The organism is Streptomyces sp. NBC_00554 (genome assembly GCF_041431135.1).
Classification (GTDB): domain Bacteria; phylum Actinomycetota; class Actinomycetes; order Streptomycetales; family Streptomycetaceae; genus Streptomyces.
In genome coordinates this window covers 8,803,186-8,857,945 of sequence record NZ_CP107799.1, presented here as the reverse complement: position 1 = coordinate 8,857,945, position 54,760 = coordinate 8,803,186, and the positions used below count along the sequence as shown (strand labels likewise).

Below are 54,760 nucleotides of genomic sequence, written 5' to 3'. Positions count from 1 at the left end.
GAGACGGACACCGAGCAGGCGCCCTGGACCGTGGTGAAGAGCAACGACAAGAAGCGGGCCCGCGTCGAGGCCATGCGCAGCGTCCTCGCCCGCTTCGACTACACCGACAAGGACGAGGAGGTCGTCGGCAGCCCCGACCCGAGCGTCGTGGGCGAGGCGGCGAACCTGCTGGAGGAGGGCGAGGACGACACGGCCCACGTCTTCTGACGCCGACGCCGACCCGGTCGTGGCGCTCAGTCGTGAGCCGGGCGGTCGTTGATGCGGTGGTCGGCGAGGCTCAACGCCTCGTCGACAACCCGGCGCAGATGGCCGTCGCCGAGTGAGTAGATCACTCGGCGGCCTTCTTTGCGGGTGTTCACGAGCCCGGCGAGACGGAGCCGGGCCAGGTGCTGGCTGACCGCGGGCCGAGCGGCTCCACACGCTTCCGTGAGTGTCGTGACGTCCGCTTCTCCGCCGGTCAGGGCATGGAGCAGGGCGAGGCGGGTCCGGTCGCCCAGGAGGGCGAGGAGTTCTGCCGCGAGCGCGAACTGGTCCTCGTCAGGGGTGCGCGGGTGCGCATCATGTGCAGGTGATAGGTGCATGCGTGCGCTCATACGCACATAATGGTCCCGTGGACACCGCCGCGTCCACTCCCGCGCGCCCGAAGGGGACCCACGTGAGCGACGAGCACACCCACGGCCACTCCCACGAACACCATTCGCCGCCCGGCCGCAGTCGCGACCACGACCACAACTCGCCGCAGGGCCACAAGCACGATCACGGCCACCCCCACCGCCACCGCCCCTGGCACCGCCTGCGCCACCTCCTCACCCCCCACTCCCACGAAACCGCCGACAAACTCGACCCCGCCCTGGAGTCGTCGGCCCGAGGCATGCGCGCCCTCTGGGTCTCGCTGATCGTTCTCGGGGCAACTGCCGCCGCGCAGGCGGTCGTTGTCGTACTCTCGGGGTCGGTCGCCCTGCTCGGCGACACGGTGCACAACGCCGCCGACGCCCTCACCGCCGTACCACTCGGGATCGCCTTCGTGCTGGGCCGCCGCGCGGCGACGCGGCGCTTCACTTACGGCTACGGCCGGGCGGAGGACCTCGCGGGGATCGTGATCGTGCTGACGATCGCCGCGTCCGCCGCCTTCGCGGCCTGGACGGCGGTCGACCGGCTGCTGAACCCCCGGCCGCTGCACCACATCCCGGTCGTCGCCGTTGCCGCGGTCATCGGCTTCCTCGGCAACGAGTGGGTCGCCCGCCACCGCATCCGCGTCGGCCGCGAGATCGGCTCCGCCGCGTTGGTGGCGGACGGACTCCACGCCCGTACGGACGGATTCACCTCACTGGCCGTCCTGGTGGGCGCGGGCGGCGCGGCGCTCGGCTGGCAACTCGCCGACCCGCTGGTGGGGTTGGCGATCACGGCCGCGATTCTGCTGGTGCTGCGCGACGCCGCGCGCGAGGTGTTCCGGCGCGTGATGGACGCGGTCGATCCGGCAATGGTCGACCGAGCCGAGGAGGCGCTTCGGGAGGTGCCGGGCGTGCGCGGGGTGGGTGAGCTGCGGCTGCGCTGGATCGGGCACCGGCTGCGCGCCGAGGTCGCGGTCGTGGTCGACGGCGAGGTGAGCGTACGCCGGGCCCACGACATCGCCGTCGAGGCCGAACACGCCCTGCTGCACGCCGTACCCAAGCTCACCGCGGCCCTGGTCCACGCCGATCCGACCCCGGCACCGGGCGAGAGCGACCCTCACCTGACGCTGGCACATCACAGCACCGCCTGACCCGCCACCAAGCCCCTCCAGCAGCACGACAAAGGCCTCGCCCCGCGCCAGGCGATGGCGACCCTCACCTGACGCCGGCACATCACACCACCGCCTGACCCACCGTCAGGCAACACCACGCCCTCCCGCACCACCACATTCGGCAGCACCACAAAGGCGCCCGCCCTGCACCGGACGAGCCCGGCCCCACCTGACACAGGCACATGACACCACCGTCAGGCGACGCCGAGCCCATCCAGCACCACCACATTGGGCAGCTCCGCGAACGCCTTGCCCGGCACCAGGAGTTTCCCGCGTCGCCGTCCGCTTCCGACCAGCACGTACGGCAGGTCGACTACCGCCGAGTCGACCAACACCGGCCAGTCGCCGGGGAGTCCGATGGGTGTGATGCCGCCGTACTCCATGCCGGTCTCCCCGGTCGCGATGTCCATCGGTGCGAACGAGGCTTTGCGGGCGCCGAGTTGGCGGCGGACGACGCCGTTGACGTCGACGCGGGTCGCGGAGAGGACGACACACGCGGCGAGCGTGGTCTCGCCGCCGCGCTTGCCGGCGACGACCACGCAGTTGGCGGACTGGTCGAGCAGTTCCTTGCCGTAGTGCTCGACGAAGGTGGCGGTGTCGGCCCAGTCGGGGTCCGTGTCGACGTAGACGATCCGGTCGGCGGGGATGTCTCCGCGCCAGTCGCGTACGGCGTCGGCGACCGGGCCGATGAGTTCGCCGAGGCAGTCGGGGGCGGGTGTGGCGTGGTCGAAGTCTCCGATGGGTGCGCGCATGACGGCACGCTAACAGCCGTGCCCGAGCGCCCGGTCGGGTGTCTCAGTGCACGCCCGGCACCGACACCGTCATGATCATTTCCATCGGCACATCGCCGTCATTGCCATACGTGTGAGGGGTGTTGGCCTCGAACGAGGCGCTGGCGCCCGCCGGGACGCGGTGTTCGGCGCCGTCGACGGTGAGGGTCAGCTCGCCCTCCGTGACATGGATGAGTTCGACGGTGCCGGTGGGGTGCGGGTCGGAGGGGCTGCCCTCGCCCGGCATCAGCCGCCAGTCCCACATCTCCAGCGGTCCCGGCGCCTCGGTGCCCGCGAGCAGCCGGTTGTAGCTGCCGGCGTCGGTGTGCCACAGCCGTACGGCCTGGTCCGCCGGGACGATCCGGACCTTGGGACCCTGCTCGTAGTCCAGGAGGGTCGTGATGCTGATGCCGAGCGCGTCGCCGATCTTGACGACGGTGCCGAGGCTGGGGTTGGTCCTGGCCTGCTCGATCTGGATCAGCATGCCGCGGCTGACTCCGGCGCGGGCGGCGAGCGTGTCCAGGGTGAAGCCGCGCTCGGTGCGCCAGCGCTTGACGTTGCGCGCCAGGGACTGGGTCAGGAGGTCGAGGTCCGACACATTCCGTCCAATATTTTGAATGACAGAGTTCAATACAGTGAACTATCGTGTAGTGCACCGGATCGTTCACCGAACTGTACTGCGAGGCACCCCGTGACAGCACTCTTCGCCCTGGCCACCAGCCTCCTGTGGGGCATGGCCGACTTCGGCGGAGGGCTGCTGACCCGACGTATGCCCGCCCTCACGGTGGTCGTCGCCTCGCAGACGATCGCGGCCACCGTCCTTGGCACGGTCGTGCTCGCCACCGGCGGCTGGAGCGAGGCCGGCCCGCAACTGTGGTTCGCGGTGGCCGCGGGCCTGGTCGGTCCGGTCGCGATGCTCGCCTTCTACAAAGCGCTGGCCCTCGGCCCGATGGGCGTCGTCTCGCCGCTCGGCTCGCTGGGCGTCGCCGTGCCGGTCGGCGTGGGCCTGGTCCTCGGCGAGCGCCCGGGGCTGCTCCAGTTCGCGGGTATCGCGGTCGCCGTCGTGGGCGTCCTGCTGGCGGGCGGTCCGCAGCTCAGGGGCGCCCCGGTGCAGCGGCAGGCGGTACTGCTCACTCTCCTCGCCGCCTTCGGCTTCGGCGCGGTGATGTCGCTGATCGCGGAGGCCTCGACGAGCCTCACCGGCCTCTTCCTCGCCCTGTTCGTGCAGCGCGTGACCAATGTGGCGGCGGGCGGCACCGCCCTCTTCGTCTCCGTGAAGCGCGGCGCCCGGGCCCTCCCCGAGGGCGGTTTCCCCTGGGCCCTGCTCCCCGCGCTCGCCTTCGTAGGCCTCGCCGATGTCGCGGCCAACGGCACGTACTCCATCGCCGCCCAGCACGGCCCGGTCACCGTCGCCGCCGTCCTCGCCTCGCTGTATCCGGTGGTCACGGCCCTGGCCGCGCGCGGCATCCTCAGCGAACGGCTGCGCGGCGTCCAGGCAGCGGGCGCGGGCCTCGCCCTGGTCGGCACGGTCCTGCTGGCGACGGGCTGAGTCAGGTCTCGGTGCGTACGTCCCCGGGCGCGCCCTGAGACTCCAGGTCCAGCTCCGCCAGACGCGCCGCCGTCTCCTCGTCGAGCCCCGACAGCGCCGACAACTGCTCCGGCGTCACCCCGTCGGGGATCGGCACCGGCGCCGGCGTCCGCAGCGGCGGCTGCCACCCGTTCACCGGGTCCCAGCGCCGTACGACCCGTGCGGGAGCGCCCGCCACGACCGCGTGGTCCGGCACCTCACCTCGTACCACCGCACCGGCCGCCACCACCACGTTCCGCCCGATCCGCGCACCCGGCAGGATCACCGCCCCGGTCCCGATCCAGCAGCCCGGCCCGATCTCCACCGGTTCCATCCGCGGCCACTGCTTCCCGATGGGCACCTGCGGATCGTCGTACGAGTGGTTCGTGGACGTGACGTACACATACGGCCCGAAGTAGCAGTCGCTGCCGATCGTGACCGTCGTGTCGGCGATGACGTGACTGCCGCGGCCCAGCACCACACCGTCGCCGATGCGCAGGATCGGGTCGGGTCCGAGGTCGAGGTCGGGCATCAGACCGGCGGTCAGTGTGACCTGTTCGCCGACGATGCAGTGGGAACCGAGGTGGATCCAGGGTTCGCCGAAGACCGTGCCGAGCGGGAAGGCCAGCCTGGTACTCGTTCCTATCGCGCCGAAGCGGAGCCGTCCCGGGTGTTCGGCCGTCACCGCACCCGTGCGCTGCACCCAGGCCCAGCCCGCGTGGACGGCACGCTGAGCGAGGTGGCGCCGCCATGATGAGAACGTGTTCTTGCTCGTGGGCACCCGCTCACGGTACTCAGCACCTCGTGCGCCGATGAGGTCGTACGGCTGTGATCTTCGCCCCACCCGGCCCGGCACCGATGGCATACGGTGCCGGAGTACCGACGAGGAGGAGACGGTGATGACGCAGCAGGCGCTGATCGCGGGGATCGGCGGCAAGGATCCGAAGGTGGACCAGGATGCCTTCGTGGCCCCGATGTCCGTGGTGATCGGCGAGGTGACCCTGCACGCGGGGTCAAGCGTCTGGTACGGCGCGGTGCTGCGCGCCGACGGTGGTCCGATCGTCGTCGGCGCCGACAGCAACATCCAGGACAACTGCACGCTCCACGTCGACCCGGGCTTCCCCCTCACGGTCGGCGAGCGCGTTTCCGTCGGGCACAACGCCGTGATCCACGGCGCCACCGTCGAGGACGACTGCCTGATCGGGATGGGCGCGACGGTCCTCAACGGCGCGGTGATCGGCGCCGGTTCACTGGTGGCCGCGCAGGCGCTGGTGCCGCAGGGCATGCGGGTGCCCCCTGGCTCGCTGGTCGCGGGTGTACCCGCCAAGGTCAAGCGGGAGCTGACCGACGAGGAGCGCGAGGGCATCTCGCTGAACGGCGCCTGGTACGTGGAGCGGGCGAAGACGCACCGCGCGGTGCACGAGGAGAAGTGACCGGGTCCGGCCCGGCGTGAACCGGGCCGGTCTGCTGGTCTGGTCCGGTTCGAATCAGTCGGCGGCGGGTGCCGGGACGGCGCCCGGCTCGGCCGCCTCGCGTTCGGCCGCCTCGTGCTGGGCCGCCGCCTTCTTCGCCTTGCGGCGCACGACCAGCATCGAGGCGAGCCCGATGAGCACCGCGGCGACCAGACCGAGGTACGAGAAGCGCTTGAGCCAGTCCTCGGCGACCACGCCCACGTAGTAGATGACCGCGGTGGTGCCGCCGGCCCAGATGATCCCGCCGAGGACGTTGGCGATCAGGAACTTCCAGTACGGCATCTTCAGCACGCCCGCGAGCGGGCCCGCGAAGATCCGCAGCAGGGCGACGAAGCGGCCGAAGAAGACGGCCCACATGCCCCACTTCTCGAAGGACCGCTCGGCCGTCGCGATGTGCGCCTCACCGAAATGCTTGGGGAACTTGGCGCCCAGCCAGGCGAGCAGTGGTCGTCCGCCCTTGCGGCCGATGGCGTAGCCGATGGAGTCACCGACGATCGCGCCCACGGTGGCGCACGCACCGAGGATGACCGGGTTGATCCCGCCGTGCTGCGAGGAGAGCAGCGCCGCGGAGACCAGGATGATCTCGCCTGGCAACGGGATGCCCAGGCTCTCCAGGCCGATGACCAGCCCCACCAGTGCGTAGATGGCGACCGCGGGCACCGTCTCGAGCCATTCCTGGACGTGCAACGCCGGATCCTCCCGTTCGCGTACCTGCATTCCCGGCGTGCGCGCGAAGCGAGCCGCGCGCACGCCGGGAAGCCTACCCGTCAGCGGAGTACGGCCGCGTCCCACAGGTCGCACTGGTGTTCCTGATGGACGGTCGCGCTCAGGGAGTTCCCGCCCCCGGACGCGGTCCGCAGCGAGAGCACCAGCTCGGAGCGGTCGGGCATCGCGGGCTGTCCGTCCGCACGCGGCACGCCTCCGCGGATGAAGGACCCCCAGTACTGCACCATCTGCCGCGACAGCACCCGCTGCTCGGCGTTCAGCGGCGTCTCGAGCCCGAAGTGCTTGAAGAGGTACTGCACCTCGTTGACATGCGTCGCCCCGAAGTCGAAGTCCGTGTCCAGCTCGCGCAGGGAGGCGAAGGGCGGGGAGGTGCGGTCGGCGAACTCGTACGAGTAGACCGGGCCGCGGGTCGCGAGGGCGCCGTTCAGCCGGAGCGCAGGGCACGCCATCAGGTAGTCGCCGAAGGCGGTGCCGTAGGCGATGGTCGGAGAGGGGTAGCCGGCGAGCGGGTAGCGCTGGATCACCCGTTCACCCAGGTCAGCGCCCCAGGCGTCCGTCACCACGGCCGGATACCGCTCGGCCGTGAGAGGCGTCCCGCCCGCGTCGAACTGGGCGAAGGCGAACATCCGGCCCTCGTCCTTGTTCGCCCCGTTCAGTACGGGAACCCCGGAGGCCGCGCCTTTCGCGTACGCCTCGAAGGGCTGCACGGGCAGGAAGTCGCCGCCGACCACGGGACCCCAGTCGAAGCCGGCCTGCGCCGCGAGGATCTCGGCGGAGGACTTGCCGCGCAGACACGCGAGCGAGAGATCGGCGCAGCCCACCTTCTTCGCGAAGGCCGCCCCGGATTCGACCGCCGGCCCGTGGGTGCGCGCCGCGCAGTTCGCGTAGGCGCCGCTCTCGACAATTCCCGCGCGGTACAGGTCCTTTGAGGTCGGCGAGGCCATCTGCGTACAGACAGAGCGGCCGCCGGCCGACTCGCCCGCGATGGTGACGCGGCCCGGATCACCCCCGAAGCGGCCGATGTTGGAGCGAACCCAGCGCAGCGCGGCCTGCTGGTCGAGCATGCCGAAGTTGCCGGAGACCCCGTCGCGCGCCTCGCCGTCGAGTCCTGCCGTGGCGAGGAAACCCATCGCGCCGAGGCGGTAGTTGACGGTGACGACGACCGCGCCGGTCTGCCGGGCGAAGGTGTCGGGCACGATGTCCTCACCGGCGCCCGCGGTGAGCCCGCCGCCGTGCAGCCAGACCATCACCGGACGCCGTCCGGCGCCTTCGGGGACGTACACATTGAGGTCGAGGCAGTCCTCGGTGTGGCTGGGCTGTTCGTAGCCGGGGTCCCAACTCGCCGTCTGGACACACCGGTTGCCGAAGTCCCGTGCGGTACGCACACCTTTCCACGGTTCAACGGGCTTCGGGTTCTTCCAGCGGAGGCCCCCGACGGGCGGCTGCGCGTACGGAATTCCGAGGAACTGCCGCCCCTCGGCGGTGGTTTCGCCACGGACCCAGCCCGCGTCCGTTCGCACGAGAGCGTGCGGCCTGCCCCCGGCCTGGGCGGGCGCCGAGACGGCGAGAACGGCCGCGAGGGCGGTGAGCCCGACGAGCAGTCGACGCATCACGCACTCACCTCAGCGGTCGTCCGCAGCCGCAGATCCCGCGACGACGCCCCCACCCACAGGGTGCGGCGCCCGGTGCCGAGCACCCAGTCGTGCCGCTTCGTGTCCCAGGAGGAGAGCGTGCGCCGCTCGACGACCACGGTGACCCGGCGCCGCTCCCCCGCCCGCAGCGTGAGCCGCTGGTATCCGCCCAACACCCGCACCGCCTGGTCGAGTTGCAGATCCGAAGACGGGCCGACGTAGACCTGCGGGACCCCGACGCCCTCGCGCCGCCCGGTGTTGCGCACGGTGAAGCTCGCTTCGAGGCCGCGACGGGACCGGCGTACGCGCAGGTCGTCGTATGCGAAGGAGGTGTACGACAGTCCGTGCCCGAAGGGGAACAGCGGGCGCACACCCTCGGCGTCGTACCAGCGGTAGCCGGCGTGGATGCCCTCCGAGTACTCCTCCGTGCCGTCGACGCCCGGATAGCGGCGCGGGTCGCCGGCGACCGGGTGGTGGTCGTCGTCCACCGCGAAGGACTGGGTGAGGCGTCCGCCGGGATCGCAGTCGCCGAACAGGACGGCGGCGGTGGCGGCCGCGCCCTCCTGGCCCGGGTAGTACATCTGGAGCACGGCGGCCGTACGCCGCAGCCAGGGCATGGAGGTCGAGGAGGAGGTGTTGAGGACGACGGTCGTACGGGGGTTCACCGCCGTCACCGCCTCGATCAGCTCGGACTGGTGGCCCGGGAGCGCGAGGGTCGTACGGTCCTGGCCCTCCGTGGCGTCCTCGTAGGCGAAGAGGACGACGCTGTGCGCGGCGCGCGCGGCTCGGACCGCCTCGGCGACGTCCTGCGCGCGGGTCGCGCCGGTGCTGCGCCGCAGCCGGAAGAGCTGCCCGCCGGTCCCGCCCTTCGCGGTGATCTCGATCTTGTGCGCGCCCTTGGCCAGGTTCAGCGTCTTGCGGCGCACGGACAGGCCGTCGGGGGCGGCGGTGACGAGTCCGCCCTGGAAGAACTCGCCGTACCCGGGCGCGACGGGGAAGAGGTCCTCGCCGTCGACGAACACCTTGGGCCGCTCGCCCGAGTAGTGGATGACGAAGGTCCACTCGTCCGCGTCCGCGACCGTGAGCGTCCCGTCGTACGTCCAGGTCTGCCCGGCGGCGACGCCCTGCGCCTCGGTGTCGACGCCCGCGGTGAGCGCGCCACCGGGAATCGCCTTGCCGAAGAGGTCCTCGCCGAGCGCGTACGACACCTTCGCGCCGCGTCCCGCGCGGGACTTGATGGCGTCGAGGGGACTGTCGGCGCGGTCGGGGACGACATGGGCGCTGCCGCCGCCGCTGACGAACGGGAGGGAGCCGGTGGGGCCGATCACCGCGATGCTGCCGCCGGTCAGCGGGAGGGTCCGGCGCTCGTTGCGCAGGAGTGTCGCTCCCGCCTTGGCGACCTCCAGGGCGACCGCCGCGCCCGCTTCCGGGTCACGGCCGGGGCGGGGCGGGACGCTGCCGTCGAGCAGCCCGAAGCGGTCCATCACCGCGAGGACGCGGCGTACGGCCCGGTCCACGTAGGTCTCGGAGACGCCGCCGTTCTGCACGGCCTTCTTCAACGCGTCCCCGAAGTAGGTGCCGTCCGGCATCTCCATGTCGAGGCCCGCGGTGATCGCTGCCGCGGTGCTGTGGGCGGCGAACCAGTCGGTCATCACCCAGCCCTCGAAGCCCCACCGGTCGCGCAGGACGTCGGTGAGCAGCGCCTTGTTCTCGCAGGCGAAGGTGCCGTTGACCTTGTTGTACGCGCCCATCACCGCGCCCGAGCGGGCCCCGATGGCCGCCTCGAAGCCGCGCAGTTCGACCTCGTGCATGGTCTGCTCGTCGACCCGCACGTCGACGGACATGCGGTCCTTCTCCTGGTTGTTCAGCGCGAAGTGCTTGACGGTGGCGATGAGTCCCTCGCCCTGGATGCCGCGGATCTCGGCCGCGACCAGGTCGCCGGAGAGCAGCGGGTCCTCGCTGAACGTCTCGAAGTTGCGGCCCGCGTACGGGGTGCGGATGAGGTTGACCATCGGGGAGAGCAGCACGTCCTGGCCGAGGGCGCGGCCCTCGCGCCCGATGACCTGGCCGTAGCGGCGGGCGAGCGAGGGATCGAACGCGGAGGCGAGCAGGACGGGGGCGGGCAGGGCTGTCGCGTGCAGGGTGACTCGGACACCGGCAGGGCCGTCGGCGAGGCGGAGCGGGGGGATGCCGAGGCGGGGGACTCCGGGCACGTATCCGGCCTGGCCGAGGGAGGCGGGGTCGGTGGCTCCGTGCAGCAGGGAGATCTTCTCGTCAAGTGTGAGTTTGCTGATCAAACCCTCTACGCGAGGGCCGGCGCCGGATCTGCTCTCCGCATGGGCGAGCGGGGCGGAACCGGTAGTGGCCGCCGCGGCGACCGCGATGGCGCCGCCCAGCAGCCGCAGGGCCGATCGCCGGGAAAAGGTGTGGGACATGAGCCGTCACTCCTTCGGTGCGCGGGCACGTCGTTGTGGACCGCATGTACACGTGCCAACGGCGCTCGCGTTCAGCCCTTGAACGCACTATGCGCCAGAGCCGACTTGACACGCCGTCAGGCACCACGGGTACGGCGCGAAAACTATGACCGGAGGTGACTCGTGTCAATGAAGTGAACAGAAAAGCCGGGCGGCGCGACAAGAAGCGAACGGGACGGGCGGACGGTGGGCCGCCCGTGGCCTCGCGGCGACGCCGGCGGGCTCGTGCGGAGTACGGCTCAGGGGTTGCCCCAGTGGCCTCGGTGACCGGCGCGAACGAAGTGCCGGTGTCCGTCGTACGCGTGTACTCGACGCGGCCCCGTACGACGGCGAGACGCGACCTCAGCCGTCACCACGCTGGTTCGTGCGGCTGTCGAGGGCGTAACCCAACAGGACCCGCGTGCGGGACGGCGAAGTGACCGGTGCAACCCCCGCACTACCGGAGCCCTGGCCAGGCAGTACTGCCGTACTCCCTGGCCAGGGCTCCACGCATGACGCTCGGCTCAGCTGTTCGGGCGCAGCGTCCAGACGACGGTCATCTCGCCGGTCACCGCTCCGTCACCGCGCCGGATGGCGATGGCGACGGGGAACTCGGGACGCTGGCCGGCGTCGAGTTCGGCGATGACGTCGACGGCGGGGCGGCCGAGCGTCGCGGTGGCCGTGACGGGTCCCATCGCGAGCTTCTTGTACGCGATTTCGGCGCTGACGGCGAGCGGCACGGCGCGCGACAGCTGCTCCCCGAACGCGGCGAGGACGATCGCCCCGCTCGCCGACTCCCCCAGCGTGAACATCGCTCCGGCGTGCGGCCCGCCGACATGGTTGTGGTAATCGCCCTGGTCCGGAAGGGCCACCACGGCCTTCTCCGGCGTGGTCTCCACGAACTCGAGGTTCAGCGTCCGGGCCATCGGCACGGTGGCGGCGAGCATCTCGCCGATCGACATCTGGTCTGCGCTCATAACCAGCATGTTACCCACGAGTAGCAATTCTTGACCAGTACCGGTCGATGATCGCCGTATCGTTGCGCCGCATGTGGCCAGAAGAACAGCCGCCAGGGGGCGGGCGGGGTCCGCACAATCAGCGGAGTCCCGAGCACGGCGAGCAGCCGAATCCGTATCAGCAGCCGGGGTATCACCAACCCGGATACGGGCAGCCCAACCCGTACCAACAGCCCCCGGGCCCCTGGAACGCCCCGACGGTCCCCGCGACCGCTCCGGTCCCACCCCCACCGGAGGACAACGGCGGGCGGACGAAGGTCATCGCGATCGTTGCGGCCGCAGCCGTCGTAGTCGCGTCCGGGGTGACCGGATTCGCCGTACTCGGCGGCGGCGGCAAGGACGACGAAGCCGCTCCCCAACTGACCAACTCCCCGTCCCAGCAGTCGAGTCCGGCGAGTGATCCACGCGGCACCGACGACGAGAAGCCGACCGTCGCCGGGTGGAAGACCGTGGTGAACCCCGAGCGCGGCATCGCGTTCGACGTTCCCCCGGAGTGGGCGCTGAAGTCGACCAGTTGGGTCACCTACGTCGCGGAGGACGACGACCCCGAGGAGAAGCCCCTCATCGGTGTCGCGGCCCCCGCCATCCTGAAGGAGCAGTGGTGCGCCTCCGACGAGAACAAGGACGGACACGAGGACTACTCGGCGCTCGCGGCCGTCGGCACCAAGGGCAACAACGGGGCGAAGAGCCCCGCGGAGGCCGCCCGCGACGACGCGGCGACGTGGGTCTACGGCGCCTACACCCAGCCCGACAAGAAGCTGGTCACTGCCGGTGCGGTGGAGTCGTACACGACGAAGTCCGGTATCGCGGGCAGTCTGGCCACCGCCTCGTCGGCGGGTGTGAAGAAATCGAAAAAGTGTGCCACGGACGGGAAGGCCGCCGTGTTCTCCTTCCTGGCCCCCTCCGGCGACATCGTGTCGTGGGAGTTCTTCGGAGCCAAGGGGGTGTCCGCCGAGGTGCCGGACGCGACGGTACGGAGAATTCTCGCCACCGTACGTCTCCATGACGCCCCGTCGGACTCCTGATCCGGTACATGGCTGACGAGACACAGTGACCGAAACGAGTCACAGGCGGCACTAAGGTGAGGGCCCATGTGGCCAGGACAGCAGCCGCCCGGGGGCGAGCAGAACCCGCAGGACCAGAACCCGTACCAGCAGCCGGGGTACCAGCAGCCGAATCCGTACCAACAGCCCGGATACCAGCAGACGGGGTATCCGCAGCCCAACCCGTACGGACAGCAGCCGGGGCAGCCTCAGTGGGGGGTTCCATCGGAGCCTCTCGGGGCGCCGCAAGCGCCCGGCGGTTCGGGTGCCGGGGGCGGTGGAGGGAACAAAACCAAGATCACGGCGATAGTCGCGGCGTCCGCTGTGGTGATCGCCGCAGGTGTCACCGGCTTCCTCGTCCTCGGCGGCGACAAGGAGGACAACGCCGGTGGCGACCCGTCCAAGTCCCCCACCACCACGGCGTCCGCCTCCACGTCGCCGAGCGCGAGCGGCGGTGACGACAACCCGCGCGGCGGCGACGAGGAGAAGGCGACGATCGCGGGCTGGAAGGTCGTGGTCAACCCCAAGTGGGGCACGGCGTTCGACGTTCCGGCCGAGTGGGAGGTCCAGACTCCCGGTACGTTCATCGGCTTCGAGGACGACGCGAAGGGCGACGGTTCCGTACTGATCGGCATGTCCGCTCCCGCCTTCCTCCAGGAGAAGTGGTGCACCTCCGACGCCGACAAGGACGGCTACGAGGAGGACTCGGCGCTGGCAGCCGTGGGCACCAAGGGGCAGAGCGGCGCCAAGAACACCGACGACGTCGCGCGCAACGACTCGGCCTGGTGGGTCTTCGGCGGCTACACGGACCAGAAGGACGCTTCGAAGAAGCTGCTCACGATCGGCGAGCCGAAGGCCTACACGACGGCTTCGGGCATCAAGGGCAGCCTCGTGACGACGTACTCGTCCGGCGTCCCCAAGAAGGACAAGTGCGACTCCGACGGCAAGGCGACCACCTTCGCCTTCAAGAACTCGGCGGACGACTTCGTGTCCTGGACCTTCTACGGAGCCAAGGGCGTGTCCGAGGAGGTCTCCGACGCGACCGTGCAGAAGATCCTCGGCACGGTACGGCTGCACGGTGAACCGACGGGATGAGTCGCGGGCCGCGCGGAGACGTGATCTCAACTGCCGGACGGCAGTAGCGTCCGCTAGTCCTGACAGCCGCAGCCCGAGGCGGCCTTGGCCTGGGCGACTGTGCTGGTGGGATCGACGGAGGACTCGGCAGGGGTGCAGCAGGCGCTGACGCCGCAGCAGCCGTCTGCCGACTTCGCCGCACCGGCGGGGGTTTCGGCCGGCTTGGTGGCGCGGACGATGGCGGAGTGCATACCGTCGGCGACGGAGTGCGTGGGGGCGATCTCGATGTTCGTGAACCCTGCCGCTTCGAGGCCTTCGCGGTACTCGGCGAAGGAGAGGGCGCCCGCGATACAGCCGACGTAGTCGCCGCGTTCCGCACGCTGGGCAGCGGAGAGGGCGTCATCGGCGACGACGTCGGAGACGCCGATCCGACCGCCGGGGGCCAGGACGCGATAGGTCTCGGCGAACACCGAGGCCTTGTCGGTGGACAGGTTGATCACGCAGTTGGAGATCACGACGTCGATGGTGTTCCCGGGGAGCGGGATGGCCTCGATGGTGCCCTTGAGGAACTCGACGTTCGTCGCGCCCGCCTTCTTCGCGTTGGTGAGGGCCAGGGCGAGCATCTCCTCGGTCATGTCGAGGCCGTAGGCCTTGCCCGTGGGGCCGACGCGGCGGGCCGAGAGCAGCACGTCGATGCCGCCGCCCGAGCCGAGGTCGAGGACGCGTTCACCCTCGTGAAGGTCTGCGACGGCCGTGGGGTTGCCACAGCCCAGGGAGGCGGCAACGGCCTCGGCGGGCAGAGCGTCGCGCTCGTCGGCGGCGTAGAGGGTGGAGCCGAGGTTCTCGTCGATCTCGACCGGCTGCGGCCCGCAACAGGCGGTACCGCCCTCGGTGACCTTCACTGCTGCCGCGGCGTACCGCAGACGGACCGTCTCGCGCAGATCGGTGGACTGCTCGCTCATGACTCACTCCTGGATGACGGGCCTGGCGGGGCCCGAACGGCCTGTATTGACGTTCGTCGATGCAACCTTGCGCCTTGAATCGAAAAACGTCAACATAGAGGAATGTCGAAACAAGAACTTGAGGTGCTCGGCCAGGGCACGGACGGCGGCTGCTGCCAGGCGCTGGCCACCGCGCCCCTCGATGAGGGGCAGGCCACCGAGCTGGCGAAGGTGTTCAAGGCCCTGGGCGATCCCGTACGGCTGCGACTGCTGTCGATGATCGCTTCGCGGGAGGGCGGCGAGGTGTGCGTGTGTGAGCTGACGCCTGCGTTCGAGCTGTCTCAGCCGACGATCTCCCATCACCTCAAGCTGCTGCGCCAGGCCGGAATCATCGACTGCGAGCGCCGTGGGACCTGGGTCTACTACTGGGCGCTGCCCGGTGTCCTGGACCGCTTGGGTGCGTTCTTGACAGCCCCTCAGCCCGCCGGGGCGTCCGCGTGAGTGCCTCGCTGGGACGGCGTGCCGCGGCTGAGGCGGTGGGGACGGCCGCGCTGGTCGCGGTGGTGGTCGGCTCCGGCATCCAGGCGACCGAGCTGTCACAGGACGTCGGAGTGCAGCTGCTGGCCAACTCGCTCGCCACCGTCTTCGGTCTGGGCGTGCTGATCACGCTGCTCGGGCCGGTTTCCGGCGCCCATTTCAACCCGGTCGTCACGCTTGCCGCTTGGTTCGTCGGACGCGGAAGTGGCGACGGCCTCACCGCACGGGACGTGGCCGTGTACGTCCCTGCTCAGATCGCGGGGGCGATCAGCGGCGCGGTGCTGGCCAATGCGATGTTCGCCGAACCGTTGGTGAAGTGGTCCGCGCACGACCGCTCCGCCGGCCACCTGTGGCTGGGCGAGATCGTTGCGACCGCTGGGCTGATCCTGCTGATCTTCGGTCTGGCCCGGACCGATCGCGTCACCTTCACGCCGGTCGCGGTGGCCTCCTACATCGGCGCCGCGTATTGGTTCACCTCCTCCACGTCGTTCGCCAACCCGGCGGTGACGATCGGCCGGGCCTTCAGCGACACGTTCGCGGGGATCGCCCCGGCCTCCGTCACCCCGTTCATCGCTGCCCAACTGGTCGGTGCCGCGGTCGGCCTGGGCCTGATGGTGGCGGTGTTCGGCCGACCGGCTCCAGCCGAAACCGCCGTCGTCGTTCCTCACGGTGAGGCCGAACTCGCCGCCCCTTCCGCCCGTTGAGCCCGCTACCCAGAAAGACACCCGCCATGAGCACTCCCGCCCCGCGTCCATCCGTACTGTTCGTCTGCGTTCACAACGCAGGGCGGTCGCAGATGGCCGCCGCATTCCTCACCCATCTCGCCGGAGACAAGGTCGAAGTCCGCTCGGCCGGCTCCGCCCCCGCCGACACAGTCAACCCGGCGGTCGTCGAGGCGATGAAGGAAGTCGGCGTCGACATCTCCGCCGAGACTCCGAAGGTCCTGACCGTCGAGGCCGTGCAGGCGTCCGACGTGGTGATCACCATGGGGTGCGGCGACACCTGCCCGGTCTTTCCCGGTAAGCGCTACCTCGACTGGCAGCTCGACGACCCCGCCGGGCAGGGGGTCGCCTCGGTCCGTCCGATCCGCGACGAGATCGAACGGCGCATTCGTGGCTTGCTGGTTGAGCTGGAGCTTGGGCTGGACCGCTGACTCCGTCGGTGCATCCACTGCGCGTGGCGCCCATGCCGAACCAGGTACCGGGGTCAGCCGATGCTGAAGGCGCCGTCGGGCGGCTCGGGTGAGGGGACCGCGTTCTCGTCCCGTACGGGCTGCGCCTTGCCGATGAACTCCCGCAGTGCGGGGCCGTGTTCGACACGCGCGGGAAAGGCGTCGGAGGCGGTGCGGCGGGCGAGGGTCGCCGTGTCGAGGGGACGGTGGGAGGCCACGAGCACCGCGTTGCCGAAGCGGCGGCCGCGCAGCACGCCCGGTTCGGCGATCAGGGCCAGCTCCTCGAACACCGCGGCGAACGTGGCGAGTTGGGAGCGCAGGAAGGCGAAGGGCGCGGCGTCGGCGAGGTTCGCGAGGTAGACGCCGTCGGCACGAAGGACCCGCTCGGCCGCCCGCGCGTACGCCACGGAGGTCAGATGCGCCGGGACGCGCGAGCCGCCGAAAACGTCCGCGATCACGATGTCGACGGAGTCGGGTACGGCGTCCTCGATCCAGGTGCGGGCGTCCGCACCGTGCAGTGCGATTCCCGCGCCGTCGGGCACGGGCAGATGCTCGGCAACGAGGGTGAGCAGGCCGAGGTCGGCCTCCACCACGTCCTGCCTCGACCCGGGCCGCGTCGCGGTCACATAGCGGGGCAGTGTCAGCGCGCCTCCGCCGAGATGCAGCACGTCCAGCGCCAGCCCCGGTTCCGCGACCGTGTCCACCACATGCCCGAGCCGCCGCGCGTACTCGAACTCCAGATGCGTGGGCGCGTCCAGATCGACGTACGACTGCGGCGCCCCGTCCACCGTCAGCAGCCACGCCCGCTTCCGGTCGACATCCGGCATCAGCTTGGCGGTCCCGTGATCCACGTCCCGCGTCACGGGTATCGGCTCGTCGTCCACGGGTCCATTGTGCCGCCATGCCCCATCAGCTCCGGCCGGGGGAGATCTCTTAGCCCGTCCGGCGTTTGAGGACGAGCCCTTCGGGCGACCGGGGGTCTGGGGGCGGAGCCCCCAGGTACGGGACGGGCAGGGGCGGAGGGGGCGAAAACCCACGACCCCGCCCCGCCCCCCCGGGTACGGGAGAGCGGGTGCCCGCCCTCCCGGGCAGGCACCCGAACCCCGTCAGCCGACCGACGTCACCGTCCCCGCCCCCACAGTCCGACCCCCTTCACGGATCGCGAACCCCAGACCGGGCTCCAGCGGAACATCCCGCCCGAGCTCCACCGCCATCGTGACGGTGTCACCGGGCCGGGCAACGGCGATCTCACCGAGGTCGACGTCGCCGACCACATCCGCGGTACGGATGTAGAACTGCGGCCGGTACCCGGTGGACACAGGCGTCGTACGTCCGCCCTCCCGCGCCGACAGGACGTACACCTGCGCCGAGAACCGGCGGCTGGGTACGACACTGCCGGGCGCGGCGACGATGTGCCCGCGCCGAACCGCGTCGCGGGGCACCCCACGCAGCAGCAGCGCCACGTTGTCCCCGGCCTGCGCCTCCTCCATCGGCTTGCCGAAGGTCTCAAGGCCGGTGACCACCGTGTCGACGGTGGCGCCGAGCACTTCGACACGGTCGCCGACCCGGATCGTGCCTCGCTCGACCGCCCCGGTGACGACCGTCCCGCGCCCGGTGATCGTGAGCACGTTCTCGACCGGCAGCAGGAACGGCGCGTCCAGGTACCGCTCCGGAATGGGCACATACGTGTCCACCGCGTCGAGCAGCGCGTCGATCGCCGCCGCCCAACGGGGGTCCCCCTCAAGGGCCTTGAGACCAGACACCCGTACGACCGGTACGGAGTCGCCCCCGTACCCGTGCGCGGAGAGCAGCTCGCGGACCTCCAGCTCCACGAGGTCGGTGAGCTCCTCGTCGCCCGCGTCGGCCTTGTTGAGGGCAACGACGATGTGGTCGACGCCCACCTGCCGGGCGAGCAGCACGTGCTCGGCAGTCTGCGGCATGATCCCGTCGAGCGCGGAGACGACGAGGATCGCCCCGTCGAGCTGGGCCGCGCCCGTGACCATGTTCTTGATGTAGTCGGCGTGGCCCGGCATGTCGACGTGCGCGTAGTGCCGGGTGTCGGTCTCGTACTCGACGTGCGCGATGTTGATGGTGATGCCGCGCGCGGCCTCCTCCGGCGCCCGGTCGATCCGGTCGAACGGAACGAAGGTGCCGGAGCCGCGCTCGGCGAGAACCTTGGTGATGGCGGCGGTCAGGGTGGTCTTGCCGTGGTCGACGTGACCCATGGTGCCGATGTTCAGGTGCGGCTTGGTGCGCACGTAAGCCGTCTTGGGCATGGCTGTACCTCGAAGCCTCTTCATGTCAGCGGAGCTGAGTGATGGCCCCGGCGCGTATGTACGGGCCGGAACGGGGACCCCCAAGGACTTGCCGACCCTCCCCCTGCGGGGTCCGCCGGACAATCCGGGAAGGGTCAGCTTCGGGCGCCGTCGACGGCGGCCACGAGGATCGGGACGGCAGCCTTCGGCGCATCCGCGACTGCGGATGCTGCGAGGAAGAAGGCGTACCGGGACATGAGGAGATCTTCGCCGACACGTCTGCCCACGTCGAATGGTTTTTCGCGTCCTGGACGCGTCGTGGAGGCGTCCTGGAGTCAGGTGTTTCCGGTGGTGCGTAAGGAGACTTCAGGGGCCGATGTTCTTCAGAGCCTCGCGCACGGACAGCGGCGCGAACCTCCCACGCTCCCTCGCGAGGAAGTCCCGTACCGCCTCGGGGTCCGTCTTGGCGTACTCCCGCAGACACCAGCCGATCGCCTTGCGGATGAAGAAGTCGGGGTGTCCGGACTGGCGGAGGCAGTACCCGAAGAGGCGTTCCGTGTCGGTGGCGTCCTTGTAGCGGAGCTGGTGGAGCAGGGCCGTACGCGCGACCCACAGGTCCTCGTCCTCGATCCACGCGTCCATGTCGGCCTTCAGCTTCGGATCGGCCGCCACCAGGCCCCCCACTGTGTGGGAGGCGAGCGCGTCGACGGTGTCCCACCAGGAGACCGTGGCGACGAGGTGCCGTGCCACCGGCAGGAAGCCGGACGAAAGGCGCTTCACATGACGACGCAGGTAGTCGACGGCGAAGTAGTGGTACTCGCGTTCCGGCAGCTCCCAGCAGCGCAGTGCGAGCGCCGTGCAGTCGGCCTCGTCGGGGCGCGCCGTGCCCAGGAGGACGGTCCGTGACAGGGCGCGGCGCTCGGGTGTGGTCAGGCCGAGGAAGGGTGCGATGTCCTTCATGTAGGCGCGCATCGACACGGCGCGTTCCGGATCGGCCGCTGCGGTGTAGGTGGCGGTGAGCCGCTCCAACAAGGTGTCCGCAAGGACGCTGTTCGGCACCTCGAACGGCGCACCTGACGTTCCCGAAGCTGTGACGCCCATGAGACGAACCATACGGCGATCACACACGTCGGTCGGTTAGTGTCACCGGATGCTCGATGCCACCAACCGCTCTGGGGGCACCGCCACGGCCACTCCCCCGGCCGCCGCTTCGGAGCTCGCCGCCGCGCCGGAGTTCGCCATCGCCGCGGAGACCGCCATCGCCGCACCAACAGGTCCGGCCGTCGCGCCCACCAGCCTTGCCGCCCGCTGCACACGAGCCCTGCTGTCGCCCTGGTCGCGGCTCTCCCTGCTCGTGGTGCTGCTCGCGGGGGCCGCGTCCAGCGTGCTGCTGTTCGAACCGCAGCGGCTGCTCTCCGACGGCTGGCCGCCGCAGCTCAACGGTGCCGCGGCGGTCGTCGCCTTCGCGGCGGCGTACGGGCTTGTCACGGTCGCGTTCGTGCCCCGGCCGCTTCTCAGCCTCGCCGCGGGCGCCCTCTTCGGCTCCCAGCTGGGCCTCGCCGCCGCCATTGGAGGCACGGTGCTCGGCGGCGGACTGGCCTTCGGGCTCGGTCGGCTGCTCGGGCAGGACGCGCTGCGACCGCTCCTTCGCGCCCGTTGGCTCAAGGCGGCGGACGGGCAGCTCAGCCGCCACGGCTTCCGCTCGATGATGGCGGCCCGGCTGTTCCCCGGCATCCCGTTCTGGGCCGCCAACTACTGCGCGGCCGTCTCCCGCATGGGCTGGCTGCCGTTCCTCCTCGCGACGGCGCTCGGCACGATCCCGAACACCGCCGCGTACGTCGTCGCAGGTGCCCAGGCCTCGGCGCCGACTTCGCCCGCCTTCCTGATCGCGATGGCCTTCATCGCCGTACCGACCCTCGTCGGGATTGTGGTGGCCTGGCGCAAGCGGCACCACCTGCGCGGCCACTGACGCATTGCTGCGGCACCGGCCGCTGAGACGCTGCTCGGCGCCGGTCACTGAGGCGCTGCCGTGGGACGCGCGGCCGCCGAGGCGCACTGCCGCGGTCGTCCGACCCGGCGTTACACGGCTTCCAGGACCATCGCGTTGGCGAGTCCGCCCGCCTCGCACATCGTCTGCAGCGCGTAGCGGGCTCCGCGGGCGCGCATCGCGTGGACGAGGGTGGTCGTCAGACGCGTGCCGCTCGCGCCGAGCGGGTGGCCGATCGCGATCGCTCCGCCGTGCACGTTGACCTTGGCCAGATCGGCGCCCGTCTCCTGCTGCCAGGCCAGGACGACGCTCGCGAAGGCCTCGTTCACCTCGAAGAGATCGATGTCGTCGAGGGTCAGACCCGCCTTTCGGAGCACCTTCTCGGTGGCCGGGATGACGCCGGTGAGCATCAGCAGTGGGTCGGAGCCGGTGACGGCGAAGCTGTGCAGGCGGGCGATCGGGCGCAGGCCGAGGCGGGCGGCGGTCTCGCTCGACGTGATGAGCACGGCCGACGCGCCGTCGTTGATCGGGCTCGCGTTGCCCGCGGTGACCGACCAGTCGATCTGCGGGAAACGCTCGCCGAAGCCAGGGTCGTAGTAGGCGGGCTTGAGCCCGGCGAGTATCTCCGTGGTGCTGGCGGGCCGGACGCACTCATCGCGGGTCAGCCCGTCCAGAGGCGCGACCTCGGCATCGAACAGACCGCCGTCCCAGGCCGCGGCCGCCTTCTGGTGCGAACCGACCGCGAACGCGTCCATACGCTCACGCGAGATGCCCCACTTGGCGGCGATGAGTTCGGCGCTGATGCCCTGCGGCACCAGGCCCTCCGGGTAGCGCTCGGCGACCCCGGGCCGAAGGGGTCCTTGCCCGCCGGCACGTTCGACCACATCGGGACGCGGCTCATCGACTCGACGCCACAGGCGACGACCATGTCGTATGCGCCGGACATGACGCCCTGCGCCGCGAAGTGCACGGCCTGCTGCGACGAGCCGCACTGACGGTCCACCGTGGTCGCGGGCACGGCGTCCGGGAAGCCGGCCGAGAGCACGGCGTACCGAGTGGTGTTCATGGCCTGCTCGCCGACCTGGTCGACGGTGCCGCCGATGACGTCGTCGATCAGCGCCGGGTCCACTCCGGAGCGCTCGACGAGACTGCGGAGTGTGTGGGCGAGGAGTTCCACGGGGTGGACATGGGCGAGGGCGCCGTTCGACTTGCCCTTGCCGACGGGGGTGCGTACGGCTTCGACGATCACGGCGTCACGCATGTCTGATCTCCAAACCCATAGAGTTTGCTTTTCAAACCCGCTAAGTGACTCAAGAGTAGCTCAGTGGGTTGGAACAACCAACCCACCCACTAGACTGGGCGCATGAAGGACGCCCGCCCCTGCTCGATCGCCGCCACGCTCGCCCTGGTCGGCGAGAAGTACTCCCTGCTGGTGCTGCGCGAGGTGTCGCTCGGCGCCACGCGCTTCGACCAGCTGGTCCGCAACATCGGTGCCCCGCGCGACGTACTGACCGCCCGGCTGAAACGGCTCGTCGACGCCGGCGTGCTGAAGAAGGTCGAATACAGCGATCGCCCCAAGCGCTACGAGTACCTGCCCACGCAGGCGGGGCTGGATCTGGAGCCCGTCCTGCTCACGCTCATGGCGTGGGGCGACCGGCATCTCCAGGAGGACGGCTTCCGGCCCATGGTCCTGGAGCACACGTGCGGCAATGAACTGGTCCCGCAGGTCGTCTGCCGGGAGTGCGGCAAGGAAGTCGAGCACGACGACCTGATGGCGCACCCGCAGGCCCCGGGCTGGACCGTGACGGGTCCTGCGGCGGCGTAGCGGACGCTACGGCTACGGCTACGACTACGACTACGACTACGACTACGACTACGACTACGACGCAGCGGTGCCCCTACCGACAGGCCTCACGCGTCTAGTGCGTCCCCTTTGCGGACCTCACGGGTCTAGTGCGTCCCCTTATGGACGTCGTAGACATCGAGCCGTCCGCACATCCCGAACCGGCCGTACGCGGACGGCTGTTCAGCCCGTACGACAGCGTCCGAGAGGTGGGACGCGTCGCCCCGCTCCAGACGGTCGAGCTGGTGCCCCGTAGCCGCGGCGGCAGCTTCGGCACCCCGCTGCCACCGCTCGCGCCACTCGGCGAGCCGGGGCCGAACCAGCGCGGCCGCGGCCCGGTGGAACTCGGCGAGCGGCTCGGGTCCGTCCGCGTCACGCAGCGCCCGGTAGCCCTCGACGGCGAGGTCGCGCCGGGCTCGGGCGACCCGCTCCCGCTCCTCCTCGGGCGCGTCGGCCGGGATGGCCGTAGCGGCCGCGTACGTCTCGGCGTCGGTCAGGTACCGCGGCGGCAGCGTGAGGACGGCGTCCCCCGCCTCCGGCAGCCCGTTGTTCTGCATGAGGACGGTGATGCGCAGATCGTCCTCGTTGACCAGCCGGTGGATGGTGCCGGGCGTGAACCACACGACGGCACCGGGCACGAGCGGCGTCACCTCGTACCCGGACGTCGTCAGCGTCTGTACCGCGCCGCGCCCGCCGGTGACGACGTACGCCTCCGAACAGGTCAGGTGCATATGAGGAGTTCCGCCACAGACGCCGTCTGCCGCGGGCCAGTCGTAGACGCGGAGGTGCGAGACGGCGACGGCCCCCGGAAGCCCGTCGAAGCCCTGGACTGCCGCCGTGCCCGGTACCTCCTGCCCGCTCACCACGGGTGCTCCTCCAGGTACTTCGCGACTTCCTCGCGCTCCCAAACCCCCTCGGCCACGACGACCCGGTAGCGGCGGGTGAGCGTGTCGCCGGGTGCCAGCTCCAGTTCGTCGTAGAAGGCGAGCGACGGGGCGACGGCGGCGAAGGGTTCGTTGCGTACGAACCAGTGGGCCGGGTGGGCGCCGGCCTCCCCGGAGTGGTCGTTCTCGGGGGCGTGCGCGAAGACCATCGTCGCGTGTCCGTCGGAGCCGTCGTACTCCCCCGAGAACGCGAGCCACGGCGCCTGCCGCCCCATCAGTCCGGGCCCTTCGGAGTCGGGCCCGATGATCCGCCCGTCCCGGAAGGCCCGCGGTCCGCGCCAGAACAGGCCCGTGTAGCCCGCCATCTCACGTCCCGCGGTGGTCGGGCTGCCGAAGCGCAGCGGCTCGTCGCGCCGGTTGGTGACCGCGGTGGTCCAGGTCAGCGCCCAGGAACCCGACTCCGGATCGACGTCGTGCACCTCGATCCGGCGCTCCTCGTCGGCCCACAGTTCGCCGTCGTACGGATGCCATGTGAGCCGCTCCACGATGACCGCGCGACTGTCGTCCGAGTCCACCCGGTCGAAGGCGACGTGCGCCATCGACCCGACGCGCTCTGGGAGTTCGACATAGCCGTTTCCGTGAACGTATGTGTTGCCGCCCCACAGGTTCTGGCCGGAGAGGTGCGAGGCCGTCATCTGGAGGCCCTTGTGCCAGCGGTGGTCGTTGGGCCGGTAGTCGGTGACAACGTTGTTCGCCAGCGTCCTGAGCGGGTGCAGATACGGCTTCGGGGCCTCCCACGCCGCCTCGGGACGGTAGACGTAGCTCAACAGCTCGACACCGGTGCCGACTTCACTGATGGTGATGCTCTCGCCGTGCGCGTGGACGATACGCAGGCCACCCTCCGAGGGCGTGGTCATGCCGACACCCCCTGAGACACCTCAGACACCTCGGACGCCTGGGAACCCGCGGGCGCCCAGCCCGCCGCACCCCCGTGCAGAGCCGTGTAGTACGGATCCCCCGGACCGATCTCCCCGGCACGGACGGTCGTGTCCGTGAACGCCGACTTGTACAGCGCGGTGATCAGTTCCAGGCTGGTGCGTCCGTCGGCGCCGCTGCTGCGCGGCCGCTCGCCCGCACGCATGCTCGCCACCAGGTCCCGCAGCTGCTCAAGGTGCGAACTCGGCACGTCCGCACCGAAGTCCCGCCAGGCCGCCACGTCCGCGTCCGGCGCTTCCGGAACCGGGGTGATGCGCCAGTTGTCGTTGCTGTGCCCGTACAGGTGCGTGAGCTCGACGGTGGCGCGTTCGCAGTCGATGCGGATACGGCTGACCTCGTCCGGGCTCAGGACACTGTTGACGACGGTCGCCAGCGCGCCGTTCTCGAAGCGGACGAGAGCGGTCGACACGTCCTCCGTCTCCACGTCGTGCACGAGCCTTCCGGCCATGGCGCGCACCTCGCTCCACGGCCCCATCAGATCCAGCAGCAGATCCATCTGATGGATGCCGTGCCCCATCGCGGGCCCGCCGCCCTCGGTCTCCCAGCGTCCGCGCCAGGGGACGGCGTAGTAGGCGGCATTGCGGTACCAGGTCGTCTGGCAGTGCGCGACGAGCGGACGCCCCATGGCCTGCTCGGCGATCAGGCGCTTCACATGGCGTGCGCCGGACCCGAAACGGTGCTGGAAGACGATCGCCGCGTACGGGCCCCCACCGAGCCCCTCCTCCGCCTCGACGGCGTCGAAGTCGGCGAGTGTCGGGACCGGCGGCTTCTCGCACCACACCCACGCTCCGGCCCGCAACGCCGCCACGGTCTGGTCGCGGTGCAGCGTCGGCGGCGTACAGATGACGACCAGATCCGGCCGCTGCTCCTCCAACATGCGGTCGAGGTCGGTGTACGCGTGCGGGATGCCCACCTCCGCGCAGAACTCCCGAACCGCGTCCTCGGCGATGTCGACCGCGGCGACGATCTCCGTCTCCCCTTCTTCGGCGAGTCGGGCGAGCGCGGGGACATGACTCCCGCGCGCGATGGCGCCCGTACCGATGACAGCAGCCCTGATACGACGGCCGTCGAACGGGGCCGCGGGGCGGTTCGGGGAGGTCTCGGGGCTGGTGTCGTTGCTGGGTGTGGGCATGTTCGTGATCAGCACTCCATCGGACGCGGTCGTCAGACGTTGGCCAACGCATGATGACACCCGGACTGACTCCGGAGGCAGCAAGCGCTTTCCCGCCTGCTGAAACGTATGCGCCGGTCCAGCCGCCGGTCAACACCGAGAACCCTGTCTTCCGGCGGCACGGGACGCCCCCGGGCCGCTCCCGCCCCGTCCGGCTACGAAACCCCTGTGCCGGGACTGTCGGACGGGGACGCTACGCTGCCCTCAACACCACCCGTGATCACCGCGATCAGCGGCACGGTATGCCCGTCGCCCCTTCCACGATCAGTTCTGGGACCACGTAACTTCATGTCTTGGTTTGAATCCCTCATCCTCGGACTCGTCCAGGGGCTGACCGAGTTCCTTCCCGTGTCCTCCAGCGCGCATCTGCGTCTGACAGCGGCGTTCGCAGGCTGGGAGGACCCGGGCGCGGCCTTCACCGCGATCACCCAGCTCGGCACCGAGGCCGCGGTACTGATCTACTTCCGCAAGGACGTCGCGCGGATCATCTCGGCGTGGTCCCGCTCGCTCGTGAACAAGGCGATGCGAAGCGATCACGACGCGCAGATGGGCTGGCTGGTGATCGTCGGCTCGATCCCGATCGGCGTGCTCGGGGTGACGCTCAAGGACCAGATCGAGGGGCCGTTCCGCGATCTGCGGATCACCGCGACGATGCTGATCGTGATGGGCATCGTCATCGGCATCGCCGACCGGCTCGCGGCCCGCGACGAGGCGGGCGGGAAGCACCGGGCCGCCAAGGAGCGCAAGACACTGCAGGACCTGAACACCAAGGACGGCCTGCTCTACGGCCTCTGCCAGGCGTTGGCCCTGGTCCCCGGGGTCTCCCGGTCCGGCGCGACCATCAGCGGCGGCCTGTTCATGGGCTACACCCGTGAAGCGGCGGCCCGTTACTCCTTCCTCCTCGCCATGCCGGCCGTACTCGCATCCGGACTCTTCGAGCTCAAGGACGCCAGCGAGGGCGGCCATGTCGACTGGGGCCCGACGGCCTTCGCGACGGTCATCGCCTTCGCGGTCGGGTACGCCGTCATCGCCTGGTTCATGAAGTTCATCTCGCACAAGAGCTTCATGCCGTTCGTCTACTACCGCATCGCGCTCGGCATCCTCATCATCGTGCTGGTGACGACGGGCGCGCTCAGCCCGCACGCGGCGGAGTCGGCGGGCTGACGGTTCGGCTCCGGCGGGCCCCAAGCGTCGCCGGGGTTCGAGCACGTCACCGCAGAGTCGGCTGACTGTCCGCCCAACTCCAGCACGTCACCGTCGAGTCGGCGGTGCTGTCGGCTCAACTCCCCGGCAGGGCGAGCGCCCAGGGTTCCCCCTCGATCCGCACTCCGTTCGCGACGTACGCGATCGTCCGGTACCAGCCCGCGAGGACCAGCAGCTCCAGGACTTCGCTTTCGTCGAAATGCTCCCGCAACCCACTCCACGCCGCGTCGCTCACCTGCGAGGTGGCGTGGAGTTCGTCCACGGCACGCAGCAGGGCCGTCTGCCGGGCGGACCACGCGGGGTCGTCGGCTTCGCCGGTCGCGGTGAGGGTGACCTGCTCCTCGCAGAGTCCGGCCGTTTCGGCGTACGCCGCCATATGGACGCCCCACTCGTACGCGCATCCGGAGCGGGCGGCGACGCGGGCGATCACGAGTTCGCGGTCGGCGTCGCCGAGCCGGCCGTGGACGAGGAGGCCCGCACCCAACGCCCGCATGCGCGAGGCCAGTTCGGGGTGGCGTTCCAGGACCTTGAAGAGCATCAGGGGTTCACGGGTGACGCCGGGCGGCATCCACCTGTGCAACGCGCGGTCGGTCTCGGGCTCGTAGGGCGGCGTGACGCCGTCGATGCGCTGCTTCATGTCCAGCACCCTTGCGCTTCTGAAATCGAAGCGCAAGGGTAGGAGTTGAGCAACTCCCCGCGAGAGGCGTCCACTTGACCACGCCACCCGAACCCCAGCACTCCGCCGCCGGTATCCCGACAACCGACTCCCCGCCAGTCGACTCCCCGGCACCCGGCCGCCCGGTGCGCGGCTCGACGAGCGGCCGCCCCGTCATGGCGGCGTTGGACCTCCTCGGGCGGCGCTGGACTCTGCGCGTCATCTGGGAACTCCACCGGGGCGGGGGCCCGATCGGCTTCCGCGACCTCCAGCGCCGCTGCGACGACATGTCCTCCAGCGTCCTGTCCACCCGCCTCACGGAACTCCGCGAGGCGGGTATCACCACGTCAACCGCCCACTCCTCCTGGCATCTCACCCCGCTCGGCGACGACTTGGTGACCGCGATGGGCCCCCTCCTTGACTGGTCCCGCAGCTGGGCCGAGCGACAGTGAACGCGGCGGCCGTGACCAACCACATACGGCCTGAGTAGCCGTCTGGTAGCGCACTGTCAGTCCATGCCCTTAGGCTTGCACCCATGTCCCCCGATTTAATGCCCTCTGGTTCCGTGCGGTCTGCCGCCGCGGTGAACGAACAGATTCGCGCGCTGTGGATGCGCGCAGGCGGCTCCCTCTCGGCGCAGGAGCGAGCGGAGTACGAGCTGTTGGTCGTGGAGTGGGCCAAGGCGATACGCGGCGAGGTCATCGAGGCGGCGTGACGTCGCCGATGCGGCGGCGCTCGAACCGCTGAGCGGAACACGCTCGAACCACAAGCTCGAACCGCCGAGCCGCAACACCCCGGACCTCACCGCCCTCCGGACACCCGCAGCACCGCCCCCGTCGTGTAAGAGGCATCGGGTGACATCAACCAGGCGATGGCGGCGGCGATTTCCTCGGCCTGGCCGACTCTGCGGAGCGGAATGGCGGACACGGCGCGATCGGCCCGGCCCGGGTCACCCATCGCCGCGTGCATCTCGGTGTCGACCATCCCCGGCGCGACCGCGTTGACGCGGATGCCGTCGGGGCCGAGTTCCTTGGCGAGGCCGATGGTCAGTGTGTCGACAGCCGCCTTGCTGGCCGCGTAGTGGACGAACTCCCCGGGACTCCCGAGGGTGGCGGCCGCCGACGAGACGTTCACTATGACTCCGCTCCCCCAGGCCGCCATCGAACGGGCCGCGCGGCGCGAACACAGCAGCGTGCCCAGGAGGTTGACCTCCACCACCCGCCGCAGATCTGCGGGGTCGGCGTCCGCGAGCCTGCCGGGCGGGCCGGTCACCCCGGCGTTGTTCACCAGCCCCGTCACCGGCCCCAGCCGGTCCGCCGCCATGTCGAACAACCGCTCCACATCGGCCTCGTCGGAGATGTCCATACGGACCGTGACACAGCGCGCCCCGGCCCCCCGGACGGCGGTGGCGGTCCATTCGGCGGCGGCGCCGTCGCTGACGTATCCCAACGCGATGTCGTGCCCGTCCGCGGCGAGGCGCGTACAGGTCGCGGCACCGATCCCCCGACCACCGCCCGTGACCACCGTGACAGAACGTGCCATAAGTGCCTCCTCGCAGCGCGAACGGATCGCCCCACGATCGCAGATGCGCGAGCACGTCCCCGTAGAGGACGTACGGCCCCTCCTCGGGCAACTGGACTGCCACACAGCCGAGTTGTCCAACTTCGGGACGGCACGCCGGTGTTCTGCTCCGGACCGGTGACGGCACGGACAGGGCCCGGTGCACAAGGATTCGTGCACCGGGCCCTGTCCGACCCTGCCCCTGGCCGGGAAGACCAGTCAGCCAAGCTTCCAGGCCGGCCCCACGGACAGATAAGTCGTGCCGAGCCATGCCCCGCCCGTGACGGCGCCCTTCTCCTGGTGTTCCAGGACGTCACTGGTGTCAGGGTCGACGATGAGGCGGTGGTGCAGCTCCGGGCCTTGCCATTCCACGGCCGTGCCCTGCCGTCCCGCGCTGTCCTTGGCCGGGCCGACGAGCCGTACGCCGTCCATCCCGGCCAGGATCTCGAACAGGGCCGCGCGCAACTGGGGGCTCGACGGTGCGGTGGCGAGCAGTTGCACGATGCTGTTGTGGAGATTCCCGGTCGTGGCCGTGCTGCCTGCTGAGTCGCCGAGAAGGCGGGTTTTCAGGGCCGCCGGGTCGGTGGGCAGCTTGCCGAGTTCGTCCCAGGTCAGCTTGGTCTTCCCGATCGTCCAGACCATGCCCCGGGGCTCGGGGAAGTAGCAGAAGCCGTCGCGGCAGGCCCCCGAGTCCCGCCCGCCGGGGCCCTGTTCGAGGATGACGGCGGTCCGGCTGAACCAGGTCGACTGGATGTCGGCCTTCCCGCCCGGGTGGGTGTAGCGGACGCGCACCTTCCAGTACGGGACGTCGGTGGCGGGCTTGCTCTCGTCCGCCGCCGCGTCCGCCACGTGCTGCAAGAAGGCCGCCGCGTTCGCGCTCGCGGCCGGCGGGCCGCCGTCGACGGAGACCGTCGGGTACACCAGGACGGCGGCGGTGACCGCCGCCACGGCCAAGGCGGCCACTGCGGACCGGCGCCGGACGCCGCCACGCCGCCGCCGGGGGACTGCCGCCATGTCACGGGCCACGGCCTCCCGTACCGCGGCCTGCGCGGCTGCGACGGTCGACGTGCTCGGCGGATCCACCCGCCCGGCGGCCTCAAGGGTCTCTGCGCCGGGAAAGTCGAGGACATCGGGCTCGGTCGTGGTCATGCGAGGTCTCCTGTCCGGTTGAGGGTGCCGGCACTGGTCGGTGCGAGTGCCGCACGCAGCCGTGCACGGGCACGGTGCAGGCGGGATCTTGCGGTGCCCGGGGGGATTCCGACCGCGGCCGCGGCCTCGGTCGGGGTGAGCCGCTCCCAGGCGACGAGGAGCAGCAACTCGCGCTCCACGTGCGGAAGTCCGGCGATCGTGTGCCGCAGGAACGGCGCGACCGCCGCGGCGTCCAGCCGTTCGTCGACCCCCTGCCACGGGTCGCTGTCGGCACGATCACCGGGCGTTCCCGGCTGTTCCCGCCCGTTCTGCCGCCAGTGCGCGGCCAGTACGTTCCTCGCCACCCCGAACAGCCAGGTACGAGCCGTGCCACGGTCGGCGTCGAAGGTGGAGCGGCTCGCGTAGGCCTGCAACCAGACCTCCGCCAGCAGATCGTCCGCGGCGGCGGGCGCCCGGCGGGCCAGATAGCCGTGCAGTACACCGGCGTGGCGCTCGACCAGTGGCTCGAAGGCCGCCGGGTCACGCGCCGAGCGCGTCAGCAGATCCTCGTCGTCCGACTCCATCGGGTCCCCTTCCGCAGCCGCTCGACCACGGCCACACCCCGTACTTGTCGAGTACCGGCCGGAGCGTTCGCGCTACGCCGCTCAACAGCGGTCGGAGAGCGGAGTCCTGCCGCTCGGCGAAGCCACCGGTCTCACGCACACAGAGGTGGACGGCTCCTGAATATCACCGCTTAGCCCCTTGGCGTGGCAGGCCCCGTGGCCAACACTGATCAAATGACGCAGCGTGTGGAGCTCGCGACCGTGATGGACCGGTTCGCCGTGGACGGACTCGTCACCGAGTACGCGGTGGCCGTGGACGACGGAGACTGGGAGGCGTACCGGGGGCTGTTCGCGCCGGACGGACGTGCGGACTACCGCTCGGCCGGCGGAATCGAGGGAGACGCCGTGCAGGTCGCAGGTTGGCTTTCCCAGAGCATGGAACTGTTCCCGATGCGTCAGCATCTGATCGTCAACCGGCGTGTCCGGTTCGGGCTGCTGGAGCAGGACACCGGCGACACCGCCCGAATCCAGGCGGACTACATCAATCCGATGAGGTTCGCGGGACATGACGACGGTTCCACCGCGCCCGACTTCGTGTGCGGCGGCCGTTACGCCTTCGGGCTGGTGCGTACGCACGACGGCTGGCGGCTGCGCGAGGTGATCGTCCAGGAGAAGTGGCGCCGCACCTCCCAGAAACGTCAGGAGCCCGCGGCCACCTGAGGGTCCTGAGCCCTCGGCGGCGCAGAAGGATGTGATCAGCCGCCACCCGAGCGCCCTGACCGAGAACAGTCGCCACCCGAGCCGATACCCCCTGTCGGAGATCGTCCCCGACGCGCACACTGGAGGCACGCACCGGGGAGGGAGGCTCAGGATGAACAGGCGTGAGCGCTGGCTCGTCTCCCCCTGGCGCCGCGGCGTCGTCGTCGCCCTGGCAGGCGCGCTGCCCGTGTTCGCCTTCCCCGCCCCCTCCTTGTGGTGGTTCGCGTACGTCGCCCTCGTGCCCTGGATCCTGCTGGTCCGCTCGGCCCCGACGGCAAAGCGGGCCGCGTACGACGGCTGGCTCGGCGGGCTCGGCTTCATGTTGGCGGTGCACCACTGGCTGCTGCCGAGCCTGCATGTGTTCACGCTGGTCATAGCCGCGTTGCTCGGCGCGCTGTGGGCCCCTTGGGGCTGGCTCGTGCGCCGGTTCCTCGGCGGTGTGCCCTCGCCGGGGCAGATCGCGGCCGCCCTCGTGGTGCTGCCGTCCGGCTGGCTGATGGTCGAACTCGTCCGGTCCTGGCAGGGGTTGGGCGGCCCGTGGGGCCTGCTCGGGTCGAGCCAGTGGCAGGTCGATCCCGCGCTGCGGCTCGCCTCGGTCGGCGGGGTGTGGCTGCTCAGCTTCCTGGTGGTGACGGTCAACGTCGCCGTCGCCGTACTCGCTTCCGTACGCCAGGCCCGAATACCCGCCGTGGCCGGCCTGGTCGCCACGGCCGCCGCCACCTCGGCGGCCTGGGTGTGGTCGCCGCGCCCCGACGTGGACGGCCGGGTCCGCATCGCCGTCGTACAGCCCGGCGTCATCGACGGCGCCGACCAGCGTTTCGCACGCGAGGAGGCGCTCACCCGCACACTCGCCGGGCAGGACGTCGACCTGATCGTCTGGGGCGAGAGCAGCGTCGGCTTCGACCTCGCCGACCGGCCCGACCTGGCGAACCGGATCGCCGCACTGTCACGGCTCACGGGCGCCGACCTCCTGGTGAACGTCGACGCGCGCCGCTCCGACCGGCCCGGCATCTACAAGAGCTCGGTCCTGGTGGGACCCGGGGGCCCGACCGGCGACCGTTACGACAAGATGCGGCTGGTCCCCTTCGGGGAGTACGTTCCCGCGCGCAGTGTCCTCGGCTGGGCGACCTCGGTGGGCAAGGCAGCCGGCGAGGACCGCAGGCAGGGCACCGAGCAGGTGGTGATGAACGTCGGGAACGGGCTGCGCGTGGGCCCGATGGTCTGCTTCGAGTCGGCGTTCCCCGACATGAGCCGCCATCTCGCCCAGGACGGCGCCGAGGTACTCCTCGCGCAGTCCTCGACATCGAGCTTCCAGAAGAGCTGGGCGCCCGAACAGCACGCCTCACTCGCCGCACTGCGGGCCGCCGAGACCGGCCGCTCGATGGTGCACGCAACGCTGACCGGCGTCTCCGCCGTCTACGGCCCGAGCGGCGAGCGCGTCGGCTCCTGGCTCGGCACGGACGCCAGCAAGACGATGGTGTACGAGGTGCCGCTGGCACGGGGTGTCACGCCGTACGTCCGGTTCGGAGAATGGCCGGTGCACGCGGCCCTGCTGGTGCTGGCAGCCCTGTGCGCGACGGAGGGCGCACGCGCGCTCAGGCTGCGGCGGCCTGCTCCTCCACCGCCCGTACCACCCGCTCGCACAGTTCATGAGTCGCCAGCGCATCCCGGGCACTGAGCACCTTGCCCGCGCGCACGGCGTCGAGGAAGGCGAGCGTCACCTGCTCGATACCGCGCTGCCTGGCCACCGGCACCCAGTCGCCGCGGCGCCGCACGGTGGGCTGTCCCTTGTGGTCGATCACCTCGGCGAGGTTGAGCACCTGCCGCTTGGTGTCCTGACCCGAGACCTCGAGGATCTCCTCCGCCGAACCGCTCAGCCGGTTCATCACACCGAGCGCGGTGAAGCCGTCCCCGGCGAGCTGCAGTACGACATGGTGCAGCAGCCCGTCCTCGACACGCGCCCGCACGCTCACGTCGTCGATCGGCCCCGGCGCCAGGAACCGCAGCGTGTCGACGACATGGATGAAGTCGTCGAGGACCATCGCGCGTGTCTGCTCGGGCAGCCCGATGCGGTTCTTCTGCATCAGGATCAGCTCCCTCGGGTGGTCGGCGCACTGCGCGTACCCGGGCGCGTAACGCCGGTTGAAGCCCACCGCCAGACTGACGTTGCGCTCCTCCGCGAGCCGCACCAGCCGCTCCGAATCGGCGAGTTCGTACGCGAGCGGCTTGTCGACGTACGTCGGTACGCCCGCCTCGAGCAGGCGCGTGACGATCTCGGGGTGCGCCACGGTGGCCGCGTGCACGAACGCCGCGTCGAGTCCCTGGGCCAGCAGCTCCGACAGGTCGCCGTGGCGCTGCCCCTGCGGCAGGTGGAGGCTGTCGGCGACCCGGGCGAGCGTCGCGGGCGTGCGCGTCTGCACATGCAGCTCGACCCCCGGCTGCACACTCAGCACCGGCAGATACGCCTTCTGCGCGATGTCTCCGAGTCCGATGCAGCCGACCTTCACGGGGGTCTCCTCAAGGGGGGTGTTGCGGGTTGTGCGGTACGTTCCGGGTTTTTGACCTCGTCGGGAAGCATACGGCGGTGGCGCCGGGCACCTCGGGGCGTCCGGGTCACCTCACCGACGCCGGCACCCTCCGGAGGGGCGGAAGGATCACCCGTGCGGGGCATCCTCCGCTTGTCCGCTCCCCCAAAGAGAGCCGGACACAGCAGAGTTGCGCGGGTGCATCGATCAACGACGACCGCGACGCTCCTGGTCACCGTGGCTGTCACGGCCCTCTCCGGCTGTGTGACCGTCCAGCGACCGCCCTCCTCCGGCCTGCCGCCCGTACCGTCGGGGCCCTCCGTGCCGCGTCCGGACGGCGAGGCCGAGCCGCAGATCGTGCAGGCACCGGCGCGGGAGGCGCTGGAACTCATCGGCCCGTCCCGTAGGCCCTCGCCCAGCGCGCCCGCACCGCGCCGGGCGACTCCTCCGCCACCCGCCGCGGCCCCACCGGCCGCTCCCCATCGCCCCCGCACCGCCCCGCATCCCAAGGCGTCGCGCCCCGAGCCACGCATCGCCGTCCCACCCGTTGTCCCGGATGTCCCGGCGAGCGCGGACGTGTGCGCCCTCGGCCGGAAGTACGGAGGCTGGTCGGCGGACAGCCCCCAAGCGGTCATCTGCGAGGGGGCGTACGGCCGTTGACGGACGCGGCGCCCACCGCTGAGCGCTCCGCCGGAATTCCGGTGCGTCGCCTGCGGGTCCGTCGTGGCTGGTCGCGCAGTTCCCCGCGCCCCTTTGGGGCACTGCCCGATCAGGACCGCCGTCTCGGCGGCCCCAGCGTCTCCCCTCCGGGCCCGCCGGAGGAACCAGGACCGCCCAGTGACCCGGGCCCCTCGCCCGATCCCGGTGTCCCCTCCCCGTCGAGCCGCAGCTCCAGACGGCCGATCGCCGCCCGGACACCGTCGCCGTAGCTGTCGTCCCCAAGAGCGCCGACCGCACCACGGGCCCTGCGCAGATGCGTGCGGGCGGCCTCGGTGCGGTCGAGCTTCACATAGTCGGCGGCGAGATTCAGATGCAGCGAGGGGTAGAAGACGCGCACCGCGAGCGACTCGTGGTGCTCGGCGATCCTCCCGTCGGTGAGCTCCTCCGCCGCCGACAACGCCCGTAGGTCCCAGGCCAGTTCGTCCGAGGGGTCGTCCTGGGTGTCCGCCATGTAGTGCGCCAGCGTGCAGCGGTGCAGGGCGTCGCCGTCCTCGCCGATCTCAGCCCACAGGTCCAGGAAGCGGCTCCGGGCCTCCTCGCGGTCACCGCCGTGGTGCAGCATGATGACCTGCCCGATCCGGGTCATCATGGCGTCCGGCGCTGCCTGCTCCTGTTGCTCCGCCACCGCGTCCTCCACAGGCTCGTCACTGATCATCACGACGCCAACGACGCTAACGGCAGCCACTGACAATCACGCTCAGGCGCCTCCGTGCACGGCTGGGCCAGGCCGGTGACGGCCCGGCCGGGCTCGCTCTCACGAGCCCCGCCCGGCCAGAGGGACCGAATCTCAGCCCAGGTCCGGAATCCGCCAGTCGATCGCCTCGTGGCCCTGCCGTGCGACAGCCTCGTCGATCTGGGTGAACGGTCGCGAACCGAAGAACTTCTTGGCGGACAGCGGCGAGGGGTGCGCCCCCTTCACCACCACGTGCCGCTCCTCGTCGATCAGCGGCAGCTTCTTCTGGGCGTAGTTGCCCCACAGGACGAAGACGGCCGGGTCGGGCCGGTCGGCGACGGCCCGGATGACCGCGTCCGTGAACTTCTCCCAGCCCTTGCCCTTGTGCGAGTTGGCCTCACCGGCGCGCACCGTCAGCACCGCGTTGAGCAGCAGCACGCCCTGCTCGGCCCACGGCATCAGATAGCCGTTGTCCGGGATCGGGGTGCCCAGCTCCTCCTTCATCTCCTTGTAGATGTTGCGGAGTGAGGGCGGGGTCTTCACGCCCGGGCGGACGGAGAAGCACAGACCGTGCCCCTGGCCCTCGCCGTGGTAGGGGTCCTGACCGAGGATCAGTACCTTCACCCGCTCGTACGGCGTCGCGTCGAGCGCGGCGAAGACCTCGTCCCGCGGAGGGTAGACCGGGCCCTTCGCGCGCTCCTCCTCGACGAACTCGGTGAGTTCCTTGAAGTAGGGCTCCTGCAGCTCCTCGCCCAGGACGTCGCGCCAGGACTCGGGCAGCATGGCGATATCGGTCACGTCAACTTCCTCCGATGTGCGGTCACTTCCAGACCACAGAACCTACCGCCGCCCACTGACAATCGGGTCCAGAGGCCCGCGCTACCAGCTGGTCTTCCGGTACAGCTCCCACATCGTCATGATCGTCGACGGGTCCAGGGCGACCTCGCCACCCGAGATGTCCTCGCTCGCGGCCACGTACTGCTTGCCCTGCCACAGCGGCAGCAGCCGGGCGTCGTCGACGAGGATCTGCTGAGCTTCCTCGAACTGCTTCACCACGGCTCCGCGGTCGGTCTCGCGGCGCGACTCCGGAAGCAGGTTGTTGGTGATGTACGGGGCCGGATAGGGCGTACCGAGCGCGTTGTCCTCGCCCACGAAGGGCGCGATGAAGTTCTCGGCGTCCGGGAAGTCGGGGAACCAGCCACGCCCGAACACCGGGTACTCGCCCTTGCGGTAACCCTCTTCGTAGGTCTTCCAGGGGCGGCTCTTGAGGGTGACCGTGAAGAGACCGGAGTCCTCCAGCTGGCTCTTGAGCTCCCGGAACTCGGGGGCGGTCTCGGAGCCGTAGCGGTCGGTCGTGTACCAGAAGGTGAGGGGGACGCGCTCGTTGATGTCCGCCTCCAGGAGGATCTGCCGGGCCTTGGACGAACTGGGGGCTCCGTAGTCGTCGAAGAAGCCCACGGTGTGGCCGGTCAGCCCCTTCGGGACCATGGAGTACAGCGGCTCGACGGTGTCCTTGTAGATCTTGTGCGCGATCACCGGTCGGTCGATGACCTGGGCAATCGCCTTACGGACGGCCGGTTTCGCGGCCCAAGGGTCCTTCGGGTTGAACACCAGGTAGCTGATCTCGGTGCCCGCGCCTTCGATGAGCTGGATGCCCTCGTCGGGGTCCTGGCCCTGGAGCGAGACGATGTCCGAGGCGGCGAGACCTCGGAAGGTGACGTCGATGTCCTTGTCCCGGAGGGCGTCGACCATCTGGGCCGAGTCCTGGAAGTAGCGGATGGTGACCGCCTTGTTCTTGCGGTCGGCGAAGCCCTTGTAGCGGTCGTTCCTGACGAGCTGGGCCTGCTTGCCCTCCTCGTAGGACCCCAGGCTGTAGGGCCCGGAGCCGGTGACCCGGCCGTCCTTGCGCAGGGCGTCGGCGGGGTAGTCGTCGGGGTCGACGATCGACATGGCGGGCGTGGCCAGGACGAACGGGAAGGTCGCGTCGGACTTGTTGAGGTGGAAGACGACCTCACGGTCGCTCAGCACCTGGACCCGCTCAAGGCTTCCCAGAAGTCCCGCGGGGCCGCCGGCGACAGCGATCTTCCTGATCCGGTCGATCGAGTACTTGACGGCCTGGGCGTCGAGTTTGTCCCCGTCGGAGAACGTCATGTCATCGCGCAGGCGGCAGCTGTACGTGCGGTTCACCGCGTCCGTGAACTTGCACTCGGCCGCGTCGGGGCCGGGCTCGACCGCGCCGTTGGGGTAGCTCAGCAGCGTCTGGTAAATGTTGCGGAACAGCTCCCAGGAGCCGTCCCAGGAAGCCGCCGGATCCAGCGTGCTCGGAGCACTGGTGGTGCCCACGACGATCGGTCCGGCGTCGTCGGAGGAGTCCGAGGAGAGGACACCGCATCCGGCGACCAGGGATATCGACGTGATCGTCGCCAGCTGCCGCAGGCATCGGTTCCGGTTCCGGTTGAACACGCGCTCGCTCCTCGATCTGCCGTACCAAGGGTCGGCAGACCATACCGCAGTGCCCCACCGGCGGAACCGCTTTCCCGGCAGGGCACTTGATCAGCGAGTATGTGACTACGTTGTCATTCTTCTGTGCACCCGAAATGCCTCGACGCGGGCACGATTTCTGTCAACTCGTCACTCGGCGCGGGCGCTCGCTCCGTCGGCGCGCGCCCGCACCGGCGCTCATGTCATCCCACCCCGGCGTTGAGGAAGATGCCACCGTCGACCACCAGCGTCTGGCCGGTGATCCAGTCCGACTGCGGGGAGGTGAGGAACGCGGCGGCGCCGCCGATGTCCGAGGGGACACCGAGCCGGCCGAGCGGGTACGCCGCGGCCGCCTCCTCCTCGCGGCCCTCGTACAGGGCCTGCGCGAACTTGGTCTTGACGACGGCGGGCGCGATCGAGTTGACCCGCACCATGGGCGCGAACTCGTGCGCCAGTTGCAGGGTCAGGTTGACCATGGCGGCCTTGCTGATGCCGTACGCGCCGATGAACGGCGAGGCGGAGATCCCGGCGAGGGAGGCGATGTTGACGATCGCGCCGCCGTTGTCCTTCTGCCAGGCGTGCCAGGTCCGCTGGGCGAACCCGAGCGCCGAGACGACGTTGGTCTCGAAGACCTTGCGCGCCACGTTGAGGTCGAGGTCGGCGATGGGGCCGAACACCGGGTTCGTACCGGCGTTGTTGACCAGGTAGTCGACGCGGCCGAAGGCCTCCATGGTGCGCTCGACGGCGACGGCCTGGTGGGCCTCGTCGTGGGCCTTGCCCGCGACGCCGATGACGCGGTCGGCACCGAGTGCCTCGACGGCTTCCTTGAGGGCGTCCTCGTTGCGGCCGGTGATGCAGACGCGGTCACCGCGGGCGATCAGGGCCTCGGCGACGCCGTAGCCGATGCCGCGGCTCGCGCCCGTGATGAGCGCGACCTTGCCCGAGAGCTCGGGGAGTGTGGTCATGTCCGTGTCCCCCGGCCTTAGTTGAGCGGTCCGCCGGCGACGTACAGCACCTGGCCGGAGACGAATCCGGCCGCCTCGCCCGTGAAGAAGGCGATCGCGTTGGCGATGTCGTCCGGGTTGCCGACGCGCTGTACGGGGATCTGGGTCGCGGCGGCGGCCTGGAAGTCCTCGAAGCCCATGCCGATGCGGGCGGCCGTCGCGGCGGTCATGTCGGTGACGATGAAGCCGGGCGCCACGGCGTTCGCGGTGACGCCGAACTTGCCGAGCTCGAAGGCGAGCGTCTTGGTGAAGCCCTGCAGACCGGCCTTGGCGGCGGAGTAGTTGACCTGGCCCCGGTTGCCGAGCGCGGAGGACGAGGACAGATTGACGATCCGGCCGAACTTCGCGTCCACCATGTGCTTCTGAACGGCCTTCGACATCAGGAAGGCGCCCCGCAGGTGCACGTTCATGACCGTGTCCCAGTCGGACGTGCTCATCTTGAACAGCAGGTTGTCGCGGAGGACACCCGCGTTGTTCACCAGGATCGTCGGCGCACCGAGCTCCTCGGCGATCCGGGCGACGGCCGCCTCGACCTGGGCCTCGTCGGAGACGTCACAGCCGACCGCGATGGCCTTGCCACCGGCGGAGGTGATCTTCTCGACGGTGTCCTTGCACGCGGCCTCGTCGAGGTCGATCACCGCGACGGCGCGGCCCTCGGCGGCCAGTCGTACGGCGGTCGCGGCACCGATGCCGCGCGCGGCACCGGTGACTACGGCGACGCGCTGCTCAGTGGTGGACATTGCTGGTTCTCCTCGCCCTTGAAAAGCCCTGCGGCTGAAAAGCCCTGCGGCCCTGAATTGCCCTGCGGCTCACACGGTACGCCCGTCCGGTGAGCGACCGCTTAGTACCTTCAGCAGACGTGACGCTAGAAGCCCTGGCACCCGGTGTCAACGGCACACCGCGCACGTGTGATCCATTACCTGACCAGCAGCTCGAGCAACCGCTCCACCTCGGCCCGCGGATCCGCGGTGAGCCCCGTGTGCACGGGCCCCGGCCGGACGACCGTGGAGCGGGGCGCGATCAGCCAGCGAAAGCGCCGTCCGGCGTCGTCGTGCGCCGCCTGACCTGCCGCTTCCCCTCCGGCACAGACTCCCTCGACAGCACGGAGCGCAGCCCGTACGCCCGCCACGTCCGCCTCCGGATCCAGTGCCCGCAGCTTGGTCTCGTCCAGATGCGTGCGGGCGGCGACGAAGGACTTGGCGCGGCAGTACACCAGCACGCCCGCGTTGAAGCACTCGCCGCGTTCGACTCGCGGAACCACACGCAGCAGCGCGTACTCGAAGACGTCCCGCTCGCTCACTTGCTCCCCTTGATGCCCGCGGTGCTGTCGATGCCCTTGATGCGCTCATGGATCACGGCGGCGCGCGCGAGCAGCGGCTCCGCGTACGCCCTCCGCAGAGCGTCCGTCGTGTCGAAACCGGGCTCCCCGTCGAGCCACTCGTCCGGAATCCCGGAGGTCACCTCGGTGAGCAGCTCTTCCGTGACCAGCGGCGCCAGATCGGCGGCGGCGGAGACGATGTCCGGGCCGAAGGGTGCGAGCGCGTGGTCGGTGGCGTCGTACGGCTTGGCGGCGGAGGCCTGGGCCCCGGGCCAGTTGTGGTGCCAGATCATCGTGGCGCCGTGGTCGATGAGCCACAGGTCGCCGTGCCACACCAGCATGTTGGGGTTGCGCCAGGAGCGGTCGACGTTGTTGACCAAGGCGTCGAACCACACGATCCGCCCGGCCTCCTCGGGGCTCACCCGGTGCGCCAGGGAGTCGAAGCCGATCGCCCGGGAGAGGAAGTCCATCCCGAGGTTCAGTCCGCCGCTCGACTTCAGCAGTCCCTGAACCTCCTGGTCAGGTTCACCGAGCCCCAGGACCGGGTCGAGGCCGATCGTCACCAGGCCGGGCACGCGCAGGCCCAGCCGACGGGCGAGTTCACCGCAGACGACCTCCGCGACGAGAGTCTTGCGCCCCTGCCCGGCGCCGGTGAACTTCATGACGTACGTCCCGAGATCGTCGGCCTCGACGAGCCCCGGCAGCGAGCCACCCTCACGCAGCGGCGTGATGTAGCGGGTCGCGATGACCTCTCTCAGCATTTTCCCAGGCCACCCGTCTATTTAACCTTGCAATCCACGACCATCGCCGGAGGGGCGCAGTAGCGGGAATACCTCGTCAATGACCCTGGGGAGAATCTGGGGAGTTTCGAGCGGCATGCAGTTCTCCCTGCTCCCCGAGCAGTCCGTCGATGGCGGTTCGCCCCTTGCTTCCAGCCTCCGGCATGAAGTGAGCATAGTAACCGAGGGTGATCGCGGGCGAGGAGTGCCCGAGCCACCGCGCCAAGGTCACGACGGACTCTCCGGCCTCCAGCATGAGCGAGGCATAGGTGTGCCGCAGCACGTGGAAGCCGTCCTTCGGGGCAGCCGCCCACTGCCAGGGTTTCGCTTCCTTGGCGCGCGGCGGAATGATGCCCGCCTCGGCCAAGGCAGGCTTCCAGGTGTAGGTGTTCCACGTGTTCACCGCGACGGCGTTGCCGAATCGTGTGGTGAGCAGCAGCGAGAACTTCCTCCCCTGCCCCTCCGGCTTCCCCCACGGAAGCTCCACTTCCGCTGGCGGGAACGCTTCGACGTGGCGCTTCAACTCCTCGGCAACCGAGGAGGGCATGTCGACAACACGGGTCTTCTTTCCCTTCGGCAGGGTGAAATACAGCGTCCCCTTGATCGCCTGGACTTGGCGGCGGACATGGAGCACGCCTCTCGCGTAGTCGATGTCCTCCGGGCTCAATCCGAACACCTCGCCCTGACGGAGCCCGCAGCCCAGGCCGAGGACGACGGTTATCCGGTTGCGCGGGTTGACGACGTCGCGGACTCGCAGCGCCGTCTCCAACGGCCAGGCATCCCGTCGCTCCTGTGGCGCCTTGGGCCATCGCACGGACTTCGCGTGCATTGGGTTCCCGGCGAGCCGCTTGTCATCTACGGCCGCCTCAAGAATGGAGGAGAGTTCGGAAAGGATGCCGCGCTGGTAGTCGACCGAGGAGACGGTTGACTCCAACTTGGCTATGTACGCGCGCAAATCCGCCGCCGTGATGTTCCTGAGGGGGAGTTGGCCCAGGTGCGGAATGATGTGGAGTCGCGCTCGCCGCTCCTGGTTCTGCTGGGTCTTCGGAGCACCGCCTCTGCCCGGCGCCCAGTGCATCGCGATGTAGTCGGCCAGCGTGATGGATCCATCTCGCGGGTCCACAAACTCGCCGCGCTCCTCGTCCGTGGCTGCCCGACGAAGCCACGCCTTAGCATCCTCCAGGACCTCGAAGGATCGGTCCCGCACCCCGGGTATGCCGGCGACCTTGTACCGCTTCCCCTTGCCGTAGCGAGCGGTTTTCTCCCTTTTCCCGGTGACCGGGTCCTTCCTCTTCTTGATCCATCGGTCTTCTATGTAGCCGGCCAGGTGAGTCTCCTTTCAAGAGGGTGCAAACGGCGCGCGATACGACGTTCGGCACGTCAGGCGCTGGGGCGGCTGCGTTGCTGTGGAGCTGCGCTCAGCGGGTTCAGCACCGGATTGGAGCGGGAGTCGGCCCGCTCCTGCTCACGGATCCAGGCATCGAGGGCTTCCCGCCGGTACATGACGCGGCCTCGGGAGCCCATGCGGAAGCTCGGCGGTCCCTGCCGTCGGTGTCGCCAGACATAAAGCGTGTGCGTTGAGAGGCCGAGGTACGCCGCGGTGTCCTTGACGTTGAGGAATGCGGCGCGTACGGCGCTCGCGGGAACGGGTGCGGCCGATGGGGCGAGTAGCGGTCGGGCAGGCATGAAGGGGTTTTCTGCGAGGCGCGGAAGGGAGCGGGACCGGGTGGGCGGAGAACGGATCCTCCGCCCACCCACTGGCTGTGGTGAAGTGCGAGGGGACTTAGCGGACAAGCCGCAACTGGAGCCGTGCTATGGACGGCGCACAGCTGCCATCGGCTCGCTCGCCAGGTCAGGAAGGTAGTGGGCGGCTGCGAGACGGCCCCAAGGGATCTCAGCCGGTGTCGGCTTCTGAAAGCAGGCAGACGGGTCTGCCAGCCCGGGGCAAAAAAGAGCAGGGGGTATCGCGGATCGGTACATGAGGTGGTGTTCCTTGCGAAGGAGCGCGCGGAGCGACAGAGCGGGATCAACAACGCCGGGAGCCCACGCCGACTCGGCGGAGGAATCGCTGTCTTTCAGCGAACAGGCGCTGCGGACTTCGGGGCAGCAGCAGGCAGGCGCCGCTCATTTCCTCCCTGGATCGTTGCAGCGCTGTCTACTGCGTTCGCTACGGCTCCACCGCCAAGCACAGCCGAGTGCGAACACCATCAATGCTCTGGACGATCCCCGGTTTCGGTAACCGGGGATCGTCTGCTACGTATCGCGCTGCACGACTAGGGATTTTCCCGGCGCCCTGTATCGGCCTCGGCCGGGAGGTCAGCCGGTACGACCGGAGAGCGAGGGTCGCGCAGTCCGTTACAAGCACCAGCAACCCGTCGTCAGCGAGTTGGCGGAGGTTACGGGCCACGACTCGCTCTGAAGCACCAACAGCTCGGGCGACCTGCCGAGTTGGGCTCCGGGGTGCACCGCCACGTGCGCGAGGACCGCTGAATCGCGACGGTAGCCGCGTGCAGCAGGGCCTCGCTGAGCAGCCCGGCCGCGCAGACGCAGAGGCCCGACGCTGGGGAAGGGCGCCATAGTCCTCCCTCTCCTGTGCGGTCCACGCGTTCGGGGCGCTGAGCGTCAAGAGGATGGAGGCAGTGAATCGGGCGGATCGGAGGGCGGGATTCGACAGGTGGGCCTCCTTGGGACGGGCCTCCCGGCAAGACGGAGCAGGACGGGTCACATGCTGCTACGGCGGTCGGCCCCCAGGCGGCCCGGAAGCCCGCATCCTTTCGCTGACCTGGTGTTTTACGGGACGTTGTACGTTGACATGCCCACCGAGCAGGTTCCAGTCCTTGGGGGTTCTTTGTTGTCTGCCATGGGCGAATCCCAGGCACGCAGAAGGCGGCGACTCCTCTGGACCGGATCATCCGGCTTGGAGCGGATGAAGGCGGCATCAGCGGCCTGGACGACCGGCTCTGACGCTGAGAGCACTATGCGCTCGCGGGCCTGAACCAGTCCCGCGTCGCGGAAGGCGCCTCGTTCCGCCAGATCACGGGAGGCTTCCGCGGGGTGATGACCAAGCGAAACCAGGCGCAGAGCCTGATTGGCGTCGTGCAGGGCAGTCAGATAGGCGACGTAGATATCTCTCTGCGCGCCGAGTTGGCGTTCGTCGCGTTCCCGCCCCAAGCGCACCCGCTCCGACAGCAATGCCGACCGACCCAAGCCCCACAACGGCCCCAAGAGCGGTGGACACCAGCGTGATCCATGACATGGACACGAGCCTAGGGGTGCTCAATCTTCGACGGCACACTCTCAAGCTTTGCCGTCACAGGGCAGTTGTGAACCAACTTGCGACACACGAGTCCACGAGAGGCGCCGCGATATCGAGCACACGTGTTTGCGACGGAGCAGATTCCGCACAATCGCGCGATGCGCGCGCCATGGATGATGCATCGACCCTTGGGGCGTACGGATCGACCCCAAGCCCCGGGATGGCCGAAACGCCGAGGTCGATGCGTATGTAACAGATGGGGTTTGCAGGGTTGCCCGAGGGGCCTCCGAGAGCAGAGGGCTACTGCCAGCTGTGCTCAGTAAGACGGCTGGCACTGGGCTCGGTACGCCGAATGGTTCCCGAGTCGAGGTAGGCCGTCTTGTCCTGCTCAAGGGCGTTGAGCGCGGCAAGGGTTCGCCTATGTGCGCACGGGGGCAGGTGCGCGGTCACCTGTCCTAGGGGGATCACGCGGATAGCCGCTCTTGGATCGCGATACGTGAGGCGCACGATGTCGTCGGGAGCCAGCGGCTTTGTGGCGACGATGTGCGTGATGACCTTCCGCCGGCGCGTCGGCTGTCTTTGATCAACCGCAACCCGGCGCAGGACATGTATGCCGTCTGGCTCCAGACGCAGGACCGCTTTGGCTGCTTCCTCTGGCATCTGTCCGTCGTGGACGGCCCCCACAGGAAGGAGGAGACCAGCGTGTTCGATGACGAGCAACTGATCCGTTCCCACCGGCACGAGTAAAGCGACCCCCACGACTGGCGGCCGCCAGTTCTCGTAGGCTGCCCGCTGCCGTATCGCAGAGGCGGGTACGGGTGGGGCACCAGCCGTCGGCATCAGACACCGCCCGCCACAGCGGTCACGAGTTGTTCGAGGTGCCGCGGTTGGCTTGTGCTGGGAATCGGCGCGACGTGGTCACCGCGGTGAAGTAGCCACTGAAGAGGTTCTTCCACACCTCGCGTGCTCGCGAGGACGCCGGCGTCGAGCGGCCGGTACGCCACGTACGGGATGCCGAGGTCCTGGCAGAGTTCGAGCGCGGGGTCGAAGCTGTCCGTCATGTTGAGGACGTTCTGCACGGCTGCGACAGTGAGTTCCTTGCCCGCGTCGCGGATGTCCTCGGGAGTGACCTTCGACAGGCCGATGTGCCCGATCTTGCCCTCGTCTTGGAGCGCCTTCATCACCTCGAACTGGTCGAAAAGCAGAGCCTCCCGGTCGATGCGGTGGAGGTAGCAGAGGTCCAGCCGCTCGACACCGAGGCGGCGCAGGCTTGCTTCAACGCACGCCCGCAGGTATGCCGGGTAGCCGTGCGGGGTCCACACGTCCGGGGCGGGGCGGAGCATGCCGACCTTCGTGGCGATCAGCACGTTCTCCGGATACGGGTGCAGGGCTTCCCGGACCAAGTGCTCGACGGTGTGGGGTCCGTAGGCGTCCGCAGTGTCGATGTGCGTGATCCCGTACGTGTGGACCGCTTGGCGGAGGACGCTGACCGCCGTGTGGCAGTCATCGGGATAGCCCCAGGTGCCGGGGCCGGTCAGGCGCATGGTGCCGAACCCGAGCCGGGAGACGGTCTTCCCGGCGATGGTGATCGTGCCGGCGGGCGGAGTGCCGGTCATACGGCGGCCTCCTGCAGGCAGAGCTGAAGTGCCCGCTCGATGGCGCGTGTCTGACTTTCGGAATCGCTGGTGACGCGCTGGTGCGGGAACTCGTCCTCGGCGAGGAGGCTGTGGACGTGTTTGTCGACCAGGCGGCGGAAGCGATCGTCGTAGTCGTGGCTCTTGTCGACGGGCACGTCCGGGTCGAGCACGGTAGCGAGGAGAAGGTCGTACTTCGGGGCCTGAGTCCCAGCGAGCAACCGAAGACGCTCCAGCTCGCCACGGTGGAGGACTTCACCGCGGTACTCCAGAGCCGCCCGGAGGTATGCGACGGCATCCAAGGAGGCCCGGTCGACGAGGACCACGCCCGCGCCTTGCTCGGCCTCGATCTCGTCGGCGATGCCCCGGGCGATGATCCACTCGGTGGACTGGCCGGTGTGGTGCTGCATCTTCGGGAGCCCGAGTGCGGCGGCACGTTTGGCGAGGCGGCCGGTGCGGGCCACGGTGACGCCGTGGCCTCGCAGTTCCATCTCTATCCGCTTCAGCAGCATCGTCTTGCCGGTGGAGTGGGTGCCGAGCACCCCGATACGGATGGTTGTCTGGGTCACCACAGGGTTGGGTCCTTTTCTGGTTCGGGGGCGCCGGGCAGGCCGGGCGGCACGGCCGCGGCGACGAGCTGGTCCCAGGTGTCGTAGTGGGCGGCCATGGCGATGAGGAGCTGAGCGGTGGCATAGGCGTCGAACGTGGCCCGGTGCCGCTGGGCGGGGGCTTTGCTCAGGTCCGGCTTCATGTGGCAGATGAGGGCGTCCAGGCTGTAGCCGGACAGGTTGGGAACGGTGGTCTTGGCGAGGCGGAGCGTGTCGAGGACTCCGGCCGGCTCCCACGTCGGCAGGTGCGCTTTGAGGACTCGGTAGTCCGTGTGCGCGTTGTGCGCGCAGATCCACGACGTGGCGAGGAAACCGTGCACCTGGTCGGCGATCTCCACCCATGCTGGCTTGTCCGCGAGATCCGTGTTGCTCAGGCCGTGGACCTTGGTGGCGAAGGCCGTGACGGGACGGTTCGGGCGGGTCAGCCACGCCGCGGCGGTGCTCGTGTCGGGGCGGCCCTCGCGGACGGGGAGCGCCGCAACCTCGACCAGGTCGGGCGGCGCGGTGCCGTTCCCTTCGACGTCGACGACGAGCAAGGGGGGCCAGGAGGCAAAGTTCATGGGGTCTCGGGTCCGTCCTCCGCCGACCAGCCGATGGGGGCGCGGCCGTGCTGGCGGTATTGGTGGGGCTTGCCGCGGTCGTGGCACTGGTAGCCGAAGCCGTGCTGGAGGTAGTAGCGCGGCGGTTCGTCCAGTCCCTCCACGACGATGGCACGGTCGTTGACCTCAACCTCGCCGATCGCGCCGAGGGCTCGCGCCTCTTGGGTGACATGCGCGAGACCGGGTGTGACCCAGGCGTTGCGGCACCGCGCGAGCTGTTCGGACGGGCAGATGTCGCACAGTTCGCGGATGCCGTAGTGGCCGTTGTAGTCGGGCTCCCCGTGCGCGTAGGCGACACCGCAGCTCGTCTTGCGGAACAAGGTGCCCCACGGCGCATGGCCGACCACTCGCGCCTCGTGGAAGGCGTCCAGGATCCGCTGCTCGGCGAGCTCCGGCATGATCTTGCGGCGGGCCGTGTCGTCGTACGGCGTCGGCAGGCCGTTCGCCTCGTAGTAGGCCTTGATCTGTTCGCGGAAGAACAGGCCGGTGAACACGGTGGCGTGCGCGTGGAGTGACAGCTCCCGGGCCTGTTCCACGTGAGCGTCGGAGTCGTTCAGGCCGGGCACGATCGGCCGCCAGTACAGGATCGTGCGGTACCGGTCGGCGTGCTCGTAGAGGGTGCGCAAGCTTCCGGCCGCGATGCTGGAGTCCACCGGCTCGATGCCGGGGTGATCGATGCCGGAGTGGGTGACCAGCACGGTCAGGCGCAGGTTCTGGAAGGAGTTGAGGACGGCGCAGTCCTGCGGCGAGACCCGCCAGCGGGTGATGATCAGCACGTGGTTGGTCAGGCCCTGCTCGTCCAGGAGCCGCAGCACGGCGAACAGGTGCGGCTTGACGACGGGGAGCATGGGGTCGGTCGCCCGATTCAGCAGCTGCACCGGCGTCTGGTGCGGCCGGAAGTACGGGTGGCTGACGAGGGAGGCGGCTGCCGCCTCGTCGCTCATGAGCCGCTTGGGCGTTTTCATCTCGAAGTTGTCGAACAGGTGCCGCACGCAGTAGCTGCATTCCAGGGGGCAGCCGACTATCCAGTTCACCGAGAGTCCCGACTTGCGGTACTCGATCACCTCGGACAGCTCCGGCTTCAGGCCGCCGATCTGCTGGTCCGTCAGGATTGGCAGCGGGCGGCGTGGCACTGCGGCGAGCTCTGCAAACACGGTCATGGGAACTCCAAGGGACGGGGACGGGTCAGCGGGCGGCGGGCGTGGGCTGGAGCGGGACGGACGAAGGCGTCAGCCGGAGGCGGCGGTTGGCGCCGAACCAGGTACCGAAGTCGCGGCGTGCGGCGTCCGGGTCGTCCGAGGTGTGGACGAGGTTGCGCACTAGGCGCTTTTCGTCGAGCGCGGCGGCGAGGCTGTCATTGCCGAGGTCGCGGCGGATCGTGCCCCGGGCGGCCCGGGTCGGGTCGTAGTGGCCGAGGAGATTGCGCAGGCGAGCGTGTATGCCGGGCTCGCCGTGGGCGAGTGCCACGCTCACGCGCTGGTCGGCGTACATGGCGTCGAGGCAGGCAGGGATGTCCCGGTCGGGGAACCAGTCGGCATCGACGAGGAGATCCCAGTAATGGACGTGTGCCTGCCACGCCTGAACAGTGACGTCGAGCCGGTTCGAGACTGTGACCCCGGCCGCGCGGATCCGGTCCAGTACGGCATCGACGAGGCCGCGGTCGACCGCGTCGGGCTTGCACAGGATGACGGAGCACTGGTCGAAGGCGGGGACGTCGAACACGCGGCCGGCACCGAACCACGTACCGAACTCCCGCCGGGCGGCGTCCGGGTCGTCTGAGGTGTGGACGAGGTTGCGCACGAGGCGCCGCTCGGCGCGCGCGACGGCGAGGCTGTCGTCGCCGAGGTCGCCGCGGATCGTGCCGGCTACGGCGATGGTGGGGTCGGTGTGGCCGATGAGCTGCCGCAGTCGGGCATGGAGACCGGGCTCACCGTGGGCGAGCGCCACTGCCACGGGACGATTGGTGAACGCGTCGTCGAGATGGGCGGGAAGGTCATGCGGTGCCTGCTTGGTGTCCGTCAGGAGGTCCCGGTAGGCGACGTGCGCCTGCCACGGCCGTGCCACTACGTCCATGCGGCCCGAAACGGCGACGCCCGAGGCTTCGATCATTTCGAGCACGCGCGGGACTAGGCCCCGTTCCACGCAGTCCGGCTTGCAGAGGATGACCGCCCAGTGGTTGAAGTCGATGCCGTCCACCACGGCGCCGCTCGGCGGCTTCCGGGTCACTGCGCACCACCATCCACTGCGGCGGCGCAGGCTGGCCAGCGGTGACCAGCGAGCCAGCGCAGCCCCGGGTCCAGGGCGGCGAGGATGTCCGGGTCTACCGCCTCGGTCTGCTCGTGGCGGATCTGCCGGTACAGCTCGAACAGCAGCACCACCTGCTGCCAGTACGGATGAAGCCCCAGGCCTGCGATGTGGCGGGCGCTGTAGCGGAGTTGGTTCGTGCGCAGTGCCTCTTCGTGCTCCAGGACGTGCTGCACGGTCGCCTTGGTGGTGCTCTCGGGCATGGCCGGGAAAAGGAAGGTGGTCGGTGCCGGGCGGTTGTCCGCCTCGGCGAGGACCCGTTTGACGCGGTCGGCATTGCGGTCATTGACGTGGGCCGAGCCGATGGTGTGGGTGTACGTGCCTAGTTCCAGGCCGAGCTGAATGGCCGCGAATTCGTGGATCATGGTGAAGCTGAAGACGTCGGACAGCAGACCGCAGTCGAGATCGTTGGCCCGCATGTGGCACACCATGTGCAGCCGCCCCTCGCGCGGGAGCAGGTGTAGGCCGGCCAGGCACGCCACGTCGGGGTTGTCTCTGACGGCCAGTTCCGCGGCGGAGAAGACGGGCAGGTAGCCCCGCTTGCTGTCCTTCTCGGTCTGCAGCAGCTCCAGGACCCGGTCGAACGGTGACATCGTGTCGCTGCCTGCCGGGTTGAACAGCGTGTACCCGTACGCCGATCCGCTGAGATGGACACCGTCAATGGAACTGGAGCGCATGGACGGGGCGTAGTACCCGATCATCTCCAGGTCTCGGTGGCCGGCGAGGTACCACAGTGCTTCGGCGAACTGGAACACCGGATTGGCCTTGCGCTGGGCCAGGAACGGCAGGCGCTGACGGGCGTCGGAGAGGCGGAAGGTCACACCGATCACTTCGCGAGCCTCGTTGCCGCGTGCGTCAATGTGGTACTCGTGCTGCTCGGTCGCCAGACGGAGCAGCTCCAGGTAGGCGCCTTCGACACTGCCGAAGGTGGGGGTGATGAGCATCTGACCTCCAGATGACAACGGGGAATGTGTTTAGACCCGGCGCGGAGAACTGCCATGCCCTGTCCACGGGGGAACGGCCAGGGACGCCTGGCCCTCCGCGCCGGGAGCCTTATGCGGCGAAAGGAAGGCCTTCGCCGTAGAGATCCCAACCGAGCGCCGGCTCGATGAGCGAAGGAAGCGCGGCACCCGTGTCTTGTACGGGAGAGCGCGTCACGAGGCGTCATCTCCCATCAGATCGAGGACCCCGAGGATGGCCATGGCAAAGCGGACGAGATGAGCAGGTGCTTGCTCTGCTGGAGGCCACTCGGTACCCAGGTCGATCAGGTGCCGCACCTCATTGAGCGGGTAGGGCATCACGAGGTACGGCACGACCTCAAGGAGCTTGGTGGTCACCTTCCGGAACCGCTCCGCGATCTGCCTGACCTCACGCGGGGTAGGGCGTGCGTACTCGTCGAGCACGGCGTTCAGGTCGTCGTACAGCTCCTCGTCGATCGCTTCACGGGCAAGGGAGCGGCGCAGGGAAAAGAGGAGTGTGCCCAGCGTCCCTTCATCGTTGACGGATCGGCGGCTCAGCAGCTGCGCGGCGACGTCCACCGTTACGGCAACCATCACGACCTCCCTTCCGGGATCGCGATGGAACACCACGTCACCGTCCCGTCGGGACTGACACCCCAGCGGTCCATCAGAGCATCGACGAGTAACAGACCACGGCCGCCCTCGTCGCCCTGGTCTGAGTAGCGCAGCCGGGCTCGTTCCTGGCTTCCGTCGGTGACTTCGATGCGCAGTTCGTGGCCGGAGCTCGTCACCCGGAGCCCAACCGGCTTGCCCTGACCGTGCCGCACGGCGTTGGTGACCAGCTCCGAAACGGCAAGCGTGGCGGTATCACTCAGCTCTGCGAGGTCCCAGTCCTGAAGGTGGGCTGTCGTGATCCGTCGCATCTGCCCGACGCGAGAGTCAGCGGGCAGGAAGACCACCTCGAAGCCACACACAGCCGCCTGATCTGCGGCTGGGGTGACTGGAGTGACCTCCGCGGTCAACGCCATCGTTCCTGTGACCGTCATGGTCTGTTCCGCCGTCATCCTGCCTCCGAGAGCACGGGCGGAGGTGCCGACGCGGGAACGGGTGCGAATCCGCGCGGCATGGGAAAACGGGGTTGCCCAAGTGCACGCCAGCAGAGCCGATCGCCGGTGAAGGCGCGTCGTGCGTGCAGCCAGCGTTCGTTGTCCAGCAGGTAGCCCAACCCGGGCGCCAGGATCAGACGCATCTGGTGACGCACGGCTGCGGCCTGGAGCTGTGGCAGATGGGGCTGAACTATAGGGTTCCAGCGCGCCAGCCCGTCGAGCCGCAGGCGAACAGACACCCGCTGGTCGCGATGGACGGTGAACACCTGCGTGGCGTGGCCGTCTCCGGCTCCGAAGAACGCGGTGCGGGGCTGTGCCAGCGCAAGCCCGGCCTCCCGCCCGCTGATGAAGAGGTCGGAGTGCACGGCCTGCCCATCGGTGAGCAGGCTTTCCCCGCCGGTGATTGCGGCTTGCCCACACACGAGGAGCATCAGGCGGGGCGGATTCGGAGTGCCGGAGCGGTCGGTGTGCGGATCGAGTCCGCCGTTGCCGAACCCGGCAAAGCCAGCCCGGTGAGCGTGGCGGCGGGTGTGGTGGATGGTTGTGAGGCCGTCGGAATCGCTGTCCCGGTGCGATGTGAGGCTCATGATCCCGGTGGCAAAGGCGAGGACGGCGGTGCGCGATGTGAGACCTTCGACAGTGACCAGGCCCGTATCCCGCAGCCGTTCCGCGATCGCCTCCACCGCGCGCGGCGCGGTGTGATCGATGAGGTGGCGCGCGAACACGTCGGCGTACGGCTGATGGGCTCGGCGCATCCCGGATCTCCTTCGCTGCGAGGTGGTGCGTCCACTGTTCGGCGCCGCCCGGTCGGGGGTAAAGCGACAGATTGTCGACTCGGGCAATTCGCCCACGCCCGAGTCGTGCCACAGGCGGCGTGCTACGTTCCGAGCACCCCCGGCCGTACGAAAAATCCGAGGAGACCGATGGCGTACACGCCCCCTACCTGGCCCGTCTCCGTCAAGGGCGTGGCCGTGGACAGCCGCCGACGCGTACTGCTGCTGAAGAACGAACGCGAAGAATGGGAGCTGCCCGGAGGCCGACTCGAACCCACCGATGCGACACCAGAGTTGGCGGTGGAGAGGGAGATCGAGGAAGAGACCGGCTGGGCGGTGAAGGCGGGCCCCCTCCTGGACGCGTGGATTTACACGCCCTTGCCCGTGACACTGCCAGACCGACGGGTCATGATCGTCACCTACGGCTGCACCGTCCTCACGCCGGACATGCCCCCCGTGGTGAGCCATGAGCACAAGGAGCTCGGCATGTTCACCGCCGGCGAAGTGCCCGGGCTGACCATGCCCGAGGGATACAAGCAGTCCATTGCCGCCTGGTACGCACGGATGTGACCGGCGATGGACAGCGCGAAGGCGGAACGGCGCTCGCAGCACACCCTGTGGCACTGGGCCACCCCACAGGCCGAGGCGATCCTCGCCACCCGCCATCTCGGCGCCATCCTGCGCTTCCACCGCACCGTGCACGGCATGAACCAATCCGAACTCGGGCAGCTCCTCGGCTACGACAAGACGTACATCTCGCTCCTCGAACTCGGCAAACGGAGACTCGATGACGTCGGCGCCCGCCAACACATCGCCGACTTCCTGCGCCTTCCCCCGCACGTCCTTGGCGTCACCGATCCCGCCGACACCGACCACCGCGCCATGCTGCAATTCGGCGAATCCACCGTCCGCCTCGCCGAGATCGCCCGGCAATCCGGGCACGCCTCCGAGGCTGTCGCCGAACTGTGGCCCCTGGTCGCACGGCTGGAAGCACGGGTAGACGACGGGCACACGGAACGAGACGTCCTCCACCTCCTGGCCCGAGCCCGTGTCGGCCTCGGCGTCGCCCTGGGCAACGTCCTGCCGGAGGAGCGACTGGGCACCGCTGCCCGCTGGACCGCGAAGAGCATCGGCATCGCTCGCTACTTCGATGACCCGACGTTCACTTCCTTCGTGCTGCGGATGCACGGCAACGAACTGCGCAAGGCCCGTCTCCACGGAGCCGCCGTCGACCGACTGCTGCACGCCGTTGCCCTCGCTCCGAACCAGCAGGCAAGAGCCGCCGCCCTCCCCCTCCTCGCCCGCGCCGCCGGCGCACTCCGCAACCAGTCCTTGTTCGACGAGGTAATGCGGGAGACCGACCGACTCCTCGACGAGACCGAGCACACGTCGCTGTTCAATCCCTATGCCCTGCACGAGATCCGGCTGCGCGGCCTGATCGCCACCGGCAGGACCGATGTCGCCATACAACTGGTCGAGCAGGGCAGTCCAGTACCGACAACCACCGTCGCACCGCAGTGGCGAGTGATTGAACTCGTCACCGTGGCCCAAGTAAGGCTCATCGCCGACGACTACGGAGGCGCCGCCCAGTCCCTGAACACCGCAGTCGACGAAGCAGTCCGCCAGCGTCTCCCTCACCAGTTGCAACGCATCATGCGCGCGACGGCCAACCGGCTGCCGGACGTCACGGAGGCCGCGGGCCATGCCCTGGACCGGATACGGACAGAGATGGCCGCTTAGGCTGGTCGATCCGGCAGCTCTGGGTGGCATGGGGGAACTCCCTGGTTCACGACTGTGCTCGATCAGACACTCTCAGCGAGGGCTGTTACGAGCGTTTCAATCGTGGCCGGACGGCTCTACCCCCATTCCCTCCTCGGGTTTTGGTGAGAAGTTGACGGTCGCCCTCGACTCTTCCTCGGAGTTTCCTCGGAATCGCTAAGTACCGTCTGTATGGGGCAAGTTGACGAGGAAAGCGTTCTAACGTCGTGGCAGTGACGAGCTAGGCGGCTGGGATGGGAGGCGTCATGCTGTTCTTCCGACACGTCCTCGAAGGACGCGGCATCCGAAGCGCCGAGGCCTTCCTTCCGCCGTACCGGAAAGCGGCCGCGAGGCTGGGTCTAACGGGCGTCGATCCGGCTCCGAAGACCTTCGAGGGCTGGTTCTACGAAGGACGGAAGCCGCAGACGGTCTTCCGTCAGGTCATCGTCGAGATGCTGAATCACAGCATCGACGACCTGTGGACCGAGGTGCCCGAGGGAACCACGCCGAGCTTCGTACCGCTGACCGGCGCGTCACCCACTGCACCCCATGCCGAACCCGGCATGGATCTGAACGAGATGAAAAGGAATGGCGCGATGGCCGTTCGACGCGCGAGGACGTACGTTCTCCAGCAGGATCGCGACAGGGTGGGGGAGAACACTCTCCCGTTGCTGCACGACCAGGTTGCTCAGCTTGTCAAGGACTACCCGCGTGTACCCCTGGCGGCGATCTGGGACGATCTGCTCGATACCCAGGACCAGGTCATCTTGACCCTGGAGACCGGCAAGCACCGGCCGTCGCAGCTCAGCGACCTGAACTTCATGGCCACCGTGGTGTCGTTCCTCGTAGCCAAGGGGTTCAACGACATGGAGGACCGCGACCAGGCCAGGACGATGTGCCTGCTGGCCTCCGCGTTCGCCAAGGACGCCGAGCACCAGGGACTCATGGCCCTCGTCAGTGGACTTCAGTCCCTCGTCGAGTACTGGGCGGACCGGCCCGGAGACGCCCTCTTCTACGCCCAGAAGGGTGCAGGCCTCGCCACCGACCTCAACGGCACCGTCGGCCTGTGGCTTCT

59 protein-coding genes and 1 pseudogene (2 of these 60 running past the window's edge) are annotated in these 54,760 nt (G+C 69.5%); 20 read left to right on the top strand and 40 right to left on the bottom strand.

Translation table 11 applies throughout. The annotated features are described in order from the left end of the window. On the top strand, positions 1–207 hold the final stretch of the coding sequence (gene ppk2 / locus OG266_RS39220) for a polyphosphate kinase 2 (RefSeq protein WP_266468267.1). The gene continues 684 nt to the left of window position 1, outside the view; the window shows 207 of its 891 coding nt (coding positions 685–891); its start codon lies beyond the left edge, outside the window; its stop codon occupies positions 205–207. A gap of 26 nt (positions 208–233) precedes the next feature. On the opposite strand, the gene OG266_RS39215 is transcribed toward ppk2, so the two are convergent. Then, positions 234–593 (bottom strand): metalloregulator ArsR/SmtB family transcription factor, encoded by a 360-nt coding sequence (locus OG266_RS39215; protein WP_266468265.1) that lies wholly within the window; start codon positions 591–593, stop codon positions 234–236. A 62-nt stretch (positions 594–655) separates the two neighbouring features. Between OG266_RS39215 and OG266_RS39210 the strand changes: the two genes are divergently transcribed. Then, positions 656–1,762, top strand: coding sequence for a cation diffusion facilitator family transporter (locus tag OG266_RS39210; RefSeq protein ID WP_371551617.1), 1,107 nt, complete (start codon positions 656–658; stop codon positions 1,760–1,762). A gap of 215 nt (positions 1,763–1,977) precedes the next feature. Here the strand turns inward: OG266_RS39210 and OG266_RS39205 are convergent, their stop codons facing one another. Next, positions 1,978–2,535 carry a YbaK/EbsC family protein gene (locus tag OG266_RS39205; protein WP_371551615.1) on the bottom strand — a complete coding sequence of 186 codons (558 nt, stop codon included), beginning with the start codon at positions 2,533–2,535 and terminating at the stop codon, positions 1,978–1,980. Between the two features lie 43 nt (positions 2,536–2,578). Continuing rightward, entirely contained in the window at positions 2,579–3,151 is a 573-nt protein-coding gene (locus tag OG266_RS39200) for a helix-turn-helix domain-containing protein (RefSeq protein ID WP_371551613.1), read from the bottom strand. 93 nt (positions 3,152–3,244) lie between these two features. Between OG266_RS39200 and OG266_RS39195 the strand changes: the two genes are divergently transcribed. After that, positions 3,245–4,102 carry an EamA family transporter gene (locus tag OG266_RS39195; protein WP_371551612.1) on the top strand — a complete coding sequence of 286 codons (858 nt, stop codon included), beginning with the start codon at positions 3,245–3,247 and terminating at the stop codon, positions 4,100–4,102. Between the two features lies 1 nt (position 4,103). Here OG266_RS39195 and OG266_RS39190 read toward each other — a convergent pair whose 3' ends face one another. Further along, positions 4,104–4,901 carry an acyltransferase gene (locus tag OG266_RS39190; protein WP_266468255.1) on the bottom strand — a complete coding sequence of 266 codons (798 nt, stop codon included), beginning with the start codon at positions 4,899–4,901 and terminating at the stop codon, positions 4,104–4,106. A gap of 118 nt (positions 4,902–5,019) precedes the next feature. Between OG266_RS39190 and OG266_RS39185 the strand changes: the two genes are divergently transcribed. Next, the gene (locus tag OG266_RS39185; protein ID WP_266468254.1) at positions 5,020–5,553 is read left to right on the top strand and encodes a gamma carbonic anhydrase family protein; all 534 of its coding nucleotides are present in this window, start codon (positions 5,020–5,022) and stop codon (positions 5,551–5,553) included. Between the two features lie 54 nt (positions 5,554–5,607). On the opposite strand, the gene OG266_RS39180 is transcribed toward OG266_RS39185, so the two are convergent. From OG266_RS39180 to OG266_RS39165, 4 genes are all read right to left on the bottom strand, one after another. Further along, positions 5,608–6,279 carry a DedA family protein gene (locus OG266_RS39180; RefSeq protein ID WP_266470910.1) on the bottom strand — a complete coding sequence of 224 codons (672 nt, stop codon included), beginning with the start codon at positions 6,277–6,279 and terminating at the stop codon, positions 5,608–5,610. Positions 6,280–6,359: 80 nt separating this feature from the next. Beyond that, entirely contained in the window at positions 6,360–7,928 is a 1,569-nt protein-coding gene (locus OG266_RS39175) for a carboxylesterase/lipase family protein (protein ID WP_371553123.1), read from the bottom strand. Continuing rightward, a complete protein-coding gene (locus OG266_RS39170) occupies positions 7,928–10,384 on the bottom strand; it encodes a beta-glucosidase (RefSeq protein ID WP_371551609.1) in 2,457 nt (818 codons plus the stop codon). The genes OG266_RS39175 and OG266_RS39170 overlap by 1 nt, the downstream gene beginning before the upstream one ends. Before the next feature lie 542 nt (positions 10,385–10,926). Beyond that, positions 10,927–11,379, bottom strand: a complete 453-nt coding sequence (locus tag OG266_RS39165) for a DUF4442 domain-containing protein (RefSeq protein WP_266468250.1) — start codon at positions 11,377–11,379, stop codon at positions 10,927–10,929. Positions 11,380–11,450: 71 nt separating this feature from the next. Here OG266_RS39165 and OG266_RS39160 point away from each other — a divergent pair, with 71 nt between their 5' ends. Both OG266_RS39160 and OG266_RS39155 read left to right on the top strand, forming a co-directional pair. Continuing rightward, positions 11,451–12,443, top strand: coding sequence for a hypothetical protein (locus tag OG266_RS39160; protein WP_371551608.1), 993 nt, complete (start codon positions 11,451–11,453; stop codon positions 12,441–12,443). A gap of 66 nt (positions 12,444–12,509) precedes the next feature. Further along, on the top strand, positions 12,510–13,556 hold the full coding sequence (locus tag OG266_RS39155) for a hypothetical protein (protein ID WP_266468244.1): 1,047 nt from the start codon (positions 12,510–12,512) through the stop codon (positions 13,554–13,556). Between the two features lie 53 nt (positions 13,557–13,609). On the opposite strand, the gene arsM is transcribed toward OG266_RS39155, so the two are convergent. Beyond that, on the bottom strand, positions 13,610–14,497 hold the full coding sequence (gene arsM, locus OG266_RS39150) for an arsenite methyltransferase (RefSeq protein WP_371551605.1): 888 nt from the start codon (positions 14,495–14,497) through the stop codon (positions 13,610–13,612). Positions 14,498–14,599: 102 nt separating this feature from the next. Here arsM and OG266_RS39145 point away from each other — a divergent pair, with 102 nt between their 5' ends. From OG266_RS39145 to OG266_RS39135, 3 genes are read left to right on the top strand one after another with little or no spacing between them, the layout of a single operon-like run. Then, on the top strand, positions 14,600–14,977 hold the full coding sequence (locus tag OG266_RS39145; protein WP_371551603.1) for an ArsR/SmtB family transcription factor: 378 nt from the start codon (positions 14,600–14,602) through the stop codon (positions 14,975–14,977). Continuing rightward, the gene (locus OG266_RS39140) at positions 14,974–15,717 is read left to right on the top strand and encodes an aquaporin (protein WP_371551601.1); all 744 of its coding nucleotides are present in this window, start codon (positions 14,974–14,976) and stop codon (positions 15,715–15,717) included. Before OG266_RS39145 ends, OG266_RS39140 begins: the two co-directional genes overlap by 4 nt. A 26-nt stretch (positions 15,718–15,743) precedes the next feature. Further along, on the top strand, positions 15,744–16,166 hold the full coding sequence (locus tag OG266_RS39135) for an arsenate reductase ArsC (RefSeq protein ID WP_371551599.1): 423 nt from the start codon (positions 15,744–15,746) through the stop codon (positions 16,164–16,166). Positions 16,167–16,219: 53 nt separating this feature from the next. On the opposite strand, the gene OG266_RS39130 is transcribed toward OG266_RS39135, so the two are convergent. From OG266_RS39130 to OG266_RS39120, 3 genes are all read right to left on the bottom strand, one after another. Next, positions 16,220–17,011 (bottom strand): spermidine synthase, encoded by a 792-nt coding sequence (locus tag OG266_RS39130; RefSeq protein ID WP_371553121.1) that lies wholly within the window; start codon positions 17,009–17,011, stop codon positions 16,220–16,222. 279 nt (positions 17,012–17,290) lie between these two features. Continuing rightward, complete coding sequence (gene tuf, locus OG266_RS39125) at positions 17,291–18,460, bottom strand: elongation factor Tu (RefSeq protein ID WP_371551597.1); 1,170 nt, start codon at positions 18,458–18,460, stop codon at positions 17,291–17,293. A 345-nt stretch (positions 18,461–18,805) separates the two neighbouring features. Continuing rightward, the gene (locus tag OG266_RS39120) at positions 18,806–19,540 is read right to left on the bottom strand and encodes a DNA alkylation repair protein (protein WP_371551595.1); all 735 of its coding nucleotides are present in this window, start codon (positions 19,538–19,540) and stop codon (positions 18,806–18,808) included. A gap of 49 nt (positions 19,541–19,589) precedes the next feature. Here OG266_RS39120 and OG266_RS39115 point away from each other — a divergent pair, with 49 nt between their 5' ends. Then, a complete protein-coding gene (locus OG266_RS39115) occupies positions 19,590–20,408 on the top strand; it encodes a TVP38/TMEM64 family protein (protein ID WP_371551594.1) in 819 nt (272 codons plus the stop codon). A gap of 110 nt (positions 20,409–20,518) precedes the next feature. Here the strand turns inward: OG266_RS39115 and OG266_RS39110 are convergent. Beyond that, a pseudogene (locus tag OG266_RS39110) lies at positions 20,519–21,687 on the bottom strand (acetyl-CoA C-acyltransferase). A gap of 102 nt (positions 21,688–21,789) precedes the next feature. On the opposite strand from OG266_RS39110, the gene OG266_RS39105 reads away from it, so the two are divergent. After that, positions 21,790–22,251: a helix-turn-helix domain-containing protein gene (locus OG266_RS39105; RefSeq protein WP_266468120.1), complete on the top strand. Its 462-nt coding sequence runs from the start codon at positions 21,790–21,792 to the stop codon at positions 22,249–22,251. 125 nt (positions 22,252–22,376) lie between these two features. On the opposite strand, the gene OG266_RS39100 is transcribed toward OG266_RS39105, so the two are convergent. The 3 genes from OG266_RS39100 to OG266_RS39090 are packed head-to-tail and all read right to left on the bottom strand — an operon-like array spanning position 22,377 to position 25,281. Next, the gene (locus OG266_RS39100) at positions 22,377–23,132 is read right to left on the bottom strand and encodes a cupin (RefSeq protein WP_266468117.1); all 756 of its coding nucleotides are present in this window, start codon (positions 23,130–23,132) and stop codon (positions 22,377–22,379) included. Then, entirely contained in the window at positions 23,129–24,070 is a 942-nt protein-coding gene (locus OG266_RS39095) for a PmoA family protein (protein WP_266468114.1), read from the bottom strand. The genes OG266_RS39100 and OG266_RS39095 overlap by 4 nt, the downstream gene beginning before the upstream one ends. Further along, the gene (locus tag OG266_RS39090) at positions 24,067–25,281 is read right to left on the bottom strand and encodes a Gfo/Idh/MocA family protein (RefSeq protein ID WP_266468111.1); all 1,215 of its coding nucleotides are present in this window, start codon (positions 25,279–25,281) and stop codon (positions 24,067–24,069) included. The genes OG266_RS39095 and OG266_RS39090 overlap by 4 nt, the downstream gene beginning before the upstream one ends. Before the next feature lie 327 nt (positions 25,282–25,608). Between OG266_RS39090 and OG266_RS39085 the strand changes: the two genes are divergently transcribed. After that, positions 25,609–26,484 carry an undecaprenyl-diphosphate phosphatase gene (locus OG266_RS39085; protein ID WP_266468108.1) on the top strand — a complete coding sequence of 292 codons (876 nt, stop codon included), beginning with the start codon at positions 25,609–25,611 and terminating at the stop codon, positions 26,482–26,484. A gap of 115 nt (positions 26,485–26,599) precedes the next feature. Here OG266_RS39085 and OG266_RS39080 read toward each other — a convergent pair whose 3' ends face one another. Continuing rightward, positions 26,600–27,160, bottom strand: coding sequence for a carboxymuconolactone decarboxylase family protein (locus tag OG266_RS39080; RefSeq protein ID WP_371551591.1), 561 nt, complete (start codon positions 27,158–27,160; stop codon positions 26,600–26,602). A 194-nt stretch (positions 27,161–27,354) separates the two neighbouring features. Here OG266_RS39080 and OG266_RS39075 point away from each other — a divergent pair, with 194 nt between their 5' ends. Together OG266_RS39075 and OG266_RS39070 are read left to right on the top strand one after the other, a co-directional pair. Continuing rightward, positions 27,355–27,630 (top strand): helix-turn-helix domain-containing protein, encoded by a 276-nt coding sequence (locus OG266_RS39075; protein WP_329550310.1) that lies wholly within the window; start codon positions 27,355–27,357, stop codon positions 27,628–27,630. Positions 27,631–27,713: 83 nt separating this feature from the next. Continuing rightward, on the top strand, positions 27,714–27,893 hold the full coding sequence (locus tag OG266_RS39070; RefSeq protein WP_266468103.1) for a hypothetical protein: 180 nt from the start codon (positions 27,714–27,716) through the stop codon (positions 27,891–27,893). 86 nt (positions 27,894–27,979) lie between these two features. On the opposite strand, the gene OG266_RS39065 is transcribed toward OG266_RS39070, so the two are convergent. From OG266_RS39065 to OG266_RS39055, 3 genes are all read right to left on the bottom strand, one after another. After that, a complete protein-coding gene (locus tag OG266_RS39065) occupies positions 27,980–28,720 on the bottom strand; it encodes an SDR family NAD(P)-dependent oxidoreductase (protein ID WP_371551588.1) in 741 nt (246 codons plus the stop codon). Positions 28,721–28,957: 237 nt separating this feature from the next. Further along, positions 28,958–29,887, bottom strand: coding sequence for a CU044_5270 family protein (locus tag OG266_RS39060; protein WP_266468098.1), 930 nt, complete (start codon positions 29,885–29,887; stop codon positions 28,958–28,960). Then, positions 29,884–30,450 (bottom strand): RNA polymerase sigma factor, encoded by a 567-nt coding sequence (locus OG266_RS39055; RefSeq protein WP_371551586.1) that lies wholly within the window; start codon positions 30,448–30,450, stop codon positions 29,884–29,886. Before OG266_RS39055 ends, OG266_RS39060 begins: the two co-directional genes overlap by 4 nt. Before the next feature lie 213 nt (positions 30,451–30,663). Here OG266_RS39055 and OG266_RS39050 point away from each other — a divergent pair, with 213 nt between their 5' ends. Together OG266_RS39050 and lnt are read left to right on the top strand one after the other, a co-directional pair. Then, positions 30,664–31,149, top strand: coding sequence for a nuclear transport factor 2 family protein (locus OG266_RS39050; protein ID WP_371551584.1), 486 nt, complete (start codon positions 30,664–30,666; stop codon positions 31,147–31,149). Positions 31,150–31,300: 151 nt separating this feature from the next. Next, on the top strand, positions 31,301–32,866 hold the full coding sequence (gene lnt / locus OG266_RS39045) for an apolipoprotein N-acyltransferase (protein WP_371551582.1): 1,566 nt from the start codon (positions 31,301–31,303) through the stop codon (positions 32,864–32,866). On the opposite strand, the gene OG266_RS39040 is transcribed toward lnt, so the two are convergent. Next, positions 32,784–33,695 (bottom strand): Gfo/Idh/MocA family protein, encoded by a 912-nt coding sequence (locus OG266_RS39040; RefSeq protein ID WP_266468088.1) that lies wholly within the window; start codon positions 33,693–33,695, stop codon positions 32,784–32,786. The genes lnt and OG266_RS39040 overlap by 83 nt on opposite strands. A 216-nt stretch (positions 33,696–33,911) precedes the next feature. Here OG266_RS39040 and OG266_RS39035 point away from each other — a divergent pair, with 216 nt between their 5' ends. Further along, a complete protein-coding gene (locus tag OG266_RS39035; protein ID WP_371551580.1) occupies positions 33,912–34,373 on the top strand; it encodes a hypothetical protein in 462 nt (153 codons plus the stop codon). A 109-nt stretch (positions 34,374–34,482) separates the two neighbouring features. On the opposite strand, the gene OG266_RS39030 is transcribed toward OG266_RS39035, so the two are convergent. From OG266_RS39030 to OG266_RS38940, 19 genes are all read right to left on the bottom strand, one after another. Further along, positions 34,483–35,058 (bottom strand): hypothetical protein, encoded by a 576-nt coding sequence (locus tag OG266_RS39030; RefSeq protein ID WP_371553119.1) that lies wholly within the window; start codon positions 35,056–35,058, stop codon positions 34,483–34,485. A gap of 162 nt (positions 35,059–35,220) precedes the next feature. Then, positions 35,221–35,904: a uracil-DNA glycosylase gene (ung, locus tag OG266_RS39025; protein ID WP_266468082.1), complete on the bottom strand. Its 684-nt coding sequence runs from the start codon at positions 35,902–35,904 to the stop codon at positions 35,221–35,223. Positions 35,905–35,985: 81 nt separating this feature from the next. Further along, positions 35,986–37,569, bottom strand: coding sequence for an ABC transporter substrate-binding protein (locus tag OG266_RS39020; RefSeq protein WP_371551577.1), 1,584 nt, complete (start codon positions 37,567–37,569; stop codon positions 35,986–35,988). A 221-nt stretch (positions 37,570–37,790) separates the two neighbouring features. After that, positions 37,791–38,552 carry an SDR family oxidoreductase gene (locus OG266_RS39015; protein WP_371551575.1) on the bottom strand — a complete coding sequence of 254 codons (762 nt, stop codon included), beginning with the start codon at positions 38,550–38,552 and terminating at the stop codon, positions 37,791–37,793. A 17-nt stretch (positions 38,553–38,569) separates the two neighbouring features. Next, a complete protein-coding gene (fabG, locus tag OG266_RS39010; protein WP_266468074.1) occupies positions 38,570–39,331 on the bottom strand; it encodes a 3-oxoacyl-ACP reductase FabG in 762 nt (253 codons plus the stop codon). 176 nt (positions 39,332–39,507) lie between these two features. Beyond that, entirely contained in the window at positions 39,508–39,891 is a 384-nt protein-coding gene (locus tag OG266_RS39005) for a DUF3037 domain-containing protein (RefSeq protein ID WP_371551573.1), read from the bottom strand. Then, positions 39,888–40,670, bottom strand: coding sequence for a HipA family kinase (locus tag OG266_RS39000; protein WP_371551571.1), 783 nt, complete (start codon positions 40,668–40,670; stop codon positions 39,888–39,890). The genes OG266_RS39005 and OG266_RS39000 overlap by 4 nt, the downstream gene beginning before the upstream one ends. Positions 40,671–40,746: 76 nt before the next feature. After that, complete coding sequence (locus OG266_RS38995) at positions 40,747–41,895, bottom strand: tyrosine-type recombinase/integrase (RefSeq protein WP_371551569.1); 1,149 nt, start codon at positions 41,893–41,895, stop codon at positions 40,747–40,749. Positions 41,896–42,068: 173 nt separating this feature from the next. Continuing rightward, entirely contained in the window at positions 42,069–42,374 is a 306-nt protein-coding gene (locus OG266_RS38990) for a helix-turn-helix transcriptional regulator (protein WP_371551567.1), read from the bottom strand. 1,870 nt (positions 42,375–44,244) lie between these two features. Then, the gene (locus tag OG266_RS38985; protein WP_371551566.1) at positions 44,245–44,679 is read right to left on the bottom strand and encodes a hypothetical protein; all 435 of its coding nucleotides are present in this window, start codon (positions 44,677–44,679) and stop codon (positions 44,245–44,247) included. A gap of 104 nt (positions 44,680–44,783) precedes the next feature. Then, positions 44,784–45,560, bottom strand: a complete 777-nt coding sequence (locus tag OG266_RS38980; RefSeq protein ID WP_371551564.1) for an aldo/keto reductase — start codon at positions 45,558–45,560, stop codon at positions 44,784–44,786. Further along, positions 45,557–46,147 (bottom strand): AAA family ATPase, encoded by a 591-nt coding sequence (locus OG266_RS38975; protein ID WP_371551562.1) that lies wholly within the window; start codon positions 46,145–46,147, stop codon positions 45,557–45,559. The genes OG266_RS38980 and OG266_RS38975 overlap by 4 nt, the downstream gene beginning before the upstream one ends. Next, positions 46,144–46,746 (bottom strand): exonuclease domain-containing protein, encoded by a 603-nt coding sequence (locus tag OG266_RS38970; protein WP_371551560.1) that lies wholly within the window; start codon positions 46,744–46,746, stop codon positions 46,144–46,146. Before OG266_RS38970 ends, OG266_RS38975 begins: the two co-directional genes overlap by 4 nt. Beyond that, positions 46,743–47,945, bottom strand: coding sequence for a radical SAM protein (locus tag OG266_RS38965; protein WP_371551558.1), 1,203 nt, complete (start codon positions 47,943–47,945; stop codon positions 46,743–46,745). Before OG266_RS38965 ends, OG266_RS38970 begins: the two co-directional genes overlap by 4 nt. A 25-nt stretch (positions 47,946–47,970) precedes the next feature. Continuing rightward, complete coding sequence (locus OG266_RS38960) at positions 47,971–49,011, bottom strand: nucleoside-diphosphate kinase (RefSeq protein ID WP_371551556.1); 1,041 nt, start codon at positions 49,009–49,011, stop codon at positions 47,971–47,973. Then, positions 49,008–50,033, bottom strand: a complete 1,026-nt coding sequence (locus OG266_RS38955) for a thymidylate synthase (protein WP_371551555.1) — start codon at positions 50,031–50,033, stop codon at positions 49,008–49,010. The genes OG266_RS38960 and OG266_RS38955 overlap by 4 nt, the downstream gene beginning before the upstream one ends. Positions 50,034–50,243: 210 nt before the next feature. Further along, the gene (locus OG266_RS38950) at positions 50,244–50,642 is read right to left on the bottom strand and encodes a DUF6415 family natural product biosynthesis protein (protein ID WP_371551554.1); all 399 of its coding nucleotides are present in this window, start codon (positions 50,640–50,642) and stop codon (positions 50,244–50,246) included. Further along, positions 50,642–51,112 (bottom strand): ATP-binding protein, encoded by a 471-nt coding sequence (locus tag OG266_RS38945; protein WP_371551553.1) that lies wholly within the window; start codon positions 51,110–51,112, stop codon positions 50,642–50,644. Before OG266_RS38945 ends, OG266_RS38950 begins: the two co-directional genes overlap by 1 nt. Next, positions 51,109–51,909 (bottom strand): TauD/TfdA family dioxygenase, encoded by an 801-nt coding sequence (locus OG266_RS38940; RefSeq protein ID WP_371551552.1) that lies wholly within the window; start codon positions 51,907–51,909, stop codon positions 51,109–51,111. The genes OG266_RS38945 and OG266_RS38940 overlap by 4 nt, the downstream gene beginning before the upstream one ends. Positions 51,910–52,077: 168 nt before the next feature. On the opposite strand from OG266_RS38940, the gene OG266_RS38935 reads away from it, so the two are divergent. The 3 genes from OG266_RS38935 to OG266_RS38925 all read left to right on the top strand — a co-directional run. Further along, positions 52,078–52,497, top strand: coding sequence for an NUDIX domain-containing protein (locus OG266_RS38935; protein WP_371551550.1), 420 nt, complete (start codon positions 52,078–52,080; stop codon positions 52,495–52,497). Positions 52,498–52,503: 6 nt separating this feature from the next. Continuing rightward, positions 52,504–53,667 (top strand): helix-turn-helix domain-containing protein, encoded by a 1,164-nt coding sequence (locus OG266_RS38930; protein ID WP_371551549.1) that lies wholly within the window; start codon positions 52,504–52,506, stop codon positions 53,665–53,667. A gap of 284 nt (positions 53,668–53,951) precedes the next feature. Next, a protein-coding gene (locus OG266_RS38925; protein ID WP_371551547.1) for a hypothetical protein crosses the window boundary here: on the top strand, positions 53,952–54,760 show its 5' portion. 529 nt of this gene lie beyond the right edge of the window; the window shows 809 of its 1,338 coding nt (coding positions 1–809); its start codon is at positions 53,952–53,954; the stop codon falls past the right edge of the window.

Bases quoted from the DNA above. Each gene is read 5' to 3' on its own strand.
- fabG (WP_266468074.1), bottom strand. From the start codon at position 39,331: ATGTCCACCACTGAGCAGCGCGTCGCCGTAGTCACCGGTGCCGCGCGC.
- OG266_RS39205 (WP_371551615.1), bottom strand. From the start codon at position 2,535: ATGCGCGCACCCATCGGAGACTTCGACCACGCCACACCCGCCCCCGAC.
- OG266_RS38970 (WP_371551560.1), bottom strand. From the start codon at position 46,746: ATGAACTTTGCCTCCTGGCCCCCCTTGCTCGTCGTCGACGTCGAAGGG.
- OG266_RS39015 (WP_371551575.1), bottom strand. From the start codon at position 38,552: ATGACCACACTCCCCGAGCTCTCGGGCAAGGTCGCGCTCATCACGGGC.
- OG266_RS39085 (WP_266468108.1), top strand. From the start codon at position 25,609: ATGTCTTGGTTTGAATCCCTCATCCTCGGACTCGTCCAGGGGCTGACC.
- OG266_RS39065 (WP_371551588.1), bottom strand. From the start codon at position 28,720: ATGGCACGTTCTGTCACGGTGGTCACGGGCGGTGGTCGGGGGATCGGT.
- OG266_RS39170 (WP_371551609.1), bottom strand. From the start codon at position 10,384: ATGTCCCACACCTTTTCCCGGCGATCGGCCCTGCGGCTGCTGGGCGGC.
- OG266_RS38965 (WP_371551558.1), bottom strand. From the start codon at position 47,945: ATGACCGTGTTTGCAGAGCTCGCCGCAGTGCCACGCCGCCCGCTGCCA.
- lnt (WP_371551582.1), top strand. From the start codon at position 31,301: ATGAACAGGCGTGAGCGCTGGCTCGTCTCCCCCTGGCGCCGCGGCGTC.
- OG266_RS39060 (WP_266468098.1), bottom strand. From the start codon at position 29,887: ATGACCACGACCGAGCCCGATGTCCTCGACTTTCCCGGCGCAGAGACC.
- OG266_RS39160 (WP_371551608.1), top strand. From the start codon at position 11,451: ATGTGGCCAGAAGAACAGCCGCCAGGGGGCGGGCGGGGTCCGCACAAT.
- OG266_RS39135 (WP_371551599.1), top strand. From the start codon at position 15,744: ATGAGCACTCCCGCCCCGCGTCCATCCGTACTGTTCGTCTGCGTTCAC.
- OG266_RS39090 (WP_266468111.1), bottom strand. From the start codon at position 25,281: ATGCCCACACCCAGCAACGACACCAGCCCCGAGACCTCCCCGAACCGC.
- tuf (WP_371551597.1), bottom strand. From the start codon at position 18,460: ATGCCCAAGACGGCTTACGTGCGCACCAAGCCGCACCTGAACATCGGC.
- OG266_RS38990 (WP_371551567.1), bottom strand. From the start codon at position 42,374: ATGCCTGCCCGACCGCTACTCGCCCCATCGGCCGCACCCGTTCCCGCG.
- OG266_RS39115 (WP_371551594.1), top strand. From the start codon at position 19,590: ATGCTCGATGCCACCAACCGCTCTGGGGGCACCGCCACGGCCACTCCC.
- OG266_RS39165 (WP_266468250.1), bottom strand. From the start codon at position 11,379: ATGAGCGCAGACCAGATGTCGATCGGCGAGATGCTCGCCGCCACCGTG.
- OG266_RS39055 (WP_371551586.1), bottom strand. From the start codon at position 30,450: ATGGAGTCGGACGACGAGGATCTGCTGACGCGCTCGGCGCGTGACCCG.
- OG266_RS39095 (WP_266468114.1), bottom strand. From the start codon at position 24,070: ATGACCACGCCCTCGGAGGGTGGCCTGCGTATCGTCCACGCGCACGGC.
- OG266_RS39050 (WP_371551584.1), top strand. From the start codon at position 30,664: ATGACGCAGCGTGTGGAGCTCGCGACCGTGATGGACCGGTTCGCCGTG.
- OG266_RS39145 (WP_371551603.1), top strand. From the start codon at position 14,600: ATGTCGAAACAAGAACTTGAGGTGCTCGGCCAGGGCACGGACGGCGGC.
- OG266_RS39105 (WP_266468120.1), top strand. From the start codon at position 21,790: ATGAAGGACGCCCGCCCCTGCTCGATCGCCGCCACGCTCGCCCTGGTC.
- OG266_RS38980 (WP_371551564.1), bottom strand. From the start codon at position 45,560: ATGACCGGCACTCCGCCCGCCGGCACGATCACCATCGCCGGGAAGACC.
- OG266_RS39215 (WP_266468265.1), bottom strand. From the start codon at position 593: ATGAGCGCACGCATGCACCTATCACCTGCACATGATGCGCACCCGCGC.
- OG266_RS39120 (WP_371551595.1), bottom strand. From the start codon at position 19,540: ATGGGCGTCACAGCTTCGGGAACGTCAGGTGCGCCGTTCGAGGTGCCG.
- OG266_RS38955 (WP_371551555.1), bottom strand. From the start codon at position 50,033: ATGCTCATCACCCCCACCTTCGGCAGTGTCGAAGGCGCCTACCTGGAG.
- OG266_RS39075 (WP_329550310.1), top strand. From the start codon at position 27,355: ATGGCGGCGTTGGACCTCCTCGGGCGGCGCTGGACTCTGCGCGTCATC.
- arsM (WP_371551605.1), bottom strand. From the start codon at position 14,497: ATGAGCGAGCAGTCCACCGATCTGCGCGAGACGGTCCGTCTGCGGTAC.
- OG266_RS39175 (WP_371553123.1), bottom strand. From the start codon at position 7,928: ATGCGTCGACTGCTCGTCGGGCTCACCGCCCTCGCGGCCGTTCTCGCC.
- OG266_RS39185 (WP_266468254.1), top strand. From the start codon at position 5,020: ATGACGCAGCAGGCGCTGATCGCGGGGATCGGCGGCAAGGATCCGAAG.
- OG266_RS38950 (WP_371551554.1), bottom strand. From the start codon at position 50,642: ATGGTTGCCGTAACGGTGGACGTCGCCGCGCAGCTGCTGAGCCGCCGA.
- OG266_RS39000 (WP_371551571.1), bottom strand. From the start codon at position 40,670: ATGCTGAGAGAGGTCATCGCGACCCGCTACATCACGCCGCTGCGTGAG.
- OG266_RS38930 (WP_371551549.1), top strand. From the start codon at position 52,504: ATGGACAGCGCGAAGGCGGAACGGCGCTCGCAGCACACCCTGTGGCAC.
- OG266_RS38935 (WP_371551550.1), top strand. From the start codon at position 52,078: ATGGCGTACACGCCCCCTACCTGGCCCGTCTCCGTCAAGGGCGTGGCC.
- OG266_RS38945 (WP_371551553.1), bottom strand. From the start codon at position 51,112: ATGACGGCGGAACAGACCATGACGGTCACAGGAACGATGGCGTTGACC.
- OG266_RS39070 (WP_266468103.1), top strand. From the start codon at position 27,714: ATGTCCCCCGATTTAATGCCCTCTGGTTCCGTGCGGTCTGCCGCCGCG.
- OG266_RS39130 (WP_371553121.1), bottom strand. From the start codon at position 17,011: ATGCCGGATGTCGACCGGAAGCGGGCGTGGCTGCTGACGGTGGACGGG.
- OG266_RS39155 (WP_266468244.1), top strand. From the start codon at position 12,510: ATGTGGCCAGGACAGCAGCCGCCCGGGGGCGAGCAGAACCCGCAGGAC.
- OG266_RS38940 (WP_371551552.1), bottom strand. From the start codon at position 51,909: ATGCGCCGAGCCCATCAGCCGTACGCCGACGTGTTCGCGCGCCACCTC.
- OG266_RS39080 (WP_371551591.1), bottom strand. From the start codon at position 27,160: ATGAAGCAGCGCATCGACGGCGTCACGCCGCCCTACGAGCCCGAGACC.